Annotated in this window: 46 protein-coding genes and 1 tRNA gene (1 of these 47 only partly in view); 39 read left to right on the top strand and 8 right to left on the bottom strand. The window is 34.4% G+C overall.

Translation table 11 applies throughout. The features are described from left to right. Positions 1–45: 45 nt before the first annotated feature. Positions 46–1,023 carry a tocopherol cyclase family protein gene (locus B9Y54_RS07430; RefSeq protein ID WP_085559673.1) on the top strand — a complete coding sequence of 326 codons (978 nt, stop codon included), beginning with the start codon at positions 46–48 and terminating at the stop codon, positions 1,021–1,023. A gap of 119 nt (positions 1,024–1,142) precedes the next feature. On the opposite strand, the gene B9Y54_RS07435 is transcribed toward B9Y54_RS07430, so the two are convergent. After that, the gene (locus tag B9Y54_RS07435; RefSeq protein ID WP_085559674.1) at positions 1,143–1,979 is read right to left on the bottom strand and encodes a glycosyltransferase family 8 protein; all 837 of its coding nucleotides are present in this window, start codon (positions 1,977–1,979) and stop codon (positions 1,143–1,145) included. A 386-nt stretch (positions 1,980–2,365) separates the two neighbouring features. Here B9Y54_RS07435 and B9Y54_RS07440 point away from each other — a divergent pair, with 386 nt between their 5' ends. The 5 genes from B9Y54_RS07440 to B9Y54_RS07460 all read left to right on the top strand — a co-directional run bounded on the left by B9Y54_RS07440 (position 2,366) and on the right by B9Y54_RS07460 (position 8,635). Then, positions 2,366–2,929, top strand: coding sequence for a hypothetical protein (locus tag B9Y54_RS07440; protein WP_085559675.1), 564 nt, complete (start codon positions 2,366–2,368; stop codon positions 2,927–2,929). Positions 2,930–3,370: 441 nt separating this feature from the next. Next, positions 3,371–4,528 carry an ROK family transcriptional regulator gene (locus B9Y54_RS07445; protein ID WP_085559676.1) on the top strand — a complete coding sequence of 386 codons (1,158 nt, stop codon included), beginning with the start codon at positions 3,371–3,373 and terminating at the stop codon, positions 4,526–4,528. Between the two features lie 305 nt (positions 4,529–4,833). Further along, positions 4,834–5,955, top strand: coding sequence for a DUF871 domain-containing protein (locus tag B9Y54_RS07450; RefSeq protein WP_085559677.1), 1,122 nt, complete (start codon positions 4,834–4,836; stop codon positions 5,953–5,955). Positions 5,956–6,061: 106 nt separating this feature from the next. Then, a complete protein-coding gene (locus B9Y54_RS07455; RefSeq protein WP_085559169.1) occupies positions 6,062–7,168 on the top strand; it encodes an IS4 family transposase in 1,107 nt (368 codons plus the stop codon). Positions 7,169–7,375: 207 nt separating this feature from the next. Next, entirely contained in the window at positions 7,376–8,635 is a 1,260-nt protein-coding gene (locus B9Y54_RS07460; protein ID WP_085559678.1) for a PTS sugar transporter subunit IIC, read from the top strand. A 904-nt stretch (positions 8,636–9,539) separates the two neighbouring features. On the opposite strand, the gene B9Y54_RS07465 is transcribed toward B9Y54_RS07460, so the two are convergent. Both B9Y54_RS07465 and B9Y54_RS07470 read right to left on the bottom strand, forming a co-directional pair. Next, the gene (locus B9Y54_RS07465; protein WP_159446069.1) at positions 9,540–10,352 is read right to left on the bottom strand and encodes a Cof-type HAD-IIB family hydrolase; all 813 of its coding nucleotides are present in this window, start codon (positions 10,350–10,352) and stop codon (positions 9,540–9,542) included. 118 nt (positions 10,353–10,470) lie between these two features. Beyond that, the gene (locus B9Y54_RS07470) at positions 10,471–11,820 is read right to left on the bottom strand and encodes an MATE family efflux transporter (RefSeq protein ID WP_085559680.1); all 1,350 of its coding nucleotides are present in this window, start codon (positions 11,818–11,820) and stop codon (positions 10,471–10,473) included. A 313-nt stretch (positions 11,821–12,133) separates the two neighbouring features. Between B9Y54_RS07470 and B9Y54_RS07475 the strand changes: the two genes are divergently transcribed. The 4 genes from B9Y54_RS07475 to B9Y54_RS07490 all read left to right on the top strand — a co-directional run bounded on the left by B9Y54_RS07475 (position 12,134) and on the right by B9Y54_RS07490 (position 17,227). Beyond that, positions 12,134–13,381 (top strand): mechanosensitive ion channel, encoded by a 1,248-nt coding sequence (locus B9Y54_RS07475; protein ID WP_085559681.1) that lies wholly within the window; start codon positions 12,134–12,136, stop codon positions 13,379–13,381. Between the two features lie 350 nt (positions 13,382–13,731). After that, positions 13,732–15,264 (top strand): DUF1538 domain-containing protein, encoded by a 1,533-nt coding sequence (locus B9Y54_RS07480; protein ID WP_200805363.1) that lies wholly within the window; start codon positions 13,732–13,734, stop codon positions 15,262–15,264. Beyond that, the gene (locus B9Y54_RS07485) at positions 15,248–15,922 is read left to right on the top strand and encodes a P-II family nitrogen regulator (RefSeq protein ID WP_085559682.1); all 675 of its coding nucleotides are present in this window, start codon (positions 15,248–15,250) and stop codon (positions 15,920–15,922) included. Before B9Y54_RS07480 ends, B9Y54_RS07485 begins: the two co-directional genes overlap by 17 nt. Positions 15,923–16,042: 120 nt before the next feature. After that, complete coding sequence (locus B9Y54_RS07490; RefSeq protein ID WP_085559683.1) at positions 16,043–17,227, top strand: PfkB family carbohydrate kinase; 1,185 nt, start codon at positions 16,043–16,045, stop codon at positions 17,225–17,227. Positions 17,228–17,476: 249 nt separating this feature from the next. Here the strand turns inward: B9Y54_RS07490 and B9Y54_RS07495 are convergent, their stop codons facing one another. Further along, positions 17,477–17,695 carry a hypothetical protein gene (locus B9Y54_RS07495; protein ID WP_085559684.1) on the bottom strand — a complete coding sequence of 73 codons (219 nt, stop codon included), beginning with the start codon at positions 17,693–17,695 and terminating at the stop codon, positions 17,477–17,479. 166 nt (positions 17,696–17,861) lie between these two features. Between B9Y54_RS07495 and B9Y54_RS07500 the strand changes: the two genes are divergently transcribed. The 10 genes from B9Y54_RS07500 to B9Y54_RS12525 all read left to right on the top strand — a co-directional run bounded on the left by B9Y54_RS07500 (position 17,862) and on the right by B9Y54_RS12525 (position 28,098). Then, a complete protein-coding gene (locus B9Y54_RS07500; RefSeq protein ID WP_085559685.1) occupies positions 17,862–18,707 on the top strand; it encodes a metallophosphoesterase in 846 nt (281 codons plus the stop codon). A 138-nt stretch (positions 18,708–18,845) separates the two neighbouring features. After that, on the top strand, positions 18,846–19,727 hold the full coding sequence (locus tag B9Y54_RS07505; protein ID WP_085559686.1) for an aldo/keto reductase: 882 nt from the start codon (positions 18,846–18,848) through the stop codon (positions 19,725–19,727). A gap of 291 nt (positions 19,728–20,018) precedes the next feature. Next, a complete protein-coding gene (locus B9Y54_RS07510; RefSeq protein WP_085559687.1) occupies positions 20,019–21,026 on the top strand; it encodes a Gfo/Idh/MocA family protein in 1,008 nt (335 codons plus the stop codon). 114 nt (positions 21,027–21,140) lie between these two features. Then, positions 21,141–21,725: a helix-turn-helix domain-containing protein gene (locus B9Y54_RS12795; protein WP_234987873.1), complete on the top strand. Its 585-nt coding sequence runs from the start codon at positions 21,141–21,143 to the stop codon at positions 21,723–21,725. Next, complete coding sequence (locus B9Y54_RS12800) at positions 21,695–22,579, top strand: IS3 family transposase (RefSeq protein WP_234987927.1); 885 nt, start codon at positions 21,695–21,697, stop codon at positions 22,577–22,579. The genes B9Y54_RS12795 and B9Y54_RS12800 overlap by 31 nt, the downstream gene beginning before the upstream one ends. 194 nt (positions 22,580–22,773) lie before the next feature. Next, complete coding sequence (locus tag B9Y54_RS07520; RefSeq protein ID WP_085559688.1) at positions 22,774–24,120, top strand: DEAD/DEAH box helicase; 1,347 nt, start codon at positions 22,774–22,776, stop codon at positions 24,118–24,120. 110 nt (positions 24,121–24,230) lie between these two features. Then, positions 24,231–26,912 carry a sigma-54-dependent transcriptional regulator gene (locus B9Y54_RS07525; protein WP_085559689.1) on the top strand — a complete coding sequence of 894 codons (2,682 nt, stop codon included), beginning with the start codon at positions 24,231–24,233 and terminating at the stop codon, positions 26,910–26,912. A gap of 174 nt (positions 26,913–27,086) precedes the next feature. Then, positions 27,087–27,404 carry a PTS sugar transporter subunit IIB gene (locus B9Y54_RS07530; protein ID WP_085559690.1) on the top strand — a complete coding sequence of 106 codons (318 nt, stop codon included), beginning with the start codon at positions 27,087–27,089 and terminating at the stop codon, positions 27,402–27,404. Between the two features lie 64 nt (positions 27,405–27,468). Further along, on the top strand, positions 27,469–27,768 hold the full coding sequence (locus tag B9Y54_RS07535; RefSeq protein ID WP_085560544.1) for a PTS lactose/cellobiose transporter subunit IIA: 300 nt from the start codon (positions 27,469–27,471) through the stop codon (positions 27,766–27,768). Positions 27,769–27,936: 168 nt separating this feature from the next. Next, positions 27,937–28,098, top strand: a complete 162-nt coding sequence (locus tag B9Y54_RS12525; protein ID WP_177173770.1) for a hypothetical protein — start codon at positions 27,937–27,939, stop codon at positions 28,096–28,098. A gap of 1,877 nt (positions 28,099–29,975) precedes the next feature. Here the strand turns inward: B9Y54_RS12525 and B9Y54_RS07540 are convergent. The 3 genes from B9Y54_RS07540 to B9Y54_RS07550 form a co-directional block, all read right to left on the bottom strand. Beyond that, positions 29,976–30,049: transfer RNA gene (locus B9Y54_RS07540), tRNA-Arg, on the bottom strand. Positions 30,050–30,165: 116 nt separating this feature from the next. Beyond that, positions 30,166–31,404 carry an aminopeptidase gene (locus B9Y54_RS07545; protein ID WP_085559691.1) on the bottom strand — a complete coding sequence of 413 codons (1,239 nt, stop codon included), beginning with the start codon at positions 31,402–31,404 and terminating at the stop codon, positions 30,166–30,168. A 172-nt stretch (positions 31,405–31,576) separates the two neighbouring features. Next, positions 31,577–32,602, bottom strand: a complete 1,026-nt coding sequence (locus B9Y54_RS07550; protein WP_085559692.1) for a N(5)-(carboxyethyl)ornithine synthase — start codon at positions 32,600–32,602, stop codon at positions 31,577–31,579. A 509-nt stretch (positions 32,603–33,111) separates the two neighbouring features. Between B9Y54_RS07550 and B9Y54_RS07555 the strand changes: the two genes are divergently transcribed. Next, positions 33,112–33,657: a TetR/AcrR family transcriptional regulator gene (locus tag B9Y54_RS07555; RefSeq protein WP_085559693.1), complete on the top strand. Its 546-nt coding sequence runs from the start codon at positions 33,112–33,114 to the stop codon at positions 33,655–33,657. Positions 33,658–33,704: 47 nt separating this feature from the next. On the opposite strand, the gene B9Y54_RS07560 is transcribed toward B9Y54_RS07555, so the two are convergent. After that, positions 33,705–34,157, bottom strand: a complete 453-nt coding sequence (locus B9Y54_RS07560; RefSeq protein ID WP_085559694.1) for a flavodoxin — start codon at positions 34,155–34,157, stop codon at positions 33,705–33,707. Between the two features lie 220 nt (positions 34,158–34,377). On the opposite strand from B9Y54_RS07560, the gene map reads away from it, so the two are divergent. From map to B9Y54_RS07650, 18 genes are all read left to right on the top strand, one after another. Continuing rightward, positions 34,378–35,127, top strand: coding sequence for a type I methionyl aminopeptidase (gene map, locus B9Y54_RS07565; RefSeq protein WP_085559695.1), 750 nt, complete (start codon positions 34,378–34,380; stop codon positions 35,125–35,127). Between the two features lie 494 nt (positions 35,128–35,621). Next, positions 35,622–36,521 carry a YihY/virulence factor BrkB family protein gene (locus tag B9Y54_RS07570; RefSeq protein ID WP_085559696.1) on the top strand — a complete coding sequence of 300 codons (900 nt, stop codon included), beginning with the start codon at positions 35,622–35,624 and terminating at the stop codon, positions 36,519–36,521. 296 nt (positions 36,522–36,817) lie between these two features. Next, positions 36,818–37,036: a hypothetical protein gene (locus B9Y54_RS07575; RefSeq protein ID WP_085559697.1), complete on the top strand. Its 219-nt coding sequence runs from the start codon at positions 36,818–36,820 to the stop codon at positions 37,034–37,036. Positions 37,037–37,469: 433 nt separating this feature from the next. Continuing rightward, on the top strand, positions 37,470–38,573 hold the full coding sequence (locus tag B9Y54_RS07580) for an ABC transporter ATP-binding protein (protein WP_085559698.1): 1,104 nt from the start codon (positions 37,470–37,472) through the stop codon (positions 38,571–38,573). A gap of 4 nt (positions 38,574–38,577) precedes the next feature. Further along, complete coding sequence (locus B9Y54_RS07585) at positions 38,578–39,753, top strand: CDP-glycerol glycerophosphotransferase family protein (protein ID WP_085559699.1); 1,176 nt, start codon at positions 38,578–38,580, stop codon at positions 39,751–39,753. A gap of 12 nt (positions 39,754–39,765) precedes the next feature. Next, positions 39,766–40,575, top strand: a complete 810-nt coding sequence (locus tag B9Y54_RS07590) for an ABC transporter permease (RefSeq protein WP_090005160.1) — start codon at positions 39,766–39,768, stop codon at positions 40,573–40,575. Between the two features lie 33 nt (positions 40,576–40,608). Continuing rightward, positions 40,609–41,055, top strand: a complete 447-nt coding sequence (gene tagD / locus B9Y54_RS07595) for a glycerol-3-phosphate cytidylyltransferase (protein ID WP_085559700.1) — start codon at positions 40,609–40,611, stop codon at positions 41,053–41,055. Positions 41,056–41,089: 34 nt separating this feature from the next. Further along, positions 41,090–42,262 (top strand): CDP-glycerol glycerophosphotransferase family protein, encoded by a 1,173-nt coding sequence (locus tag B9Y54_RS07600; protein WP_085559701.1) that lies wholly within the window; start codon positions 41,090–41,092, stop codon positions 42,260–42,262. Positions 42,263–42,365: 103 nt separating this feature from the next. Then, positions 42,366–44,924 (top strand): glycosyltransferase, encoded by a 2,559-nt coding sequence (locus B9Y54_RS07605; RefSeq protein ID WP_085559702.1) that lies wholly within the window; start codon positions 42,366–42,368, stop codon positions 44,922–44,924. Positions 44,925–45,462: 538 nt separating this feature from the next. Further along, positions 45,463–45,738, top strand: coding sequence for an IS66 family insertion sequence element accessory protein TnpB (gene tnpB, locus B9Y54_RS13200; RefSeq protein ID WP_085559703.1), 276 nt, complete (start codon positions 45,463–45,465; stop codon positions 45,736–45,738). Positions 45,739–45,784: 46 nt separating this feature from the next. Continuing rightward, a complete protein-coding gene (tnpC, locus tag B9Y54_RS07615; protein WP_085559704.1) occupies positions 45,785–47,350 on the top strand; it encodes an IS66 family transposase in 1,566 nt (521 codons plus the stop codon). Positions 47,351–47,532: 182 nt separating this feature from the next. Beyond that, complete coding sequence (locus B9Y54_RS07620; protein ID WP_159446070.1) at positions 47,533–51,171, top strand: GW dipeptide domain-containing protein; 3,639 nt, start codon at positions 47,533–47,535, stop codon at positions 51,169–51,171. Positions 51,172–51,813: 642 nt separating this feature from the next. Continuing rightward, positions 51,814–52,551: a WecB/TagA/CpsF family glycosyltransferase gene (locus tag B9Y54_RS07625; protein ID WP_085559706.1), complete on the top strand. Its 738-nt coding sequence runs from the start codon at positions 51,814–51,816 to the stop codon at positions 52,549–52,551. A 129-nt stretch (positions 52,552–52,680) separates the two neighbouring features. Then, complete coding sequence (locus tag B9Y54_RS07630) at positions 52,681–53,649, top strand: LCP family glycopolymer transferase (protein WP_085559707.1); 969 nt, start codon at positions 52,681–52,683, stop codon at positions 53,647–53,649. A gap of 171 nt (positions 53,650–53,820) precedes the next feature. Then, positions 53,821–54,831, top strand: a complete 1,011-nt coding sequence (galE, locus tag B9Y54_RS07635; RefSeq protein ID WP_085559708.1) for a UDP-glucose 4-epimerase GalE — start codon at positions 53,821–53,823, stop codon at positions 54,829–54,831. Between the two features lie 84 nt (positions 54,832–54,915). Further along, entirely contained in the window at positions 54,916–55,800 is an 885-nt protein-coding gene (galU, locus tag B9Y54_RS07640; RefSeq protein ID WP_085559709.1) for a UTP--glucose-1-phosphate uridylyltransferase GalU, read from the top strand. A gap of 89 nt (positions 55,801–55,889) precedes the next feature. After that, entirely contained in the window at positions 55,890–57,038 is a 1,149-nt protein-coding gene (gene wecB / locus B9Y54_RS07645; RefSeq protein WP_085559710.1) for a non-hydrolyzing UDP-N-acetylglucosamine 2-epimerase, read from the top strand. 144 nt (positions 57,039–57,182) lie between these two features. Next, positions 57,183–57,671 carry the 5' portion of a YveK family protein gene (locus tag B9Y54_RS07650; protein ID WP_085559711.1) on the top strand. Its footprint extends 249 nt past the window's final position, so 489 of the gene's 738 nt are visible here — the first part of the coding sequence; the start codon lies at positions 57,183–57,185; the stop codon falls past the right edge of the window.

Below are 57,671 nucleotides of genomic sequence, written 5' to 3' on the forward strand. Positions count from 1 at the left end.
ATTTTTTTTACTTAGAGTAGTCAAGAGAGGGGAGTTAATGCTTATATGAATAAGAAACGGGCAAATGCTATTTTATTTCAAGGTGACTTGAATAAGAAACCGTATTTTGAAGGATGGTATTACAAACAAGTTTCAAACAATGGAAAACAAATTATCAGTTTAATTCCAGGGATTAGCCTTAGCGAAGTGGATTCACATAGTTTTGTGCAATACATTATGACAATGCAAGGAGAGGACGGTAAAAAAAAGACAGAGACTGGATACATAAGCTATCCACTAAGCGCTTTTGATTACCAAGAAGAACCTTTTCAATTAAAGATTGGGCCTAATATCTTTACACAATCAAAAGTAAAAGTAGATTTAAAAAACGAACAACTAACACTAAACGGAACGGTTGAGTTTGGTAAATTTACTCCGATAAAACAGACTGCTTTAACACCAAATATTATGGGCTTTTTTTCTTACTTTCCATTAATGCAGTGCTCTCACGGCATTGTGAGTATGAATCACTCTTTAACGGGTTCATTTACTGTTAACGAAGAAAAATTTGATTTCTCAGCGGGGAAAGGTTATATCGAAAGAGATTGGGGAATATCTTTTCCACGTGAATATGTCTGGATTCAATCAAATCATTTTGAAAATAATGGGACCAGTTTATTTTTTTCAGAAGCTCATATTCCTTTTATGAAAACAGCCTTTCAAGGTTTTATTTGTAATTTAGTTGTAGACAATAAAGAACACCGGTTTGCTACTTACCATCGAGATAAGTGTGAAATTGAAAAAATAGATGAACAGCATGTTGCGATCATTTTAGAAAATAAAACGGCAAAATTAAGAATTAAAGCTGAAATAACCAATCCAGGAGAATTAATAGCTCCGACTTTATCTGGTATGCAAAAAGTGATAAAAGAAGAGTTAGGCGGAGCTGTAAAAATAGACTTATACTTAAAAGAAGAGAAGACGCACTACAAAGATGAAACGACTTCTGCAGGTATTGAGATAGTAGACCATACAGAAGATTAATATTTTTTGATGGTCATATTATCTAAAAGAGCAAATGAAATAAAAATCAAAAAAGCCTAAACTAGTTAGTAATTAACTAGTTTAAGCTTTTTTGATTAGAAGTTATCTTAATTAAAAACTTATTCAATAGGAAAAGGTGTTTGTTCTCTAAGAGTTAGGTAGTTTTCTCTGTACGGGTGAGTGGACTCTTTACACCACGGCTTAACGTGTCCACTATAATGAACTAATGCGGGGTCACTACGAGCTTCATCGTACTCCATTTTTCCAATCTTTGTTGGATGTTCTTTTTCATCTAACAAAATATAAGCTTGTGCATTCCATTTAGGATGCAAGATTAACCAGCGATCGTGCAGGATAGCATTTAATGCGTCTTGATCATGAAACTTTAATTCCTCTTGATTTTTTGAGGCAAAAGCTAAAACTTGTTCTGATATTTTTTCAGCACGCCACTTATCAATGTCAATAATCATAACACCTGAATTAAAATAAGTATTGCTTTTTGCATCTATTTCCATAGCATCTAAGCGTTGATGAAAACCGGCATCCTCTACGGCTGCCAACAACTTATCACCCAGATCGACAGCCCAAATATCTTCAATCGGTTGCAAAGCAATAATATCACAGTCTAAATAAATAGCTCTCTTGATATCCGTACTCTTTAAAAAGTTAGGAATAGCAATACGGAAATAGGCAGTTGTAGGAATTCGGTCACTTTCGACCATGTCATCAAACTCTACTGTATCAATTTGTAAATAACTAATCGTAGCATCGTATTCATTTATCATTCGGTTCAATTTTTCTTTTGAAACTAAAGCAATATGGTCATCAATGACATAAAAATTTAGAATAGTGTCCCTTTTTTTTGTTTGTAAGAGCGATAAAAAGAGTGTAGCTAAATGTGGCACAAACTCTTCATTTGCAGCAGAGATAATGGTTACTTCGGTTTCATCAAACATAAGTTAAGATCTCCTTCTTTTAGTAGAGTTAGAAATATAAGTAGTGACTACAATGACGAGTGTATCCTACTGTTAATAGCATATATAAGTTAACTAATTTAAGCAAAGAAAACGTCTGTTTTAAATAAGGGTTTTTCTTAAAGAGAATAGGCTAGTTATGTTTAATAAAAAATGAGATAGAGATAAATATGGATAGAGACGATAAGTCAAAAAGAAAGATCCTTATTCTAATTAATGATAGGATAGTTAAAGGAAATAATGCTTTTTCTGTACTCAAGAGAAACTAAAAGACTGTACTCAAGAGAAACTAAAAGACTTATTTTACTAAAAGAATAAAATAGAGTATGATAGTGAACAGTTGAAATAGACTATTAGGAGGAAATCACTTGATTCAATTAGTACAATCATACGCCATTAAAGATGCACCTAGACAGCATTTAGTCGATTGTCTACTAGCTCATAAAAAAACGACATTGCTCGAAATAGCAAAAAAACAGTCAATAATAGTTAAAAAAAGACACACTAAACAAGTAATCGCAATTGACTTAGCTAAACACATCATACATAGATTTGATGAAGACTATCTTCTTCTTGAAGAAGATGAAAAAAAAGAGTTGGCTGACAGGGTAAAAAAAAGTGAAGCAACAAATTATTCGGATCAAGAAGCCAGTCCTTTGAGCTTACAATTAAAAGGGTATCTTTACTTTTTTATTGAAAACCAACAAATTAAATCAGTTGTTCCATTAGAACTAACCGAAAAGTTAGTAAATATCGACTCTACTGTGATAAATGTCACTGAGTTAAAAACTGCAAGCTGGTTTTCAAAGAATAAAAAAGCTGTAGAAAAGATTTATGCTACCTGTTCACTTATTCATCTGGTAACAGTATGGAATAACCATTCTAAAAAACCGCTAACCACAGAAGAGGCGAGACACTTTTTTATTGGCTAAAATACCAGACTAGATCATGAGAAACGGCAGACGAATTTAACTAGTTAAAAAAGTTCCTTTATTTATAATCTAAAAAAGGCTGTGTAAATAAAAAAATGAGTTATTCCTGATAATGAGAGCGAATGAGATACTTATTTACTTCAGGATAAGTAAGTTTAGGGGATAAATAAGTTTAAAAGTAGTTAGGCAACTAGAGAAAGTTTGTAAGCAAAGAACTGAAAGGACATGACCATTTGCTGCTAAAAAAGTTTAGATTCCTTTTTTAATAACTTCTTTCAGTACTTGTCCAACGAAACCAAAGAGTAAAGTAAAAAATAAGAAAGGTAGTCTCTACCAATAAGGGAAAATTAAATAATGCACAGATTGAAAAGAATGCTTAATTAATTTAATTAATAATGCTATACTAAAAAGGACTATATTAAACTAAAAAGGAGTTAACTTATGAAACGTGGGACATTTCAATTAATGAAATCAGTTAATAAATCAACAATACTAAATAAAATTCGCTTATGCGAACCGTTATCACGTGCTAAAATTGCACAAGAGACAGGAATTACGCCCCCTACTGTTAGCAGTATCGTTAAGGAACTAATTGCTGAAAACTTAGTTGAAGAAAGTATCCTTGGTGAATCTAGGGGGGGAAGAAAACCAACCATGCTTTTAATCAAGCGAAATGGGCATTATATTATTGGGATAGACGCTGGTTCAAATGTAATTAAAGGCGTTGCTACTGATCTAGTGGGAACAATATTATCTGAAACAGAAATAAAAATATTGCCCCATATTAGCAAAGAATATTTTTTACAAACATTAAAAGAAGTTGCTCGGACAATCTTTTCAGGAATCAAGGACAAAAAGAAAATAGTAGGGATAGGCGTTGCTATGCATGGTGTAGTAGATGTTTCAGCAGGTGTTTCACTCTATTCTTCTAATTCAGGCTTACGCGATATTCCGATTAAAGAAGAACTTGAAAAAGAATTTAACGTAATGGTTATGGTAGAAAATAATTCACGGACAATGGCATTAGGGGAATACTGGTTTGGCGATCATGAAGAAGTAGATAGTTTAGTGGCAATCAATATCGGAAGAGGTGTCGGCTCGGGGATAGTAGACAAAGGTCGACTATACTATGGAGCGCAAGACATTGCTGGTGAAATGGGCCATATGGTAATGGAGTTGAATGGCAGATTGTGTAGCTGCGGCAATAGAGGCTGTTTTGAGACATTTGTTACGGGTGATGCCATTGTTAAACGAGCAAAAGAACAAATAAAAGACGCACCCGCTGATCTAACAGCTGAAGATGTCTATTTGTATGCAAAAGAAAATAAACTAGACTATCTTGCTATTTTAGAGGAAACTGGCCAACTGATTGGTATCGGCGTAGTTAACTTGATTCATATGCTAAACCCTAATAAAATTGTTTTAGGAGGTGGGGTCTTGAATAGCGAAGAATTCTTGATGCCAGCTATCCATCGTACGATTCAAGAACGTGCATTGACTGAAAAAGCAAGGATGAATACGAATATTGAAGTATCTATGCTAGGAAAGAATGCAACAATATTAGGCGCAGTAGCATTATTATTAGCAGAAATTTTTTAAAAACAATAGAGATGAAGCTTTTTTTTAAAAGCGAATCTCTATTGTTTTATTTTTTTAATTATTGTGTTGACAAATGAACCAACAGTCTATAAAATACTAATTAACAGCTTAGTTAATTAATTTAATTAAGATGGATAACACAAAGAAACTATCTATTCTAAAGAAGGGAGCAAGAGGACAAAATAAATGATTTTTTATTTAACATAAGATCTATCTTAGAAAACTGTTCATTTTGGCTAGTCCAATACCATTGAAATGAATCCGCTTTCGGATTTGTTTTTTGAGAAAAGAGAGGAGTTAATAAATTGAGAAGATTAGGAATTTCAGTTTATCCCAACCACAGTGAAGTAGAAGAGGTAAAGGCGTATATTGAACTAGCTTCAAAATACAACTTCAAACGAATCTTTACTTGTCTACTATCGGTAGAAGGAAATAAAGAAAAAGTCATTAAAGAATTCAAAGAAATTATCGCAGTTGCTAAAGACAACGAAATGGAAGTCATTGCAGATGTTAGCCCACAGCTTTTTGAAGAATTAGGGATTAGTTATACTGATTTATCTTTTTTTAAAGAAATAGGTGCAAATGGAATTCGTTTAGATAATGGTTTTACAGGAAATGAAGAGTCAGTTATGACGTTTAATCCACAAGGATTGAAAATAGAACTGAATGTTAGTAATGGAACAAAATACTTAGAGAATATTTTAAGTTATCAAGCAAATCCATCTAATTTGTATGGGTGCCATAATTTTTATCCTCATAAATACACAGGTCTAGGTTATGATCACTTTATAGCAACAAGCAAACAATACAAAGAGCAAGGAATTAAAACAGCTGCTTTTGTTAGTTCTAAGACAGCTACCATTGGTCCATGGCCCGTAAGTGAAGGCTTATGTACCTTGGAGATGCACCGCGAACTACCTATTGTGACACAAGCTAAACACTTATGGGCAACGGAATTAATTGATGACGTTATTATTGGAAACGCTTTTGCATCTGAGGAAGAACTAAAGGCTTTAAGCGAAATAGATCCATACCAATTGATTCTTAATTGTGAACTAGTTGAAGAAATTCCTGAAACAGAACAGAAAATTGTGTTAGAAGAACCTCACTATAACCGTGGTGACGTTTCAGATTATGTTATCCGCTCAACTCAAAGTCGTGTGAAATATAGTGGACATGAATTTCCAGCATTTAATACACCAGCAATCAAAAAAGGAGATATTTTAATCGAAAGTTCTCTTTACGCTCGTTATGCAGGTGAATTGCAAGTTGCGCGTTTACCAATGGAAAATTCAGGTAGAACAAATGTAGTTGGATGGGTTGTGGAAGAAGAAGTCTTCTTATTAGATTTAATCAAACCATGGCAAAAATTCAAGTTTCACCAAAAAAGAATTAATCTAATAAAAGTTAACACTAGTGTTGCATGAAACATTATGTGTTTCACAAATTTGTTTATATTATTCCAATATGCAAAAAAGTCCTTTATACTGAACTCAGATGACTCATCCAAGACCAATAAAAAGGACCTAACACATGGATAAGTATAAAACAAATTCTGCTTTTAATAAATGGTTTTCTTCCATTAAGCTAAATCTTTTACCAAGCTCTATTCAAAAAAAGATTGTTGACTTTGATAAATACCATAAGAAACTTAGTTTCTTCCAAGCTCTTCAACTTTTTCTTCATGGAATCAATGACGAAAAAGAAAGTCTTAGAGAGATGGATGCGGCTTTTGTTTCGAAAGAACTTCAAAAAGAAATGTGTATGACTAGTATCAGTTATTCTCAGCTCTCTAGAACTCTCTCAAAAATAGATTCAGAGATTCTTTTAGCCATTTTTAGTCAGCTAGTTAGTCAGGCTAAAAATAAAAGGCCCGTAACGAAACGAAATAGTCTCTACCTAATTGATTCTTCGACGTTTTCACTTAACCAAAACCTTTATCAATGGGCTGATTTTCGTAAAACAAAATCAGGAGTTAAGCTTCACTTAAAACTTTGCTTTATGGATAATGAACATCTTTACCCAGATGAATTCACACTGACTAACGCCGTCGAGCACGATACAAATCAGTTAGAAGTATTGGTTAATCAACCTGAAGCGACTTATGTGTTTGATCGCGGTTACCTTGATTTTGAACGATTAGATACGATGCACTCGCAGGGCTACTTCTTTGTGACAAGAATCAAAAAGAATACAAAAGTTCATGTTTTAGAACCATTAGTAGCTTCCAAGAGTGAGTCCGTTATCAGCGACCAAATGGTCGCATTAGGTGCTCAGAACCATCTAACGTCCAGATTTCGTTTAGTAACCGTTCAAGACAAAAAGGGGAAAACTCTCCAGTTTATTACCAATCGTTTTGACTGCTCCTCTACTGACATTGCAGAAATGTACAAAGCACGTTGGCAAATAGAGCTGTTCTTCAAGCATATTAAACAACATATGACGATTAAAAAGTTTTTTTCGAGAAGTGAAAAAGGGGTTGTCAATCAGCTGATTTTAGCCATGATTGCCAGTTTATTAACCTATTTGATTAAGTTAAAAACAAAAAGTAAACAGTCTGTTTTCCAAATCAAACGATTTTTTCGTTATCTGTTATTTCAACCGGCAGAAGAATGGTTTAATCTTTTGATACCGACTTAGACCCTTAAAGAAAGGGTGTCCGTTGGTAATGGAATCAGTTGAATAAGCAAAATTTTCTGGAAATAGTCATCTTTTGCGTAAGCACTCCCTTTTTTTGCCTTTTTTCAGAAAAACAAGAAATGAGGTCAAATTAAGCTATGTTTATGCAACACTAGTGAAAAGTTAATTAAAATAATTAAAGGGAAACCTTTGGAGGAGTTAATTTAAATGGATCATTTTATAGCATTTATGGAAAAACACTTTATCCCTCACGCAGCTAAAATAGGGGCACAACGTCACCTAGTAGCTATCCGGGACGCTTTCGTCGTCACTATGCCATTATTAATTTTAGGATCATTAGCTGTATTGTTGAATAACCTGCCTATCCCATTTTTTCAAGACTTTATGAACAATGCGTTCGGTGAAGAACTTTGGAAGAGTTTTGGTGGAGCAATATGGAGTGGGACATTTGGTATCTTATCTGTCTTCATAGCCTTCTTAGTTGCCCGTAACTTAGCACATGGTTATGGCAAAGATGGTATCTCAGCTGGTGTCGTTTCGCTTGCTTCCTTCTTTACTATTGGTGGAGCAACCGGTATGTCTTCAAACGGCTTATTTATCGCGTTGATTATTGCTTTAGTATCAGCTGAAATTTTCTCTCGTTTAGTTGGAAATGAAAAACTGGTTATAGAAATGCCTGAAGGAGTTCCACCAGCTGTTGCTCGTTCCTTCGCAGCCTTGTTACCTGCCATTATTACTGTTAGTATTTTTGGCTTAATCTATACAATGTTTAGAGCTTTTGGGGTCACTGATATCGTTACATCATTCTACAATCTTGTTCAAAAACCGTTTCTTGGGTTAGCTAATACATTGCCATCAGCTATCTTATTAGCTTTTATTACACCTTTCTTATGGTTCTTTGGGTTACACGGTGCGAATATGATCGAACCTTTGATGCAATCAATCAATGCACCTGCGATTACCGCGAATGCTGAAGCTTTGGCAAACGGAGATATTGCACCATTTATCGTAAATAAGCCATTCTTTGATAGTTTTGTAAACTTAGGTGGTACAGGTGCAACATTAGGTTTAATTATTGCCATTTTCCTTTTTGGACGTCGCAATAAAGCTTATAAAATCGTTACAGGGTTGAGTACAGCACCAGGATTATTTAATATAAATGAGCCAATGATGTTTGGTTTACCAATCGTATTAAATCCGATTATGTTTATTCCGTTTATATCAACACCAGTTGTATTAGTAATTGTAGCCTATTTTGCAACATCATTTGGATTAGTACCTGCAGCAGTCACAATGCCACCCTGGGTAACACCACCAATAATCGGCGGTGTACTTGCTACACAAAGTATTGCTGGCGGAGTATTAGCAGCCGTAAATTTAACTATCTCAGTCTTAATATATGCTCCATTTGTTAAAATAGCCGAAATACAAGCTTTAAAAAGAGAAGCAGAAGCAACAGAAGTTTAAAAAAATAGAAAATAGTTAAAGATATTAGTCCAGAAAGATACTGCTACTCTTTTTTGGACTAATGTATTTTTTATTAGCTAAAAATAGTGTTGTTGGATTTTAAATCCATCAATGCTTTTTTTGTGCGTCAGGTATGGCCAATAACTTAATAGTGAAAGCTTACTAGAGGTTTACAGTAGGAATTCGGGCGCGAGCAGTCACGCTGAAAAATAGAACTATTGTATAAGGTTACACGGAAATAGATAAGCGCACATAACGAAATAAGTTCTAATAGTGCACGGTTCTCCTACAGTAAAGGAGGTCGATGCAACTTAGTACTAGAGAATACACCGTAGCAAAAGCTTAGAGATAGTTACCTTTGGAGAAATAAGTTAGAAACGAAAAAGGACAAGGCTACGTGTAGAGAACTACAGTATAAATATGCAGAAACAAAATGGTTCTTCATTAATGACTATAATAAATTAAGAATAGCGAGTAAGAAATTGTGTCAAAATAGAAAAGCAGCTTGTATGACTGAAATAATCCGTTCATAAAATAAATAAATATCTCTTGAAATACGAAAAAAAAAAGTTGAAAAAAGGTTGGCTAAAAGGTATCAGCCGCAATCTGTCAATCAGATATTAGTTTCAAAAATAAATAGAGGAACTTGAAATCTAGGAATCCTGGGAAATAGTAAATACCAGTAAGAGATACTAAAGTGTTAAGGAAAAGTCTTACTCACAAATAAAAAAAGTTGGCAAAGTCGGGGTCTAAAAGAAAACCCCCAACCTTACCAACAAGGATACTTAACATATTAAACTGTTGTATACCCAGCGATAAAGTGAGAAGCAGACAGGCGAATTAACACGCCTGTCTGCTTCTCACTTTCATTAGCCGATAGTATAGCTTACTTGTCAACCTTTTTTTATTTCGTCAACAAGTATTTCTCGATAGCGGTTGCAACACCATTTTCATTGTTTGTTCCCGTTACTTCATCGGCAAGCTCAAGTACAGCTTTATAAGCATTGCCCATCGCAATACTTTTCCCTGCAAAACTAAGCATGGATAAGTCATTTTCTTGATCACCAATAGCGAGTACGTCTTGCTGGTCAATATCCAAACGTTCACACAAAGAATGGAGTGCATTACCTTTACTTGCTGTACTATTTAAAATTTCAAAAAAGTTTGGGCCGCTCTTAGCAGCATAAAACCTTGAAAAGAATTCTTTTGGTAGTTGGTTAATAAAGTGATCCAATTTAAATTTTTCTCCACTAAAAATAGCTTTTGAAGGCACAAAATTTTCAGGAAGGTCATAAATATTGCGGTAATACAAAGGCGTATTGTTGAAATAAGCTTCTTGTATCGTATATTTGCCAATGTGTTGGTTGGGTGTATAGATTGAGTGCTCATCGTCAAAATGAACAGAACAGCCAACACGCTCGCTCAATAGATACAAATAAGATAAGTCTTCTTTTGTTAGATTTACCCGCGAAAGAGTGGTATGTGTTCTAGCTTCTTTTACTAACGCACCGTTAAAACAAACAGCATAATCAATAAATTGATTTCCTATATCGTGAGCAACTTTAACAACGCCATCATAAGATCGTTCAGTACAAAGCACAATTTTAACACCGGCTTGGTGGGCTTTTCTAATTGCGTTAATGACTTCAGTTGTTAATTCTTTCTGATCGGTTAATAAGGTACCATTGACATCAAGAGCAAGTATTTTATACATCATTTTTTCCCTCACTATCGTTTTCATTTTTTGAACGAATCTCTTTAGCTAGCGTCTTAATGATAATACACACAACTTAATTATTCAATGAAACCTTAAATTATTTTGACTATTTATCCAATTAGAGTAGTTTTTTTCTTGAACGAGGCAATTTTTTGTTGATAAAATAGAACGAAACAAAAAATGCGATAACATCTGCTACTGGAACAGCGGCATAAACGCCGTATAGACCAAATAGGGAAGAAAAAATTAACAGAAGTGGAGTAAGGAAGATTAATTGACGAGCGAGATTTAAGAAACTAGCTAAGCGAACTTCTCCGATAGCTTGGAAATAGTTAGACCAAACAATTTGAAGACCAACTAATGGGAAACCAAGGGTCCAAATACGGATAGCCTTAACGCCTAAAGAGACGACAGCTGTTTCTTGATTAAACAGACTCACAACAAACTCTGGGAAAAGCTGAATGCCTAAGAATCCGGTGGTTGTAATAATAAAAGCAGCGATACTAGCTAGTTTAAGAGCTTGTTTGACTCGATCAACACGACCCGCTCCAGTGTTGTAACTGATGATAGGTTGCAATCCTTGAATGATACCAGAAATCAGCATAATAATTAACGTGGTTGAGCTCGTGATGATACCGGCTACCGAAATAGCTACGTCACCACCGTATTTAACCAATGTTGCGTTAATAATAATATTTAAAATACTATTAGCAATTTGAAGCAAGAAAGCTGGAATACCAGTCGTTAAAATTTCTTTTACGTAAGTAAGTTTTAACTTCATATTAGCTAAAGTTAACCGAACATTGCTGCGTTTTCCAGTGAAATAAGCTAATTGCCACACGACAGATAGGAATTGACCACCGATTGTTGCATAAGCTGCCCCTTTCATACCCCAACCCAACTGCATGATGAGGATGTAGTCAAAGATAATATTAAAACCAGCACCAATCATCATGCTGATCATTGAAATACGAGGATTGCCATCTGCTCTAGCAAAGTTATTCATCGTCATCGCTAGAGACTGGAAGACCCCACCGAATAAAATAATACTAAGATACTCAGAAGCAAAAGGTAAAACAGCATCACTAGCCCCAATGTTTCTTAAAATGGGTTCTAAAAAGATATTCCCTATAATGGTAAACGATAAACCAGCAATAATGGCCAAACTGATACCATTTCCTAAATAATGTTGCGCTTTGGTTGTCTCTTTCTTACCTAAGCTAATAGAAAAACGAGTGGCTCCGCCCACTCCCACTAATAGGCCAAATGCGATCATAACTAAAGTAATAGGGTAGGTGATAGAAACAGCTGCTAAGCCTAGCGAACCAAGATCGGGAGCATTCCCAATGAAGATTCGGTCGACGATGTTATAGACAGCGTTAACGAACATCCCGATGACAGCTGGAATTGAAAATTCTACCAATAAGGAAGAAATTTTATCTGTTTCGAGCTTATTTTTTTGAGGCATGTCTTTCCTTCTTTCTAATCTTTTTTTCTTATACTCTATTAAAAGTTACCTTACTCTAAAAAGAGTTTCATTAACAAAGATAGCAATCTCTTGATAGTAAGTCAATGTCTGGCTCTTTCAGCTCCTTACAAATAGGCAGAATCAGAAAAAATTCTTTTTCATCACTAAACAGTACAGCAAATCTAACGTAAATTTAAATAAAAACAAAAGAAAAAAGCTTAAAAAAGGGTTATTATTTTTAAAATGATTAGAGATAGGTTATACTGAATGTCATAAAGAGTTCACAAAATATAAAAAAAAGGAGAGATTGCAGATGAATAACTTTACAAATTCAATTAGTACAGGTTTTAATTCGTTTATGGGTTTCTTACCCACATTATTAGGAGCAATTGCACTAGTAGTATTAGCTTGGATCATTGCTATCGCAGTACGTAAGGGATCACAAAAAGGCTTGAAAGCAGTAGGATTTAATCGTTTATTGACAAAATGGGGGTTGACGAATACAAACGAACAGGCCGCCAGTACCATTGACTCCATTAGTAATGTGCTTTATTACTTAGTTTGGCTAATTTTTATCCCAGGTATCTTAAGCATGCTAGGATTAAACGCGATTGCCTCGCCAATTACAAATATGTTTGATTCAGTATTATCCTTTATACCAAACTTATTTGCAGCAGCAGTTATCTTAGCCTTTGGGATTTTCATTGGGCGTTTTGTTAAAAATTTGGTTTACAATTTATTAATTACGTTAAATATTGATAAATGGATTGCTAAAATGACGAGTTCCGAAGAAGTTACTGATAGCGCAACACCTTCTGTCTCACAAAAAATGACAATCGCCAAAGTATTAGCAAATGTCGTTTACATTATTATTCTTGTACCTATTATTACTGTAGCACTTGAAACATTGAATATAGAAAGTATTTCAGAGCCCATTATTATGGTGTTAAATCAAGTGTTAGCAGCGATTCCAAACGTAATCGTAGCCGTTATTTTAATTGGCGTAGGTATCGTATTAGCTAAATTTGTTGGAGATTTAATTTCTGGCTTGTTGCTAGGAACAGGAATCAACAAATTAAACAAATACCTTAAAACACCTGGCTCAATGATGCCATCAGTTGATTTAGCTAAAGTAATTGGTCAAATTATCCAAGTTGTTTTAGTTGTATTCTTTGTGGTTGAAGCTTTGAATGTCTTGAACTTAGAAGTGTTAAATACTATTGGTACAGCAGTTATTGCTTACTTGCCACTTGTGCTTAGTGCCTTGATTATTTTAGGAATTGGTTTAATTGGTGGAACATTACTGGGTAACTTTATTACTCAGACAACGGGGAGTCGTATGTCAGGTAATGTCATCAAGTATATTTTAATTGTAATGGCCGTCTTCATGGGATTAGATCAATTGAAATTTGCGACAAGTATTGTTAATTACGCATTCTTATTGATTCTTGGAGGACTTTCAGTTGCGTTTGCCCTTTCTTTTGGTATCGGTGGTCGCGACTTCGCCAAACGTCAACTTGAAAAAGTAGAAACAAAAGTAGAAAAAGAACAAAAAGAATAAGTTTTTACCTTTTCCACTAAGACGATAAGCCTGGTTCTCGTAACTGAAAATCAGGCTTATTTTTTAATGGCAATAAAAAAATTCTTAGAAGAGCCCTTTCAATTTAGTAGAAAAGACGTTTCTAGTCTGTTAAATGAGGGAGTATGATACACTATAAGCTCAGAGTGAAAAGATAAACAGGCTAATTTTGAAATAAAAAAGACTTAATCCATTTCATTGAAAACTTAGGTTAACGAGCTAACGAAGCCGTCCTTATTTAAAAAATAAAAAAATTCCTTATTATTAGGTTCATGAGAAAAGAACAATGAACTAGATAGGATAAATTATCGTACATGAATAAAGAATAAAAAATGAAAAGTAAAAAGAAAGGGATTGTGTTTCATTTGAATCGTTTAACGGAGAAATTTAAAGAAGTCTTACTGGCTGTTTTACCCATTGTCGTGATTGTTTTTATTTTACATTTAACCATTGCACCTTTAGAAATAAACTTATTAATCAAGTTTTTATTAGGAGCTTTATGTATTGTGGCGGGGTTAGCCATTTTCTTATTGGGAACAGATATTGGAATCATACCGATAGGCTCTAAATTAGGTAAAGGGGTAGCAAAAAGCAATAAAATTTGGGTTGTCGTCATTGCTGGCTTAGCGCTTGGATTTTTTATTTCAATAGCAGAACCGGATTTGCATATCTTGGGCAATCAAATTGCTGAGGTAACTGGTGGAGTGATTTCGAGCACCAGTATTTTGTTAAATGTCTCACTAGGAGTCGCACTAATGGTCACAATTGGTTTACTTAGAATTGTATTTAACTTTCCTTTATACAAACTACTGACAGGTATTTATCTAGTTATTTTTATTTTATCCTTATTCACATCCAATGAATTCTTATCGATTGCGTTTGATGCCTCAGGTGCTACAACGGGAGCTTTGACCGTTCCATTCATGTTGGCACTCGCCTTAGGTATTTCATCTTTAAAAAAAGCTGGCAAAACGTCTAAAGAAGATAGTTTCGGATTGGTAGGAATTGCTTCGTCTGGGGCCATTATGGCCGTGATGCTAATGAATATTTTTGGTGGAGAAAAGAATATCCAAGGAGCGTTAGATGTTAATGCCAATGGAACAACGTCTATTCTTCAATCATTTCTGACAACCATTCCAACGATTTCAAAAGAAATCTTCTTAGCTTTATTTCCAATTTTAGCTATTTTTATGGGCTATCAATGGTTCTTTTTAAAACTGTCTAAAAAGAAACTAGCGAAAATATTAAAAGGTGTTGTCTATGTTTTTATTGGACTTGTTTTATTTTTAGTAGGAGTAAATGCAGGCTTTATGGAGGTGGGTAGTGTCATCGGTTATACCCTCGCATCGCTTGATAGCACGGTTTATTTACTCTTAATTTCTTTTGTTTTAGGATTGGTGACAATCCTAGCAGAACCGGCTGTGTACGTCTTAACACACCAAATTGAGGATGTAACCCAAGGCTATGTTAAACGGAAAATCATTCTTTTAGCTTTATCACTAGGTGTTGGATTAGCAGTACTATTATCAATGATCCGTATCTTAATTCCAGGACTATTGCTCTGGCATATGCTCTTACCAGGGTACATTCTAGCTATTGGCTTGATGTATGTGATACCAAAAATGTTTGTCGGGATGGCTTTTGATGCTGGTGGTGTTGCTTCAGGTCCAATGACAGCGACTTTTATTTTAGCCTTCGTTCAAGGGGCAGCTGAGGCAATAGAAGGAGCAGATGTATTGATGGATGGCTTTGGCATGATTGCAATGGTAGCCATGATGCCTATTATCACACTACAATTAGTCGGATTAATCTTTAAGTTTAAATCTGGAAAGGGTGGACTCCAAAAAAATGGAACTAAAAAATAACGTTATTCTTGGTATGGACTATGAAATTATGTGTGTCATCGTTACTGTTGGTAAAGGCAGTAAAGTATTAAAAATAGGTAAGCAAAATGGAATCTCTGGAGGCACCATTTTTTATGGTCAAGGCACGATTAACAATAATCTTCTTAAGTTATTAGGTTTAGATGATGTTCGCAAAGAAATCGTTATTCTAGCTGCTGATAGAGAAGTTGTAAAAGGCGCGCTAGAAAATTTCACTAAATTACTGCACTTAGATAAACGCAATCAAGGGATAGTATTTACAGTTCCAATTGCGAATCTTTTAGGCAATAAAAATTGTGTCTATTCACAAAATGCAATCAGCAGAAAGGTTGATCAAGTTATGTACCAAGCTATTTTTACAATTGTAGATTCTGGCGAAGCTGAAGATGTTATCGCAGCAGCTGTTGCAGCAGGTTCTCAAGGAGGCACTGTGATTAGTGGTCGAGGAGCAGGAAGTCATGAAAGCAGCAAGTTATTTTCAATGGATATTGAGCCGGAAAAAGAAATTGTCTTAATTTTAACAGAGTCACAAACAACCGATGCAATCGTTGCATCCATTAGCCATGCCATGGAGATAGAAAAGCCAGGAAACGGTGTTTTATTTACTTTGGATGTCAATAATACAAGAGGACTATTTTAACAAATAACTCAATAAAAAAGTTGAAAAAATCTGTTCTTCTTTTTAATTGACAGAAGATACAAAAACAGGCTACTATATTAATTAAACATACGAAGTTTCTATTGAGGAAGAGGTGAAAAAATGAATTTAAATGAGAAAGAAAAGGAAATACTAGCCGCTATTAAAATAAATCCTTATATTAGTCAACAACAACTAGCTGATGAAATAGGGTTGTCACGATCATCCATTGCCAATCTAATTTCAGGATTAGTAAAAAAAGACTACCTTGTCGGAAAAGCTTATATTTTAGTTGAAAAAAAACCCGTTATTTGTATTGGGGCTGCCAATATAGATAGACGTTACCTATTGACTAATCCACTAGCGATGAGAATAACCAATGATGTAAAAGAGCGTTTTTCAGTTGGGGGTTGTGCCCGAAATGTTGCAGAAAATTTAGGGAGACTCGGGATTGAATCGACGTTGCTTTCGATTGTTGGAAATGATCCTCATTGGCAATTGATTAAAGAATATTCTGAACACTTTATGGATGTTTCCCAAGTTGATACAATTGAAAATGAATCAACGGGTGTGTTTGTTGAAGTGTTAAATCCAAAAGGGGCTATCGAATTCAGCTTGACAGATATGGATATCTACCAATACATGACTCCTGAATGGCTAAGTAAATATCTTGGTTTATTGAAAGAAGCGGAATATTTAGTAGCAGATTTGAATCTTCCTAAAGAAACTTTAGAGTTCTTAGTCTCTTTTAAAACCACCTATCAAATTCCGCTTATTTTAATTTCAGCGAGTGTCTTAAAAATGAAAAATTTACCAGCTAATCTAAAAAGTGTCGATTTATTTATCGTAAAATACAATGAATCAGAAGCCTTCTTTAAAATACCGGTAAATTCAAAAGAAGAAATGGAAAAAGTGGCTTTAAAATGGTTAACATTTGGGCTGAAAAGTGTGGCTGTTACTAAAAATAATGAACAAATTGTCCTGAGAACCGATAAAGAGAAAATTTATCATTATTTAAATAAGGGTAGCGTAAATAAAAATTACAACTGGGGATTGAACGAAGCCGGTTGTGCAGGGATTATCTATGCTTATAAAAAAAGAAAATCAACAAAAGAAAGACTCGTATACGGTTTAATGAACGCTTATCAGACCTCGAAGACTCTTCATCTGATTCGCCCAAATCTGACAGCTAATCAATTGGAAAAAGAAGTAAGTCTATTTTCTCAAATAGAAAAAAATAAGGCAGATAAAGATAAACGCATACGCGATAAAGCCTTAAAAGAGGTGCAATCATTAAATGAAGAGTAGAGTTATCTGAATAGATTGAGTTGTTTGATTGGTTTTTTCTTGATTGTATTCATTCTTTTAAAAAGGAATACAATCAAGAAAAAAATAGAAAAAACAGGTACATAATAGCATGAATAAATGGGTAAAACAGATTAAAGACAGTTTATTTGAAAAGGGAGCTAGAAAAGATGTTATCTTCCTGTCTGTAAACCAATTTAAATGAAAACCACCCACATTTGAGTTATCAAGTGTGGGTAGTTTTGTATACTATTAGTTTTTATCTTCAGTTGGGGTATCTTTTTTGAGTCGTTTTAAATGTGCCGGATCTTTAAAAGGTTCGAAGTCCTCTGATTTAGGCTCTTCTTTAGATTTTCTATCACGATCTTCTTTTGGCAAATCATTTAAATTCTCGTCATTGATATACGTTTTTAATGAAGCGGTATCAAGCAAGGGCTGGTTATCTTCTTTACCCGTTTTTTGGTTATCCATATCTGATCACCTCCTTTTCAGTATAACATAAAACTAATAAAACCGCTTTCCGTTTGAATCTATGGTAAAATAAAGGTACAAGAAATTACTCAAAGTAAAAAGAGTAAAAAAGAAGTTTTATTTAAATAAGAACAGTAAAAAGTTTTAATACGTGGAGGAATTTTTTATGTCGGGATGGACTAATGCATTTATTATAGTAGGATTAATTATTTTATTGGGGCTCTATTTGCTTACTCAAAATAAATGGCTTCAAGTGAAACAGTTTCATATTAAATTGCCAAACTCAGGTAAAGGAATTAAAGGTAAAAAAATTATCCAGCTTTCGGATATCCATATCCCTAGACAAGGCGTATTGCTATCGCAACTTATAAAAAAAGTAGCCTTAGAAAAACCTGATTTGATTGTCTTGACGGGCGATCTTATTGATGTAAGAGGAGAATTTAAAAGAGAGACTTTACAAAAATTAGCTCAGTCACTCGTTCACATTGCGCCGACTTACGCTGTGAGCGGAAATCACGATGCAAAAGGTGGATACTTAAAAGAGTGGGAAGATGCTTTAACAACAGCTAATGTAAGAGTCTTGATTGATGAGGCTGAGTGGATTCCATTTGAAGAAGACGGATTCCTTTTAATGGGTTTATCTGAAAAAGAAGACTTTGATAGTACACCAAGACCCATTCTCAAAAGTATCGCCTTGACTAAAGAGATGCAAAATCAGCCTAAAATATTACTAGCACATCACCCAGAATTATTTGAAGACTATTTAATGGATTTAACCCGAGTACCGGACTTGATTCTAAGTGGACATGCACATGGCGGGCAAATTAGACTACCTTTTATAGGAGGACTCTTTTCCCCTGGACAAGGCCGCTTTCCTAAATACACAGATGGCGTTTATTACTACCCAGAAATGCCAGGCAACAGGATGATTGTTAGTCGAGGGATTGGAAATTCAACGTTCCCTTTTCGTATCAATAATCGCCCTGAAATAGTAGTTATCGTATTAGATTAATCTCATAGGACCATTCGTTACTAAAATCCTGTTTCTAAAAAAAGAAATAGGATTTTTTTATTTTTGCAAGGGTTTTCTTTTGAAATTTTACCTATAGTTCGTTAAACTGTAGGTAGAATGAAGAGGAGAGTGATCATTATGGTTGAAAGCTTATTAGACAGAACACCGTTAAATAATGGTTATACCATTCCAGGAATTGGATTGGGAACAAGTGGAATGATGGGGATAGAAGCAGAAGATGCTGTATTCTATGCCATCAATAATGGGTATCGTTTGATTGACACAGCTTCTGTTTATGATAATGAAGAGGATGTTGGAAAAGGCATTAATCGTGCAATCAATGCCGGTGTTTCGCGTGATGAAATTTTTGTTACAACTAAAATATGGAAAACCGATATGGGGTTTGACAATGCCATCCAGTCTTTTGATCAAAGTTTAAATCGATTAAATCAAAAATATGTTGACTTGTTACTAATCCATTGGCCAGATAAAGATGATGACGTAAACTTAGATACATGGCGCGCTTTAGAATCTATCTATGAATCAGGACGTGCACGTTCAATCGGCGTCTGCAACTTTAACCATAAAAACCTAGCAACGTTATTAGAAGAAGTTAAAGTAAGACCAGCAACCAATCAATTTGAAATGTATCCAGGCCATAGTGGTCAAGATACAAACGACTATTGTAATAGCGAAAATATCGTTTCAATGGCTTATAGTCCAATCAAAAAAGGCAACATTAGTAAAGAAAATAGAACGATGACATTGGCTAAGAAACACAACAAGACACCAGAACAAATTGCTTTGCGCTGGGCAGTTCAAAGAGGGACTATCCCGATTCCAAAATCGAGTCATAAAGAACGGATTAGAGAAAACGGAGACATCTTTGATTTCTTTTTAGATAATGAAGATATGGACTTTTTAAATGATTTAGATATGAAACAAGGTAGGAAGCAACGATTAAGAGACAATATACCAGGAACGTTAGAACGCAAAAACCGTAGAAAATTTAATGGCTAATAATGGTCTGTTTTAATCATAGAAAGAAGATAAGCCTCGTGCTTGTCTTCTTTCTTTTTAGACTGACCTCACTCCCATTCAGTTTTTTATAAAAAAAGAATCAAGATGCAGTAATAGCCAATAAAAAAAGATGATCCGTTTAACTTTAAAGAAATAGTCATTAAGAAGATCAGTCTTTCTAAATGAATTAAAATTTGTTATGATAAAGTCAGAATAATGATTACTTTATAGTTAAAGGTAAATCAGAAAAAAATAAAGAGATGTTCTTAATCTACTTGGAGGAGACTAGCGATGACATTGCGTTTAGGAATTATTGGAACAAATTGGATTACCAATCAGTTTATTGATGGTGCAATTAAAACAGGATTATATACAATGACTGGCGTCTATTCAAGAACCGTTGAAAAGGCTAAAGCATTCGGCGAACCTTATGGAGCAACTGTTTTTGAAACAGACCTAGCGTCATATGCTAACCACCCAGACTTAGATGTTGTTTACATTGCCTCACCTAATAGCTTGCATTTCGAACAAGCGATGGCATTAATGAAAGCAGGTAAACATGTCATTGTTGAAAAGCCGATGTTTTCTAATCCGAGAGAATGGGAAGCTGCTGTGAAAGTAGCCAATGAAAATAAGGTTTTCTTGTTTGAAGCAGCTCGTCACATTCATGAAGAAAATTTTAAGCTGGTTAAAGATAACATTCAAAAAATCAGCCATGTTCAAGGGGCTAGCTTAATGTATATGAAGTATTCTTCTCGTTATGATCAAGTCCTAGCTGGCAAAGAGCCAAATATCTTTTCATTGAAGTTCTCAGGTGGAGCGTTAGCTGATTTAGGTGTTTACCCTCTTTATGCAGCATTATCATGGTTTGGTGTGCCAAAATCAAGCCAGTATTTCTGCACAAAATTAGCAACAGGCGTAGACGGTAAAGGAACCGTTATTTTGCGTTACGATACCTTTGATGTCACTATTCAAACTGGTAAGATTGCTAATTCTTATTTGCCATCTGAAATTTATGGTTTAGATGAAACCCTCTTATTAGATGGTGTTTCAGATATTGCGTGTATCGAACGGGTTGACCGCAAGACGAATCTAAAAGAAACTATTTCGCAACCGATTACCCAAGCACCGATGATGGAAGAAGCCGAGGCTTTTGCTAAAGTCATCAACAACCCTACAGACAAAGAAGCCTTAAAAGATTACGCGGACTGGCAAGAGTTAAGCCGCCAAGTTAATATCTTATTAACATCTTTGCGTATAGATGCAGGCATTGTTTACGAAGCAGACCAAGAAAAATAAATCGACTAAAAAAGACTCAGTAACACTTATCATAGGAAGTAAAGCTTTATTTCTTATCATGAGCCGACCCCCGAAAGTTAGACCTGGAAAATCTAAACTTAGGGGGTTTTTTGTATGGCAAAATATAGTTTCGAATTTAAGCTAACGGTTGTTAAGAGTTATTTAGATGGAGCTGGTGGATACAAGTTTTTGGCTAAAAAATATGGTATCCCAGGAAAAAGTGGATCCCAACTCAAAATATGGGTCGCTAATTATAGACAATTCGGTGAGGATGGGCTAATCAGAAGTAAAAAAGACAATCATTATTCTGTTCAATTCAAGATAGATACGATAGAGTTGTATCTAACTACTGAGATGTCCTATCAGCAGCTTGCATTGAAGCTCAAGATAAACAACCCATCCTTAATCGCTAATTGGGTAAGGGCATTTCATGCCGAAGGCATTGAAGGACTCTCAAAACCGAAGGGACGTCCGGCTAAAATGAAAAATAAAAACACTAACCAACTAAATAAAAACAGCCCTATTAAATCTACTGATAAAAATTCAGAACGGATCAAAGAGCTTGAGAATCAAGTATTATCTTTAGAAATTCAAAATGCTTTTTTAAAAGAATTGCGGAGTCTGCAGACCGAGGAAAACCAAAATCAAACGAACCAACTGCAAAAATTATCTACAGACTCCGAGAAAAATTCCAATTAAAAGATATCTTAATGACTATTGATTATCCTAAATCAACCTACATGTATTGGCAAAAACGTTTTAAACAGAAGGATCCAGATACAGAGTTAAAGCAACTTATATTAGAAATACGGGACCAACACAAAGATTACGGTTACCGTCGTATAAAGGCAGAATTAAGAAATCGTGGTTTCGTTGTAAATAAAAAGAGAATTCAACGCATTATGCAGGAACTAAACTTACAAGTTACTTCTTTTTCTCGTAAATCACGTAAGTATAGCTCCTACAAAGGAACGGTTGGAAAAGTTACTCCTAATCGTATCAGCCGCAGATTTGATACAACTATCCCCTATCAAAAGATAACGACGGATACAACAGAATTTAAGTATTACGAAAATGATCCATCTGGGAATCTGCAGATAAAAAAATTATACCTTGATCCTTTTATGGACATGTATAATAAGGAGATAGTCAGCTATAAAATCACAAAACAACCGAATGGTATCACTATTATGGAGGCTTTAGCCGATGCTATTAAAGCAACTGAAAAGTGTCCATTTAGACGAACTTTCCATTCTGATCAGGGTTGGGCATACCAAATGAAGGCCTACGGCGCTGAGCTGAGAAAAGATAATATATTCCAAAGTATGTCTAGAAAAGGGAATTGTCTTGATAATTCTCCAATAGAAAATTTCTTTGGACTACTAAAACAGGAAATGTATTATGGAAATGTTTTTCATAGTTATAGAGAGCTGGAACAAGAAATCATCAAATATATTCACTATTATAATCACGATCGCATAAAAGAGAAGTTAAATTGGATGAGCCCAGTTCATTATCGGGAACATCATTTCTCTCCTTCTCTAGTAGCTTAAAAGCAAAAAAATAGAGTAGATTTCTCTACTCTAAATAAAGTCCAACTTTTTGGGGTCACTATATCACTAAGTGAAGCAAGGTCTTTTTTATTTAGTGAAAATCCGTTGAGCGACTTTAGCTTTAGCGGTTTTTTTGGTATGATAAGCAGTGACGCGGTGTATAAGAGCGGGGATAAAGAAACGAGGAAATGATAATGATGAATGAAAAAATAGCACCAGAGTTACAAGAATACTGGGCAGAATTAGACTACACAACTCCATCAGCTATTCAAAATAGCGTCTATGACTTAATGAAAGCTGGCCGTGATGTGGTTGGAATATCGCCTACTGGAACAGGGAAAACAGTCGCCTATACATTACCTTCTTTAGAACAAATCGAACCTAAAGCCGGTGTTCAATTACTGATATTGACGCCTTCACAAGAATTAGCTGTTCAAGTAGCTTCTGTTGTAAAAGAATGGAGCAGCCAATTAGGCTTAGAAGTTCAAACGATTATTGGTGGAGCCAATAAAGTTAGACAAATTGACAATTTAAAAAAGAAACCTGAGATTATTGTCGGAACAACAGGGCGAATTCTTGAAATTGCCGAAACCAAAAAACTAAAACTGCATCAAGTAAAAACAGTTATCTTAGATGAAGCCGATCAATTATTGGAACAAGAACAATTAAAAACAGTTCGCCAATTGATGAGCAAAATTCCAGGAGAACGCCAAATGGGCTTTTTCTCAGCAACAAGTAATGAGTTAATGGAAGACTTGGCTAAATGGTTTAATGTAGATCCTGAATGGATTGATGTAACGGAAGAAGATGAATCTAAAGGCAAAGTCTTGCACGCGTATATTGAAACACCAACTCGAAAACGAGTCGAAATTATTCGTCGTTTAACACGAATGGAAGGCTTTAAGGCGTTAATTTTTGTCAACAATGTTGCCAATCTCACGCAAGCTTTTGAAAAATTACAATACGAAGGTATTTCGGTTGCTGTATTGCATTCAGAGAAATACAAAACAGAAAGACAACATGCTTTACAACAATTTAGAGATGGAAAAGTCGACCTGCTGTTAACGACCGATGTAGCGTCACGAGGCCTAGATATCAGAGGGTTGCCTTATGTGATTCAATACGATTTGCCAATGAGTAAAGAAAGCTACATTCACCGCTCAGGTAGAACCGCGCGTATGGGACAAACAGGAACAGTCTTAACGCTTGTTAATGACCGTGAACGCCGTGAATTTAAAAAAATCATTGCAGCCTTAGAAATAACCATTACACCGCTGTACCTTTACGCTGGAGAATTGGTTACAGAACGTCCAGAGATTGAAGAATCAACAGCATTAGAAGCAAAAACCAAACAAAAAGGCAAAGCAAAGAAAATAAAAACAAAAGAAAAAAGAGAGACACCTAAAAAGTCAAAAGCTCCAAGTCTTTTGTCTGTAACAAAGGATAGTCAAACTGAACAACCAGTTGGACTGGATAAAAAGAAAAAACACAAAAAGAAACCCAATAAAAATAAAGGGGCTCGCAAGCCTAAAAAAGAATAAAAAGACTTTTTATAAAGAAAAAATAGCATTAAAACAAAAGTAGCGGGATACGTTTATCCGCTACTTTTCACTAAGAGTAACGTATCCGGTTTCAATGAAGGAGGAAGAAGATGCTTTCGCGTAAAAAAGATATTCTAACCTATCTAGTCAAACAAGCCGCGCCCTTGTCAGCGAAAGAGATTGCTTTAGCAATGGAGCTGGATCGTGCCAACGTCAGTCGTTATTTAAATGACTTACATAAAGAAGGGCACATTGAAAAAAGAACCGGGAGACCGGTCTTATATCAAGCTAGAACACTCAGTCCTGCTTTACCCGAATTAACTGCTGAACAAGAAGCTTTTACTAAATTAGTTGGCTACAATGCTTCTTTGAAAGTGATGATTCAACAGGCTAAAGCAGCTATTTTATATCCACCAAGAGGATTGCATACGATTATCTTCGGTGAAACCGGTACAGGTAAGACGTTATTTGCTGAATGCATGTATCAATTTGCACTAGAATCTCAAGTGCTATCACAAGATGCGCCTTTTGTTTCCTTTAACTGTGCAGATTATGCGCAAAATCCACAATTATTATTTGGCCATATCTTCGGTGTGAAAAAAGGCTCTTATACTGGGGCAACTGAAGATCGAACAGGTTTAATGCATCAAGCCGATGGTGGGATTTTATTTCTTGATGAAATCCATAGACTACCCCCAGAAGGCCAAGAGATGTTGTTTACGTTTATCGATAAAGGCGTCTATCGTCCTTTAGGTGAAAGCAGCCAGACTCGAACAGCAAGTGTTCAAATCATTGGCGCAACGACCGAAAATCCGGAAGTCTTATTGGATACTTTCAATCGCCGGATCCCGATGACAATTACAATGCCGTCTTTAGCAGAACGGACCATTGAAGAGCGTTATGAATTAGTAGCCGCTTTCTTGCAACAAGAAGCACAACGATTAAATCAAAAAATTGTTATCGAGCGAGAAGTATTAGTGGCCTTTATGCTTTACCCGGCTAAAGCCAACATTGGCCAAGTCCAACGGGATTTGAAATTAGTCTGCGCGAAAGCTTTTTTACATTACCGAACACATCAAACGGATTACTTGAAAAGTACCCAACAAGATTTGCCTTTAGCTGTCCAAAAAGGGTTGTTGCTAGTCAAAGAAGCACCCGAAAGGCTCAACCAATTAGTTGATCGCCACCAAACACATTTTTCTTATGTTCCAACCAGTCAAAAGACAGCCATCAATGAAAATTTAGAATCAGACATGAGTGTCTACAATGCCATTGAAGAACGTGTTGAAGAAGCCTTAAAAGTGGGTTTATTAAAAGAGGTTGAATTAGAAGGGTTTATTCAAAATAACTTGCCACACTATTTTAATGATTACCTAGAAAAATTATCACTATCAGATATCCATCAAGAACTCGTTCCAATAGATATTCGAAAAGTAACAGAAAAATTGTACGATTTTGCAGAAAAAAAACTTGAGCGAACCTATCATTCAAAATCACGATTTGCTTTTTCATTACACTTGCAAAGTGCGATTGAACGTATTAAAGAAAAACGGTCTATTGTGCACCCGGATTTAAATAGTGTCCGAAAAAACTATTCAAAAGAATTTCAAGTAGCGATTGATTTATCAGCGATGATTGAACAGCAATTCGGGATTGACATTCCATTTGATGAGATTGGTTTTATCACGATGTTCCTGACACTAGAAGCACAAGAACCTGAAAAAACAGCAGCGAATCAAGTGGGTGTAGTGGTCATCATGCATGGGAAATCAACGGCTAGTAGCATGCTTGAAACGGCGCAAGACTTACTGGATACAAAAGTAGGTGTAGCACTTAATATGCCACTGACCGTTAAAGTAAAAGAGATGTATGAAACAGTTAGACAAGCAATTGTAGCCAATAAAGCCCTCTATGAACATGGCTTATTGTTGCTAACCGATATGGGCTCTTTGAATGCTTTTGGCGGCATGCTCGCACAAGAGTTAAGATTAGATGTTCGAACGATTTCGATGACGAGTACACCCATTGTCTTAGAAGCAATCCGCATGGCCAGTATTGGGAGACAATTAGAAGATATTTATGAAAATTGTCGTATGGCAATGACTCCGGAGGAAACCACTAGTAAAGCGCCTCAAAAAGAAAAACAATCAGCAATCATTGTCTCTTGTTTTACTGGTGAAGGAGTAGCAAAGAGAGTAGAAGACCGATTAAAAAAGGTCATGGACACAACACATATGACCATTATTCCTTTGCAGTTCTTACAGTTGCAAAAAATGAAACAGCAAATAGATCAATTGACTGAGCAGTATGCAATCAAAGCGATTATTGGAACCGTTCCAGTGGACCATCAAAACATTCCCTATTATACGGCCTATGAAGCCTTTGATAGGGAAAAAATGGTAGAAATAAAAAATCAAGTAGAGGAATGGCCTTTGGATAAGATAAGCCAAACCTTGACTGGAACATTGAAAGAAGTCGGTTCTGTCAGTCGACTAGTAGGAAACTTGCAACAAGTTATTCAGCAATTAGAAGTAGACCTTTGTTTAGTTTTACCAGTAGAAGTAAAAGTAGGCCTTATTTTGCATATAGCTTTTCTAATGGAAAGCATTAAAAGTGGCAAAGAAGAACTAGCTTTTCCAGATAAAGAAAACTACTTGATGAAACACCCACTTGTTGTAGAAAAGTTGACTCAACTACTCACTCCATTAGAAGAAGAATACGAGTTGGTTATTCCACAAAATGAACAAGCTTATTTAATTCAAATGATTGTAGAAAATCAACTAACAAACTAAAGCAAATAGAAAACCTACACAGTAAAGACTACTGTGTAGGTTTTTTTGTTAGTGTGTATCTATTCGAATCATAAGAAAGCGTTGACAGATAACGATTTCATTAAATATAAAGTTGGCACGCTATTTGCATTGTATAAGGTGTAGGAACAAAAAAATGAGATGGAGTGATAATACATGTCAAAGAAAACAATTATGTTAGTTTGTTCAGCAGGTATGAGTACAAGTTTATTAGTGTCTAAAATGGAAAAAGTAGCTGCAGAAAGAGGAATTGATTCTGAGATTTTTGCAGTATCAGCATCAGATGCAGATAATAACATTGAATCAAAAAATGTAGATGTTTTATTATTAGGACCTCAAGTACGCTTTATGAAAGCTCAATTTGAGAAAAAATTAGCAGGCAAAGACATTCCATTAGAAGTCATCAACATGCAAGATTACGGCATGATGGATGGCGCAAAAGTATTAGATCAAGCTTTAAGATTGATTAAATAAACATAAAGAACAAGTAGTGAAAGGAAGTTATCGATTGGAAAACCAAGAAAATTTACAATTAATTATGGGACTAATTATTAATGGAGGAAATGCTAAAAGTGATGCAATGGAGGCTATTCATGCCGCTAAGGTATCAGATTTTGAATTAGCTGACCAAAAATTAAAAGATTCTGATAAAGGTCTTGTAGAGGCACATCATTCACAGACGTCTATGTTAACGGCAGAAGCATCAGGAGAAAAAGCTGAATTGAGTTTGTTGTTGATTCATGGTCAAGACCATCTGATGAACGCCATCACTTTTCGTGATATGGCATCAGAAGTAGTAGATGTTTATAAAAAAATGGCTGGTGTAGCGATCGATTAAAAAAAATAGATAAAGAAAAATCCCTTTAAAGAGCTATTCTTTTAGAGGGATTTGTTTTGTTAAAAGAATGTTAAAATTAAATGAAAGAAATAGATAATTGATTGACTAAGTAAGCGTTTTCCAGGACAATAGAGTAAGAGATAAACTAAACAGGTGAGGATGAGCAAAATGCTTAAAAACGGTTTGTTTATTATGGTGGTAGGATTTGTCGCTCTTATTCTAGGATTGGCCAATGCAGATAGTTACCAACCCATTACTTTAATCATAGGGATTATTCTAACAATCGCTGGATTTATGATGTATAATTGTGCCGAACAAAAAAGTGAATAAAAAATAAAATAGGATAAATCGAAACCTCTTTGCTTAAAGATAAGTGAAGAGGTTTTTTTTTGTTTGAAATAGAAAAGGTTCATAGTAGTAAATATGAGGATATAGAGATGCAATACGAGTATTTGTGCTTACTCATTTATTGGACCTTGCTTTCAAAAACGAATAGTCAATAAATGCTCCATTCTAGGATGGAAATGGACAAGTTTCTCTTGTTTCTTATATCACTTGTCCAAAACAAGAGATTGTTGGACAAGTGAAAGTCAAATGACAGGTAGCTGGGCGTATTCGAATCAATGATAGACAAGTGGGCTGTGGTATCCTGCTATCTTGTCCGTTTGACTAAAATCAGCTACCTGTTCCTTTATTGGACCTTGCTTTCAAAAACGAATAGTCAATAAATGATCCGTTTTAGAATAGAAATCGACAAGTTTTTCTTGTTTCTTATATCACTTGTCCAAAACAAGAGATTGTTGGACAAGTGAAAGTCAAATGACAGGTAACTGGGCGTATTCTAATCAATAATAGACAAGTGGGCTGTGGTATCACGCTATCTTGTCCGTTTGACTAACATCAGCTACCTATTTATTTATAAGACCTTGCTTTCAAAAACGAATAGTCTGTAATAAATAATCCGTTCTGGAATAGAAATGGACAAGTTTCTCTTGTTTCTTATATCACTTGTCCAAAACAAGAGATTGTTGGACAAGTGAAAGTCAAATGACAGGTAACTGGGCATATTCGAATCAATAATAGACAAGTGGGCTATGGTATCCTGCTATCTTGTCCGTTTGACTAACATCAGCTACCTGTTCCTTTATTGGACCTTGCTTTCAAAAATGAATACTCATTAAATACTCCATTCTAGGATGGAAATGGACAAGTTTTTCTTATTTCTTATATCACTTGTCCAAAACAAGAGATAGGTGGACAAGTGAAAGTCAAATGACAGGTAACTGGGCGTATTCGAATCAATAATAGACAAGTGGGCTGTGGTATCACGCTATCTTGTCCGTTTGACTAACATCAGCTACCTATTTATTTATAAGACCTTGCTTTCAAAAACGAATAGTCTGTAATAAATAATCCGTTCTGGAATAGAAATGGACAAGTTTCTCTTGTTTCTTATATCACTTGTCCAAAACAAGAGATTGTTGGACAAGTGAAAGTCAAATGACAGGTAACTGGGCATATTCGAATCAATAATAGACAAGTGGGCTATGGTATCCTGCTATCTTGTCCGTTTGACTAACATCAGCTACCTGTTCCTTTATTGGACCTTGCTTTCAAAAATGAATACTCATTAAATACTCCATTCTAGGATGGAAATGGACAAGTTTTTCTTATTTCTTATATCACTTGTCCAAAACAAGAGATAGGTGGACAAGTGAAAGTCAAATGACAGGTAACTGGGCGTATTCGAATCAATAATAGACAAGTGGGCTGTGGTATCACGCTATCTTGTCCGTTTGACTAACATCAGCTACCTATTAACATATTGGACCTTGCTTTCAAAAACGAATAGTCAATAAATGATCCGTTTTAGAATAGAAATGGACAAGTTTCTCTTGTTTCTTATATCACTTGTCCAAAACAAGAGATTGTTGGACAAGTGAAAGTCAAATGACAGGTAACTGGGCGTATTCGAATCAATAATAGACAAGTGGGCTGTGTTATCACGCTATCTTGTCCGTTTGACTAAAACGAGGTGCACACAATAGCACTTAACACCGTACAGTAGAAAAACAGAGCCCAGTACAATAACTCAAATACTGTGCTCTATTCATTTTTGCATAAGTTACTTCTATCCATCAATAAGTGCCAACTAATCTATAAAAAAACCCTCTTACAGCTAACTGTAAGAGGGGGGTGAAACGGCATGGTCCTAGAGAGGTTCGAACTCCCGACCTAACGTTTAGGAAACGTTTGCTCTATCCAGCTGAGCTATAGAACCGATTCAATACGATAGTTATCTTCTCACGCTTTGCTCAATTTGTCTAGTATTATTTAAAAGTAAAGAGGACTCAGATAACTAAAATATTATCTGAGTCCTCTTTATGGAGTGAAGTATTAAGCCCAATCGCCATTACGGAAGATAGGAACGGTGCTGCCGTCTTCACGAATACCGTCAACGTCCATTTTATCTGAACCAATCATGAAGTCCACGTGAACATTAGAACGATTCAAGCCAGCTTCTTTTAACTCATCTTCGGACATTTCTGTTCCGCCAACTAAACTAAAGGCGTAAGCAGATCCTAATGCTAAGTGGTTAGAAGCATTTTCGTCAAATAAAGTATTGAAGAAAGTGATACCGGATTGAGAAATAGGAGAAGGATCAGGTACTAATGCGACTTCGCCTAAACGAGCAGCGCCTTCATCTGTTTGGATTAACTGTTTCAAGACTTCTTCACCTTCGCCAGCAGTAACCTTTACGACTTTACCATCTTTAAAAGTGAATTCCATATCCATCAATGTGTTTCCAGCGTAACTTAACGGTTTGGTGCTTCTAACGACACCATCAACACGATTAGCGTCAGGAGCAGTAAAGACCTCTTCAGTAGGCATGTTGGCCATGAAACGTTCGCCACGAACATTATCACTGCCAGCGCCTTCCCAAAGGTGGTTAGCAGGTAACCCCACGATTAAGTCTGTTCCAGGAGCGATGTAGTGTAAAGCTGTAAATTGTTCTTTGTTCAATTCATTTGCTTTTTCATTTAGAGTAACATCTTTTTTCTCCCATGTTGCAATAGGATCTTTATCAAAAATATGAACAGCCTTAAAGATAGCCTCCCATAATGCGTCAACTTGTTCACCAGTGGTTGCTAAATCGGGGAAAACTTTCGCTGCCCATTTACCACTAGCTGCTGCTGCAACAACCCAACTAACTTTATTAGCCTGTGTTGCTTTACGTTGCTCGCTTAAAGCTTTACCGTTTGCAGTTTGGAAAGCAGCGATTTTTTTGCTATCGAGACCAGCTAATGCATCTGGATCAGAAGAAATTAAGCTAATACGACTAGCACCTTTAGCTACTAAAGCTAAAGACTCATCTATTTTGTATTGCGGGATATCAGTTAAGATTTCCTCTGGTGTGTGTTCCATTTGCTCACGATTGACACTGTCGTCGACCCATTTTACAACGACCTCAACAGCACCCAAAGCATAAGCTTTCTTGGTGATCAAGCGTACTAATGGAGCTTGATCGACAGCAGCTTGTAAAACAACAGTGTGTCCTTTTTGAACATTGACTCCTGTTCGAACAATCGTTTCAGCGTATTTAGTTAAAAGTTCATCAAAATTTGTTAATGTCATCTGATTAATTCCTCCTATGATGTGATAGTTACTTATTTTTATCTTGATAATCATAGCATAAGAAGCGTATTCACACAATTTGTTGGTTCCTAAAAAAATTATTTAGTGAAAAGCTAATAAGAATAATTGACAGGAAATGAGACTAGTAACCCTTGATTTCCTTATTTTTCTCTTAAAAAATAGAAGTTGAATCTGGACGATCAAATTTTACTGACGAGCCAAATGGAAGTCTATTTTGGAACTCATTGATTCGCTTATCCATAATGCGCCCATTTTGTATAATGAGAGCACGATTCAAGACGTCGTTTGGACGACTTTCAACTAGGTCATCAATGTATTTGGCCGTTTCATGCGAAATAGCACTTGAAGCTGAACGATAAAAAATAGTTGGTGTGTGGTCAACGGCATAGTGAATAACGCTATCCACTTCATAGATAGGGTTTTTTAAAGACGTCGGAATAGTCGACTCGATGGCCCCGTTCTCATCACAGCTGACATCAACAATCATTGTACCAGGTTTCAGTTTTTTTAAATCTGCTTGATAAACAATATGGTCGGTACGTGTGGTATCCCATAATAGCGCATTAACAATGACATCAAATTCAGGCATTTCTTTTCTAAATAACTTTTCTTGAAGACGGTTAAATACTTTCACATCTGCTCCTAAGCCGATTAAAATACGTAGAGCACCTTTAGCTGTATTGCCACGTCCAATGAGAGCTACTTTAGTATCATATGGCATCAGGCCATTTAACTGATAGGCATGCATAACCGCCGCTTCACCAGCTAATTCATTGCTGCGCCAATAACAATGCCGGTTGTCTTCATACATATCTTCCCAAGCATAAGCAGAAAGCTTGTTTTCCATTAAGATATCCGTAATTTCTTTGCTTTGAACAGCGTGAATCCAACCAAAAAGAGTTTGACCAGCACGTAAGTCTTTTAAAAAAGACGAGTCGCCAATCTTAGGATCACAAATAATATCTTGCTGTAAAGCGATTTCTCTTGAAACGATCTGGCAACCTAAAGCAGCGTATTCAACATCTGAGATATTTAAATCGCTTCCATAATTTTCTTCGAAAAACAAAAGTTCTTGGTGTCTTAATTGAGCAATATCTTTCGGCAATAAAGCAATTCGCTTTTCGCCATCTTTATAGCTATTAACAAACCCAATTGATTTTAATTTTTCTCTTAGCATGTTCCTAACCTCCTATGAGTAATTATCATGCGTGAAAAAAGACTGATGCGATACCTCATTGTCTCATTAATATTAGCTATGTACAAATAAAATCAAAAAAAATAAGATAAGTCACGTTTTATGAGGATTTTTTAATGGAAGAGACCAAATTGCTGATTGACTGTTGATTTAAACAAGAGGAAAGAGTATTTTAAACGATACATGAACTAAAATACTTTTTTTTTTATGACATTAGTGATAAAATAAGGTAAGGTTGGACAGAGGGGAAGCTGTCCAGTAAAAAAAACAATATTGTATATGTGAGTATCCGTTAAATAAAACGAGAGAAAGCAGTAAGAATGTAACGTCAGATAACGAATACCGGCGTGAATGGTTGTTAGGTCACTCACTAATAGGTATAGTCACTTTCATTGTCTATCAAGTTGGTTTGAAAAGTGAAGTCCAACTATAAGTAAATGCTAATAGAACTAAGGTCAGTGATAACAAAAAGAAAAAAGAGGTGAGCCAAAATGGCCAGAAAAAAAACGATTTTAAAATCACATATCCTTGATACGGCATATGCAGTCGTGAAAAAAGAGGGTTTTGAAGGATTTACAGCTAGAAATATTGCTAAAACAATGGATTGTTCAACTCAGCCAATTTATTTAGAGTTTAAAAATATGGATGATTTAAAAAATGAGCTTTATACAAAAATAAAAGACTATTTAACTGAAACAATTTTCGCAAACAAACGATCAGAGGACGCTATTTTAAACACATGCCTCAATTTTGTTCATTTTGCGAAAGATGAACCAATCTTTTTCCGAGCATTATTTTTAGAAGACCACTTAGACCCAAAACGGATGTACAACCTTTCGTACGAAGAAATGCTAACAGCTTTTGAAGAAAAAGCGAAAACTAGCTCACTAAGTAAAGTTGAAAAAAGAACATTATTTGAAACTATTTGGATCAGTGTTTATGGTACAGCTGCTCTTTTAGCGCAAAGTCTGATCGAATTAGATGAAGTCGCTTTAAAAAATAGCTTAGAAAAAAATATTAACGAATTAACTAAATAAAAAAATAATAACCGTAATCCTTTTTATAAGGGATTGCGGTTATTGTTTTATAAAGAAGCGACTTTAGCTACGAGAGCTTTTGCAAAAGCTTCTAATTTTTTAGTGTCTTCTTCGTTAGGATCTAAGTCGACTTTGACACTTTGGGCGCCTTCGGTTGCTCCTATTTGCTTAAATTGATTTGTAAAATCATCGACAGACTGGCAAAATTTTTCATAGAAAGTATCTCCAGAACCATAGGTCCCAAATATTTTTCCAGTTAAATCAATTTCAGCAAGTTCTTCGTAAAAATCAACAATCTCATCTGGTAAATTAGCATCATTTCCGTAGGTATAGGTCCCAACAAGGCAAATATCAACAGCCAAGAAATCCTCAGGGTCGGCTTGCATACAGTCAACAACTTCAACAGCGACGCCTAACTCTTCAAGAGCCTTTTCAATGATATCGGTACATTCTTCTGTATTGCCCGTTAAACTCGCAAAGACAATCATTGCAGTAGTCACTACTGATTCACTTCCTTTCTAAAAATGTTCTTCAATTTACACAAAGTATACCAAACGTTAACGCCATTTCGCAATGCTAATTCAATCAAATAAAGAAGAAAGACAGCCTTTAAAAAAGATGCCTCATAAGCAATAAAACAAGAAAGGTTCACTTTTTGAGAATTTAAGCATATAATAGAATTGGCTTAAACGCAAAATGAAAAGAGAAGAGGAATAAGAAGTGATTACATTAAAATCAACACGAGAAATAGATGCAATGGCAGAATCTGGCGCATTATTAGCTAGTATTCATGAGAAATTACGTGACTTTATTAAACCAGGTGTAACCGGAACAGAGATTAACAGATTTTTCCAAGACCAGATTGAAGCAGCCGGTGGTATTCCAGAGCAAATTGGTTTTGAAGGCTATGAATACGCTACTTGTGTGAGTGTAAATGATGAAATTTGCCATGGCTTCCCAACCGATAAGCCACTAAAAGATAATGATTTAATAAAAGTAGATACAGTTGTTAATCTAAAAGGTGCGATGTCCGATTCATGTTGGACCTATGTAGTAGGAGAATCGACACCCGTTATTGATCATTTAATGGAAGTGACAAAAAAGGCTTTGTATAAAGGAATCGAACAAGCACAAGTTGGCAATCGTATTGGCGATATTGGCCATGCAATCCAAACTTACGTAGAATCAGAGAAGCTATCTGTTGTTCGTGAATTTATCGGACATGGAATTGGACCCACATTACATGAATCACCAGCTGTCCCTCATTATGGTGAAGCCGGTAAAGGGCTGCGTCTAAAAGAAGGAATGGTTATTACCATCGAGCCCATGGTCAATACTGGAACATGGAAATCAAAAATGGATAAAAATGGCTGGACAGCCCGTACAAAAGACGGCGGCCTAAGCTGCCAATTTGAACACACACTAGCCATCACAAAACAAGGCCCAAGAATCCTAACCATGCAAAAATAAAGATGTGAAGATCAACGGGTAGCTTCGACAAGAAAATAGGGAAAATTAAAGAAATCTTCGATTTCGACTATTTTTATCTTTTTCTCGAGAAACTGTTGATCGTAGCTCAATTAGTAAGACGTGGAGTACCACATGGAGTTTCGATTCAAAATCAGGAATCTTGCCGGAAATGTTTCATTTCTATAAAGATTATCTATTTTGACGAGAAACCGTGGTACGCAACTCAATTAGTAAGATGCTGAGAACTCTGATCAGTCATGAAAGAAAAACAGGAAATAGCAAAGAGGATGCCTTTTATCCTCACAGCCATTTATCTTTTTTTGAATACTTAAAGTTCAAGTATAAAAATCAATCACTCAGGATTTATTCCATTTGATTGGTTTTTTATTTTAACTAATTTTTTAAATACATATTTTTAAATCCTTTAACCAACACTAGTTTTTTTGTAAAAGAATCAGTATAATGAAAAATAGTAGTTAAAAAGGAGTTTAAAAATGGCTCAACACATGAATAAAAAGAAGGAAATTAAAAAAATTATCTGTATTTTTCGTAAAAAATATAAAGAAGCAGAAATAACAAATTCAGGTGCGGTTATCGCTTATTATTTTTTATTATCTTTATTCCCATTACTGATTGTTATTGGAAATCTATTACCACTATTAAACTTATCACCTGAGACGGTTTATCTGTATCTAGATAAAGCCGTTCCCGCTTACTTAGTAGAAAATCTAAAACCAATTATGGATAAAATTCTAACGTCAGGTAGCAACAGGGTCCTTTCTATCGCTGCAATTGGTACGTTATGGTCTTCAAGTCGTGGCATGAATGCTTTGCAGATAAGTATGAACAAAGCTTATGGTGTTGAAGCTCGGAAAAATTTTATTTTGATTCGTTTAGCCTCCATTGCTTTTACGGTGGTACTGATAACAGGTTTGATAGTACTAGTAGCAGTGTTTGGTTTTGGTCAATTGATTTTAGAAGAGCTTATCCCTCTATTAAAACTACCTGCTGATTTAATTAACACGTTTCTTAGTTTACGTTGGCCGGTGACGATGTTCACTTTGTTTTTCTCATTTTCTTTATTGTATTATTTTGTTCCTAACGCAAAGCTTAATTTAAAAATGGTTTTACCAGGGGCAATATTCTCTGCAGTGGGCTGGATTTTAATCACTCAAGCTTTTACCGTCTATGTTGCCTACTTTGCTATAGGTACATTAAGTTATGGTTCAGTTGGAACATTGATTGTCTTCATGCTGTGGTTAAATTTATTAGGTGCCTTACTAACCTTAGGTGCATTAGTTAATGCGACTATTACAGAATACCGAGAAGGCACCATCGAACAATCAAATAGTCGGATTAGCAAGTATGTCGAAAGAAAACTAAGTAAAAGGTAACCAGATGTTACTAATTATTTTTTACGCCGTATCCTATTGATAAAAAAATGACTGCCAATAAATCGATTAATGAAATAAATTCAGCAAATTTAAAAAACGATAATTATTTGATGGAAGATAATTTGATTAAAGAAGAATTAAAAAGTAGGGATATAAAAAAGTACCAATAGACAGTTACATTGGATTAAGCGTGAAAAAAAAGGAAAAACACATTAGACTTAATCCGGAAAATAAATCTTACGGAGTCCTTAACCAGCTAGATAGATGAGTTAATTAAGGCAATCTTTACTGCTATCTTGGCTATTAATGACGGTAGTTCAGATAAATACCAGTCTATTTTTATTGAATTAAGTAAGAGAAAAGCAGTAACGGTTCATAGAGATATCATCAATTTAGGTAAGATCAGAGCACTAAAAAACAGGCTTGATTATTTTATGAATATTGTTGAACAATCAGATTTTTCAGGTTTCATGACTACGGACCCAGATGAGCAACCAGCTTATCAAACATCATGAGACTATCAAAAAAATTTTAATAATTGTTAGCGTATTGACTTACTCGATTAAGCTCAAAACAAAAATCAAACGGTCTGGTTTCCAAATTAAATAATTTTTTATTACCTGTGATTTCAACCTACAGAAGAATATTTTATCTTTTAGTACCCATTTAATTCTGGAGAACGGTTGTTAAGCCGTAATATAATCAGTTGGATAAACAAAATTTCCTGGAAATAGTCATTTTTCGTATAAGTACTATCTTTTTTATATTTTTCTAATAAGTATAAAATTAGATTATAAACTATATTTACAGGATACTAGTGAAAAATTATAAAGGAACTATTAATTTTTATACTAAAAAAGCTAAACTTAACTATTTATGTTATAATTTCATCTGGTGTCTTATACCTTAATAAAGAAATAAAACAATAAAAGAAGTAAGGTGACTATTATGGAAGAACAAATTAAAGTACGTGTTAGTAATGTTACAAAGCAATATGATTTATACAAGCAAAAATCAGATAAGGTCAAAGCTTTATTTAAATTTTCTAAACAAGATATTCCGACGTTTTGGGCTCTTAAAGGAGTTTCCTTTGAGATTCATGATGGTGAAACAGTTGGGTTGATTGGAATTAATGGATCTGGAAAATCAACGTTATCAAACATCATTGCAGGGATTATTCCGCCAACAACTGGAGCTACGAACATTAATGGAGAAACTTCGATTATTTCTATTTCTGCCGGATTAAAGAATCAATTGACAGGATTAGAAAATATTCGCTTAAAATCTTTGATGACTGGAAAAACAAATGCAGAGATTGATGAATCAATAGATAGTATCATTGAATTTGCTGATATCGGCGATTTTGTTAATCAACCGGTTAAAAGTTATTCAAGCGGTATGAAGTCACGATTAGGTTTTGCTATCGCCGTTCATACCAATCCTGATATTCTAATTATAGATGAAGCATTGTCTGTTGGTGATGAAACATTCTATCAAAAATGTGTCGACAAAATGATGGAATTTAAAGCACAAGGAAAAACGATTTTCTTTGTTAGCCATTCGTTAGGACAAGTAAAAAAACTATGTGATAAGATTATTTGGATGCACTATGGTGAAATTAAAATGATTGGTCCTTCTGAAGAAGTAGCTAAAGAATACCAAAGCTTTATCAATGAGTTTAAAGCTATGAGTGCAAAGGAGAAAAAAGCTTATCAGAACAAACACAAACAAGAACAAAAAGATTTTGATATTAGACAATTCCATCAAGAAAAAATTGCTAATGCAAAGGATAAAAATGAAGAAAAAATATTAGATCAACAATTCAGTGAAGAAAAGATAACAGACAAGATGACATGGCCTACTAGAATAGCTTTAATAATAACTATTGCGGCAATTATATTCCTAGTCAGCGTTCATTTTAGTGAAAAATCCTTAACCAGTGTTTTGATTGGGTCTAATAATAGAGACAATGAAATACATCAATTAGCCGGTACTTCAACTAATGAAGTAAAGACGATTTCTTTTTCAGTTGAAAACGATAGGATAGAGTAAGGACATGAAAAAACAAGTAGCTAAGATACTTTATGTTTGGCTTATCCGCTTCTATTCTTTTTTCTTAAAACCTTTAAAAGTCAAAAAAAAATTAGTTTATTTAATGAGCTTCCCAAAAAACGAGAACGGACTGCTTGGCACATTTATTGAACAAAATCCTACAATAGAAGTCACTCTGTTCTACGAAAAAAGCTGTGAGTGTGAAGCCGCACAGTTTAAAAAAATAGGAGTAACCGCTTATCCAATCAAAAAATCACTAGGTTTTATAAAAAAAGCTGTACCTCTATTTATGCAAGCTAGAGTGATACTTTGTGACAATTATTTTCCAATTCTGGCAGGACTTTCTTTGCAAAAAGAGACGACGGTTATACAAATATGGCACGCAAATGGGGCAATTAAACGCTTTGGTTTAGAAGATCCAGCGACTAAGGCCAGAAGCTCATTTGATATAAAAAGATTTGAACAAGTCTATCAGCAGATTGATGAATATATTGTTGGTTCAAAAATGATGGGGCAAGTCTTTCAAAATAGTTATAATGCTGTTGAGGAAAGTATTGTTCCAATTGGTTATCCACGTTCAGATATTTATTTTGAAAAAAATAGAATTCGACAAAAAAGAGAATATTTTTATAAAAAATTCCCTGAATTAAGAGGAAGAAAGATTATTTTATACGCTCCAACTTATAGGGAAGATAAATTGGGAGTTTATCCATTAGACATAAAGCACTTGTATGAAGAGTTGGGCAATGAGTATGTGTTAATCATGAAGAAACATCCTCATATTATTACGCCATTGGTTGAGAATCATTATGAAAGTTTTTTTTATGACAACGTACACGATTTTTCAATTGAAGACTTGTTAGTAGTGACGGATTGTTTGATAACAGACTATTCATCTGTTCCTTTTGAGTTCACATTATTAGATAATGCTAAAAAGATTATTTTTTATTGCTATGATCAAGATGCTTACAATCAGAGAACAGGTATTCAAAGAAACTTTAAAGAATGGGCGCCTGGAGAAATTGTTTCTTCAATGGATGGAGTTATAGCAGCAATCAAAAAAGAAAATAAAATAGATTTTAACCAATTTAATGAAAAATGGAACACGTATAATGACGGACATTCAAAAGAACGAGTCATTAAACACATTCAAAAAAAATACGACTATCTTTTAAGTTAGAGGAGTTTTAACGTGAACAATGTCATGTTGATTATTAAAGAACAAATCAGTAGTTTTGGAATTATTTCAAGGGTATCAAAATATGAAGAAAAAGCTACTTATCAAAGCCATTATTTAGGACTGATGTGGCAATTTTTGAATCCACTAATTCAGATTGGTATTTATTACCTAATTTTTGGGATAGGCTTAAATGGTGCAAGAGATGTTGACGGAGTGCCATTTATTGTTTGGATGTTAATAGGGATTATTGTCTGGTTTTTTATTAACACAAGCCTATTAGGCGGTTCGAATAGTATTTATAATAAAGTAGCTATGGTTTCAAAAATGAAATTTCCAGTTAGTATTTTGCCAAGTATTAACATTATGAGTAACTTGGTTTCTTATAGTTGGATGATGGGTATTTTACTAACGGTTATGTTAGGTTTCGGAATTTATCCAACAGTATACTGGATTCAGTATATTTATTACTTTATCTGTATGATTGCATTTTTGTTTGCAATGGGTGTTTTAAATTCAACGATTACTATTTTAGTCAGAGACTACCATATTATGCTTCAATCAATTTTACGCTTGCTTTTTTATGTTTCTGGGTCAATATGGGATATCCAATCACGTAATTTTCCAGATTGGTTAGTTCACACTTTGCAATTGAACCCCGTATATTACCTTATTAATGGTTTTAGAGAAACTTTCTTATCACAAGGTTGGTTTTGGCAAGCACCTACGCTGGCGCTTATCTTTTGGGGAATTATTTTAATAATACTGCTTATAGGATCTCACTTGCACATGAAATTTAGAGCACGTTTTGTAGATTTTATTTAAAAATACGTTTTAACATCTAGGAGGATATTTATTATGAAGAAAGTTTTAACATACGGTACGTTTGATTTATTACACAAAGGACATGTCCTATTATTGCAACGAGCCCGTGCTTTAGGGGACCATCTGACGGTAGCGGTCTCTACGGATCAGTTCAACGCATTAAAAGGTAAGAAATCTTACACTTCTTGGGAAGACCGTAAATTAATTTTAGAAGCCTTGTCTTGTGTGGATGAAGTGATTCCAGAAAACGAATGGGAACAAAAAATTAAAGATGTAAAGGAATACGATATCGATTTATTTGTAATGGGTGATGATTGGGAAGGTAAGTTTGATTTCTTGAAAGATTATTGTCAAGTTTATTACTTACCTCGCACAGCAGGTATTTCAACAACTAAAATTAAACAAGACTTAAAAGAAATCAAAGCTGAAGTAGATAAATTGAGTCAGAAAATTGAAGAAGAAATTAATCAAGAAAATTAATATTTGAAAATCAATAAAAGGAGTGTCTGAAAAAATGAAACAAAAAATGCTTGTTTTTCTCTTATCTTCAATGTTTCGTTTTTTCTCATTCTTACCTGTACTACCCAATCTCTATGTATTTGAATCACAATATGGTGGAAGATTTGACGATAATCCAAAAGCTATTTACGATTGTTTAAAAAAAGAAAATAAGCCTGAAAATAAATTATTTTGGAGCATACGTTATCGAGATCGGAAAATAGTTGGAAATGAAGATGTGAATGTCTTGTATCGTTTTTCAATTCGTTGGTTATATTATATGGCCCGTGCTAATTTCTGGATTGTTAATGCTCGTATGCCACAGTGGCTTAAAAAGAGGGAAGAAACGAAATACGTTCAGACTTGGCATGGAACCCCATTAAAGAAATTAGCTTTAGATATGGATACATTCAGTATGCCAGGCTCAAATTTAGAAACATATAAAACTAATTTTTTAGCTGAAACAAAAAAATGGGATTATTTGGTTGCGCCTAATCAATATTCTGAAAAAATTTTCAGATCCTGTTTCGCATTTGAAAAATCGTTTATTGAAAGTGGTTATCCTCGAAATGACGTTTTATATCAGAAGAACAATCCGACAGATATCAATGAAATAAAAAAGCGTTTAGATTTACCATTGGATAAAAAAGTTATTCTTTATGCTCCAACATGGCGTGATGATTATTATATTTCTCAAGGTAAGTATAAATTTTATGTTCCTTTTAATATTGAAAAGTTAATCGAAATCTTAGATGATAAAGCTGTATTTATCTTCAGAGCTCATTATCTAGTTGCTGACAGTTTAAGTGAGTTAGCAGATAAACCGAATATTTACAATTTTTCTAAAAATGAAGATATTAGCGACTTGTATTTAGTATCTGATCTTTTAATAACGGACTATTCTTCGGTATTTTTTGATTATGCAAACCTTAAAAGATCGATGTTGTTTTATGCTTATGATTTTGAACATTATCGAGATAACTTAAGAGGTTTTTACTTTGATTTAGAGAATGATGCTCCTGGCCCGTTTGTAACAAAAGAAGAAGAATTTCATGACTATCTTTGTGAGTTTATTAAAGAGAATGATATTAAAGAATCCGATGAGAAACTCGCTGAATTTGGAAATAAATTTTGTGCTTGGGAAGATGGCAAAGCAGCTAAAAAAATAATAGAAGTAATTCAAAAATAATAAGTTTGATTATAACAATCAAAAAAAGATAAATAAAAAACCATCTCTAAAAAAATGGCGATGTTTTATTATTTAAATTTAGAAAGAAATGAGTGAATAGATATTGGACTTGAAAAAAATAACAGAAATCAGTAAATTTTATCTTAGCCCTTTAAAAGAGCAGTTAACAAATAAAAAAGTAAAGTTAAGAAGTACGTATATTCAAATGATAGATCAAAAAAAGGTTGTTACTGATACTTTCTTGCTAGAATCTTATCATGCTGTGAGCTTAACAGGGAACGTGTTTGCTTTATTCACTCAACTAGTAAAAGAAGAAAAACTAAAACAAGCAAACTTTTATTGGGCTACTGTAGATTTAAAGAATCCTATGATCCAAAAGATAAAAAATGATTATCCAGAATATACCAATATTCATTTTGTAGAATACGAAAGCAAAAAATATTTTGAATTGTTAGCAACATGTGAGTATCTGATAAATGATACTTCATTTATGCCATATTTTGTTAAGCGTAAAGAACAGATTTACATCAATACTTGGCATGGTACACCTCTAAAAACATTAGGGCTAGATATTAAAATGGGTAATATTACTGCTCATAAAAATATTCAGCGTAATTTGTTGCATACCGATTATTTATTTATGCCTAATAGATTTACTGCAGATCGTTTGATTAAATCGAATGATTTAGATGGTATACTTGATAGCAAGGTTTTTCTTACAGGGAACCCAAGAGTTGATTTAACCTTAAGTAAAAAGAAAGAAGAAATTATAAAACTATTAAACTTACCTACTGACAAAAAATTAGTTCTTTACGCTCCTACATGGAAAAAAAGCTTAGCAGAAACAACAGAAGATGATATCTTAACATTACTTAAAGAAGTACGAGAAATACAAAAAGCATTAGGAAATCGGTACAAAGTTTTATTGAAAACTCATTATTTCATCTATTCATATTTTGTTGAACATAATTATGAAAAAGAAATTATACCAAACTGGGTTGATACAAATCAGTTGTTGACTTGTATCGATAAATTGATCACAGATTATTCTAGTATTTTTTTCGATTTTTTACCAACAAAAAAACCAATTTATTTTTATATCCCAGATAAAGAAGTTTATGAAGAAACGCGAGGCTTTTATTTAGATTTAGAGCAACTACCAGGCAATTTAAGTACTACATTTGATGAATTACGTGAATCTCTTATAATTGAAGACGAGGAATATGAAAAATTGAATGAAGTAAAATATCTGAATTACCTAGAGACATTTTGTTCTTATGATGATGGGCAATCAAGGAAAAGAGCGGTAGATATCATTATTCATAATAATTCTATGAATAATGAAAGAATCAACTACTTATCAAATAAAAAGAAAATAATTTTTTATTGTGGTGGTTTTTTCAACAATGGCATTACAATGACTGCTATTAATCTTTCTAAAATGATTGATTATGATAAATATGACGTAATATTTATGGATACAGATAGAGTAAGAGAAGAAAAATACAATAATATACTGAAAGTTGACAAAAGAGTTCATTTTATATACACATTTGGAGCAATGAATAGAGGTTATTTTAACACTATTCGTCAAAATTTATTGTTTAGACAAGGTCTGGATTCTAAATATTTAAATAAAGACAAATTAAAACAACATTTAAATCATGAATTTAATCGTATAACTGGAAAATTACCATTAGATATTGCTATTGATTTCGGTGGTTATAATAAAATGTTTACGGCATTGTTTGCTTTCTCAGATGTACCAATAAAAGTGAATTATCTCCATGCTATAATGATGGAAGAGTATAACAAAGTTATTGGAAATAAGTTCAAGCATAAATGGAATTTAAAAGTAATATTTAGCTTATATCGTTATTTTGACAAGGTAATTTCTGTTTCAGAAAGCGCGAATAATCAGAATAAAAAGGATTTAGCACGTTATATACCTGACTATGAAGTGAAAATGGACTATGTAAATAACCCAATTAATGGTGATGCAATTTTAGAAGATATCCATTTAAATACACAATTGAATAATGGTAAAGATATCTATAGCTCATCAGATCAAAGTAACAGAACGGTATTTTTTGAAAAGAATGATAAGGAAACTGGAATTGTGACATTAAAAGGATTTATTTCTCCAGATAAAAACAACATAAATTTTGTGAACGTTGGTAGACTATCACCTGAAAAAAATCAGATATCACTAATAGAAGCTTTTTCAAAATTAGTAGAAGATAACAGTAACTGTCACTTATATATACTTGGTAGCGGTCCAATGAAAGTTGAAATAAGAAATAAAATAATTGAAACAAGAATGGAAAAGCACATCCATTTGCTTGGACACTTGGAAAATCCATCTATGTTTGTTAATTTATGTGATTGTTTTATTTTAACATCACATTATGAAGGTCAAGGTATAGTGCTTCTTGAAGCTATGATAATAGGTAAGCCAATTATAGGCACAGATGTACCAGGTATTCATAGTGTCTTAGAAAATACAAATGGTTTATTAATTAATGATTCAATAGATGGTATTTATCAAGGGATGAAAGATTTCGTTAACGGTAAAGTGATTGCTGAAGAATTTGATTATTATTCGTATAACAAAGAAGCTCTTGGTGACTTTTACAAAAAAGTATGTGAAGATTTATTATAAATTTTCAGAAAAATAATGACTTGATTTAAACGGGGATTTTGAATTAAGGTTAATGATTAGATTTAAAAAATCAGTTATTAAAAGATTATTTTTACTTTGAAATACAAGGTCTTACGATAGAGTATTTAAAAAATAAGTTCTTTCCAGTGATAAGGCATCTAAGCTTATTATTTAAAGGGAGAATTTATTTTTTTTATTATAAATTATAGGAATAAATAAATTGTAAGCGTAAAATGAAAAGGTATATTCCACTTAAGTAATATTCCATTTATACTTCTATTATCAAGATATTGTTCCAATTCATTTAGACCATCTAAATGAATCTATTAAAAAAGAAAAAATTGAACGGGTAGTTAAAATACATTTACCAGATAGAAACCTCACGGTTTCTATTCATAACGGGATTAATAATTGCATTCTTTACGCTCTACTCAAGGAGTTGTAAACGATGATTGTAGATTATACAAAAGTTCAATTTATTTATATTGTCTGTGGTAAAACAGATATGCGGAAATCAATTGATGGATGAGCTGCTTTAATACAGGATCAATTTGATTTAGACGTATTTGGTAATTATCTTTTTATTTTTTGTGGTGGAAGCCGTAATAAATACAATGCGTTACATTGGGATGGAGATGGGTTTATTCTTTTGTATAAACGATTAAAAAGTGGAGTAATCCAAGTAATTCAATGGCCAAGGTCGAGAGAGGATCTTCGAATGGTTTCTCAACAGGAACTACGCTGGCTTTTGGAAGGTTTATCTATTGAGCAGCCTAAAGCGATAAAAAAAGCAAAAACTGGATACTTCCATTAAATGATATAATAAGGAAGGAAGTTATTCTAGAAATGAGGTGAGCAGAATGTCAAAACTTGAAGATTTACTGGTTAAACAGTTAGAACAAAGCAATCAACAAAACGAACAGTTAATGGAACAGCTAGAACTATTAACTGAACAAGTTAAGTTTTTAACTCAAAAATTATATGGTCGTTCAAGTGAAAAAACTTCTGCTACCAGCGAAAACCAGTTAAATCTCTTTACAGACGACGACCTAAATCTATTTAATGAATCAGAAGTTGAATCTGATAAATCAGCTCCAGAACCAAAAAATGAAGACGATATCCAACCTATAAAAAAAAAAAAAGGCCATAAAGCTGAAATGATTAAACATCTACCCATCCAAGAAATTCAGTGCCTGTTGCATGAAAAGGATAGTCAGTGTATCTGGTGCAACTCTGAACTTCGACCTATTGGTCGTGAATATGTGCGAGAAGAAGTAGAATTTATTCCTGCCCATCTAAAAGTAAAGAAATTTTATCGGTATTCTTATGAATGCCCATCATGTAAAAAAGATGGGGAAGATGTTATTGTAAAAGCAAAAACACCAAATCCTGTTATTTCAAAAAGTCTTGCTTCGCCTAGTTCTGTAGCTTGGTTACTCTACCAAAAATTTGAGCTATCCTTGCCTTTCTATCGTCAAGAAAAAGAATGGCAAAGCTACGGTATTACATTAAATCGTGCAACGATGGCTAATTGGGTTATTAAATCTGCAGATCTTTGGTTGAAACCTATTTTTAATATTTTGCATCAGGAATTATTTAAAGCCACTTGTATTTTTGCAGATGAGACTCCTATGCAGGTACTTCATGAGCCAGGTAAGTTGGCTACATCTAAATCTTACATGTGGTTGTACCGTACAAGTGCGAACTCAGATAAACCTACGGTTCTATATGAATACTCACCAACTCGTTCAGGAAGTAACGCCCAACAGTTTTTGAGTGGATTTAGCGGGTATCTGCATTGCGATGGATACGATGGTTATAATAAAGTACAATCCATCACACGAGTTGGTTGTTGGGCACATGTGAGAAGGAAATTTCACGATGGTATTTCAAAAGTAGCCATTATCAAAAAATCTCAGTGTGAAATTGGACAGGATTATTGCGATAAACTCTTCAAAATAGAAAGAGATATCGTACACCTTATTCCTACAGAGAAGCTTAAAATGCGTAAAGAATTAGCCACTCCTATATTGAATCAGTTTTGGTATTGGGTTGAACAAACAAACGCATTAAAGAACTCTGTCTTAGGAAAGGCGTTAACGTATGCTAAAAATCAAAAAAAATACTTGATGAACTATTTACTTAACGGAGAATGTCATCTTTCCAATAATTTAGCGGAAAGAAGTATTCGGCCATTTGTAGTAGGACGAAAAGCATGGAACTTTTCCTCGAGCACCAAGGGTGCAACTTCGAGTGGGATCGCTTATAGTATTATTCAGACAGCACTAGAAAATAATTTAAATGCTTATGACTATCTAAAGTACTTATTTGAGGAGTTACCGAATATTCCATTTGAGGAGCAACCTGAGATACTGGAGGGTTATTTACCATGGAATAATGAAATTCAATTAAAGTTTAAAAAATAAGTCTTGCTATAATTATAGCAAGACTTATTTATCGTTACAATATACCTGGTTACTTTGCGCTTACTATCAAACAAGGTTCCTAAATATAGTTTATAAAAGTATAGATTTAATCATTTTTTTTCGCTATACTAAAATGGTGATTTAAAAGTGAATATCGATAAAGGAGGATAAATGTTTTGAAAGTGAGTAAGAATTTTTTTGGGAAAGTTATAATATTAGCCATGGTAGGTACTTTAGTTGGGCCTAGTTTTTTAAGTACTACTGTGTCTGCTGTAGAAAACAATAATATAGAAACCTCAGTAAGTACATATAATTTAAATGCAACTCCGATTTCAAAAAAAACGGCCTTCATTAATGCTACATCTGCTTATGCAACTTCTGTAGCGAACGAATATGGTATCTATCCATCTGTTATGCTTGCACAGGCAGCATTAGAAAGCGATTGGGGAACGAGCATGTTAGCGTATAACCCTAATTTTAATTACTTTGGAATAAAAGGCAGTTATAATAATAATTTTTTCACTAAATACACAAGAGAATACAGTGAAAAAGATGGTTGGACTATAATAAAAGCAAACTTCAAAAAATATCTTTCGGTTAATTCAGCGTTCATAGATTACGCGGATAAACTAACAAAAGGGCCTGGTTGGGATAACGAAAACGGTTCATGGGATAAAAATTTTTATAGTGGTACTTGGAGAATAAATGCAGATACTTATAAAGATGCTACTAAATCATTATTAAATAAATATGCTACTGATCCTAATTACAATACCAAATTAGATGCGATTATCGAGACTTATAATTTAACTCGTTTTGATAAAATGACATCAATTGATTTAAATACGATTAATTTGGAAGCTAGTTTGGCTGGAATAAACTATGATGAAGTTATTTCGACTACTGATGTGAAAGACTATTCAATGCACATAAATAGTCAATCTGAAGGGATTTATACTGCTCCCAAAGATACAGAAAATTCTAAAATACTTTCTACAACTATGGAGTACTTAAATAGAAAAGTGTTTGTTAAAGAAGAAAAGAAAACAAAAAATGGTTCAACTTGGGCTTATATTACATTAGATGGAAAAGAGCTTGGTTGGATTGATATAAAAGGTTTAACGAGTTTTGATGTAACTTTATCAGAAAAGAACATTAATTACACAGCTAAGATCACTCGTAAAACGGACGGCATTAATACATTGCCGTATGGATTAGAAGGGTCCAAACTGGTCGTCATGTCATCAGGCTATTATGGCAAGGACGTAACCATTACCAAAGAAATGGTTACCACGCGAGCAACGTGGTCTTATATTAAAGATCTCGGATGGATTGACAAAAAAGGCTTAGATATTGAAAAAATAACAGCCGTTGAGGATACATCTTATTATAAAAGAATTGGTCGTAAAACTGATGGCATTAATACCCAACCGTGGGGGACAGAAGGATTTGCATTAAACTATTTGTCTTCTAACTTTTTTGGGAAACAAGTAAAAGTAATCAAAGAAGCTACAACCCGTCGTTCAACTTGGGCCTATATTACATTAGATGGAAAAGAGCTTGGTTGGATTGATATAAAAGGTTTAACGAGTTCTGATGTAACTTTATCAGAAAAAAACATCGATTATACGGCTAAGATCACTCGTAAAACGGACGGCATTAATACATTGCCATATGGGTTAGAAGGGTCCTTGCTAGTATCCATGTCATCAGGCTATTATGGCAAAGACGTAACCATTACCAAAGAAATGGTTACCACGCGAGCAACGTGGTCTTATATTAAAGATCTCGGATGGATTGACAAAAAAGGCTTAGATATTGAAAAGATAACAGCCGTAAAGGATACGTCTTATTATAAAAGAATTGGTCGTAAAACCGATGGAATTAATACCCAACCGTGGGGGACAGAAGGATTTGCATTAAACTATTTGTCTTCTAACTTTTTTGGGAAACAAGTAAAAGTAATCAAAGAAGCTACAACCCGTCGTTCAACTTGGGCCTATATTACATTAGATGGAAAAGAGCTTGGTTGGATTGATATAAAAGGTTTAACGAGTTCTGATGTAACTTTATCAGAAAAAAACATCGATTATACGGCTAAGATCACTCGTAAAACGGACGGCATTAATACATTGCCATATGGGTTAGAAGGGTCCTTGCTAGTATCCATGTCATCAGGCTATTATGGCAAAGACGTAACCATTACCAAAGAAATGGTTACCACGCGAGCAACGTGGTCTTATATTAAAGATCTCGGATGGATTGACAAAAAAGGCTTAGATATTGAAAAGATAACAGCCGTAAAGGATACGTCTTATTATAAAAGAATTGGTCGTAAAACCGATGGAATTAATACCCAACCGTGGGGGACAGAAGGATTTGCATTAAACTATTTGTCTTCCAACTTTTTTGGGAAACAAGTAAAAGTAATCAAAGAAGCTACAACCCGTCGTTCAACTTGGGCTTATATTACATTAGATGGAAAAGAGCTTGGCTGGATTGATATAAAAGGTTTAACGAGTTCTGATGTAACTTTATCAGAAAAAAACATCGATTATACGGCTAAGATCACTCGTAAAACGGACGGCATTAATACATTGCCATATGGGTTAGAAGGGTCCTTGCTAGTATCCATGTCATCAGGCTATTATGGCAAAGACGTAACCATTACCAAAGAAATGGTTACCACGCGAGCAACGTGGTCTTATATTAAAGATCTCGGATGGATTGACAAAAAAGGCTTAGATATTGAAAAGATAACAGCCGTAAAGGATACGTCTTATTATAAAAGAATTGGTCGTAAAACCGATGGAATTAATACCCAACCGTGGGGGACAGAAGGATTTGCATTAAACTATTTGTCTTCCAACTTTTTTGGGAAACAAGTAAAAGTAATCAAAGAAGCTACAACCCGTCGTTCAACTTGGGCTTATATTACATTAGATGGAAAAGAGCTTGGCTGGATTGATATAAAAGGTTTAACGAGTTCTGATGTAACTTTATCAGAAAAGAACATTAATTATACAGCTAAGATCACTCGTAAAACGGACGGCATTAATACATTGCCATATGGGTTAGAAGGGTCCTTGCTAGTATCCATGTCATCAGACTATTATGGTGAAAACATAACGGTTGCCAAAGAAATGGTCACTACTCGAGCAACATGGGCACTCATTTATTTTGAAGGTAAAAATTTAGGATGGGTTGATAAAAGAGGATTAAACAGAATTGATTTATTTAAAAATGTTGTTGTTCTTGACCCGGGTCATGGAGGAACGGATCCTGGGGCACGAGCTGGTGGGATTAATGAAAAAGACTTGAATCTTACTGTTGCAAAAAAAGTGGAATTAAAGTTAGAGCAAGCTGGTTACGAAGTGGTCATGACTAGATCAACAGATAAATTTCTGGAACTATCTGAAAGAGCTGCTACTGCAAACAGAGCGAATCCAGATATTTTTGTTAGTATTCATACGAATTCTTTCAATACATTAGTCTATGGTATAGAAACTTTTTCTTACAATAAAAATGGTGATCCCAATAATATCTTGAAAGCAAATGATCCTTCTAGATTATTGAATAGTTCGCTATTATCTCAGAATATCCAAAATTCGCTTATTAGTAATACCAACGCATTTAATCGTGGAGCAAAAAAAGCTAATTTTCATGTTGTAAGAGAAACTTGGATGCCAGCTGTATTAGTTGAGATTGGATTCGTTGATAATACAACCGAGAGAAATAAGTTGGTAACAAATACGTATCAAGAAAAAATTGCAACAGGTATTGTTGGAGGTATTCAAACTTATTTTAAAAATATTAATTAATTGTTTTGTTTAAAATTTAAATAAAATATGATAGAAACCCTGACATATAAAGATTTGATTGTATAATAAAAAGACTAAGATTAGTAGTGTAATATCCACCATCGTGGGTATTACACTACTAATCTTTTTATATATCTTAGAATATAAATAGAAAACAAGTGAGTTCTCCTGTAAAATGATAGTCGACGAAAATTTACCACTAGGAGGAATTCACTTGCCTACTTTGATATGTTAAAAGTACTAGATGGTTAAGATGTAAAGATTTATTTTAACGACCATTTCGTTAAATATGCTAACATAAAGAAAAACTGACATATACGCCGACGGAGTGTCCAAAATGCCAAGTATCAAATAAAAACAATTGTTTTATTACGAATACAGTCAAAGTTCATGTTAATATGAAACCGAAGGTTAAAAGAAAATATGATAGAAAAAAATCTGTATCAAGGACGACTAATACCAGATATGTTGCAGGCTCAATAAAATGAACAGTTGAAGACTATTAATTCTCACTACCATCATTTGACATTATAACCAAAATAGTACTATTAATATTTTGATTATATTATTTGCAATATCTGTTAAAATATACTTTATATCTATATTTTTCTATTTTTAATTGAAGAAGGGAACAATCCTCTAATGGAAAAAAATCAAAAAGTAACTGTATTAGATATAGATTTTGATAATGTAACACAAGATGATCTGGTAGATCAGTTAAATCAATGTATTCATTCAAAACAGAAAATATTTGTGGTCACAGCAAATCCAGAAATTGTTATGTATGCAAATCAGAATCCTGACTATATGGATATACTAAGAAAAGCAGACTATATTACCGCAGATGGGATTGGTATTGTAAAAGGTGCGCGTATATTAGGAACACCGATAGTGGAAAGAGTTGCCGGATATGATTTGATGCTTGAATTATTAAAAAAGGCAGATCAATTTAAATACAGTATGTATTTAGTAGGAGCAAAAGAAGAGGTAATAGTAAAAGCTGTTAAAAAAATTAAGAAAGAGTACCCAAATATTACCTTAAAAGGCTATCATAATGGGTATTTTAAACTGTCAGATAAGGAAGTTATGGGCAAAGTGTTGCAAGCGCAAACTGATATTGTATTTGTAGGATTAGGTTTTCCAAAGCAAGAAAAGTGGATTCAAAATTATTTGGACCAAGCACCTAAAGGATTAGTAATGGGAGTGGGCGGATCTTTTGATGCTTTTACTGGGACGGTTAAGAGAGCTCCTAAATTTATTATTAAATTGAACTTAGAATGGTTTTATCGATTAATTAAACAACCCACACGATTTAAAAGAATGTTAATGATTCCAAAGTTTTTAATTGCAATTTATAAAGAAAAAAGAAAGAATATCTAATTTAAAAACAATATATATTTTATTAGTATCGTTATTGCAAAAATGAATTGAAAAATTCTGAACTACTGGTACAATAAAGTGATAGCAATTTGTAAGAAATAAATAAAGAAACAGTAGGAGGAATGATTCATGGCTGAGTCACGCTCAAGAGTGAGAAAGAATTCAAATAAAAGTCCCCAAAAAAAGAAAAAAGGACTAAAAATTGGATTATTAATACTAGTTGTTTTATTGACTGTTTTTGGGTTGTACATCTGGAAAGTGTACAGTGATGTTACTGGGACAACTGAAAAGATTTATAAAAATGTTGACGACAAAGAAGAAGTGAGAAATAGTCCTGTTAATATTGACAAGAGTGACTCATTCTCAGTCTTGATGTTAGGTGTAGATACAGGAGATTTAGGACGAACAGAACAAGGGCGTTCAGATACAATGATGGTGATGACCATTAACCCTAGAACCAATACGTCTAAGATTGTCAGCATTCCTCGTGACACCTATACAGAAATTGTAGGCAAAGGCACAATGGATAAAATCAACCATGCTTATGCTTTTGGTGGAACAGCGATGGCAATGAATACGGTACAAAAATTATTGGATATTCCGATTGATTATTATGTAGAAGTCAATATGCAAGGGGTTCAAGATCTTGTTGATACGGTTGGTGGTGTTAACGTTACAAGTCCATTAACATTTGATTACGATGGCTATTCATTTATCGAAGGCCAAACAAAGACTCTTGGTGGAGCGGAAGCTTTAGCTTTTTCTAGAATGCGTTATGAAGATCCTGAAGGGGATTATGGCCGTCAAAAAAGACAACGCCAAGTTCTTGAAGCAATCGTTAAAAAAGCTGCGACTTTCTCTACCATTACGAATTACAAAGACGTCTTAGGCACGATGGAAAACAACTTGCAAACTAATTTAGCATTTGAAGATATGGTTGATATTTTTAGCAAATATCGTTCAGCTACGAGTAATATCGAACAAATCCAACTAGAAGGTACAGGGATTATGTTAGATAATATTTCTTACCAACAGGTTTCTGAAGAAGAATTAAATCGTGTCTCTACACTACTAAAAGAACAACTTGAAATAGATTAAAAATGAAGAAGAGGCAACTTTTTTATGAAGGGTTGTCTTTTTTGCATATACCTTAATTTGAATGAAAGATTTGAATTAAAATAGCTGTTTAAGATTGTTATTTAGCTAGTTGTATATTATGATTGTAAAGGAAACAAGTTACTAGTAAATACAAATCAGAGGAGCGTTTAAATGGCTATACTCGTTACAGGTGGTGCCGGATACATCGGAAGCCACACAACCGTAGAATTATTAAATGCAGGCTATGAAGTCGTGATAGTAGACGACTATTCAAATAGTAAACCAGAAGTATTAAATCGTATCAAAGAAATTACTGGAAAAGCCTTTAGTTTCCATGAAGTGAACATCCTAGACAAGCCAGCACTTGAAAAAGTCTTCCAAGCTTATGACCTGGAAGCTGTGATTCATTTTGCGGGTTATAAAGCGGTGGGCGAATCAGTTGCGAAGCCGTTAAAATATTACCATAACAACTTGACTGGGACGTTTGTCTTAGCTGAATTGATGGCACAGTATAACGTTAAGAAGATCGTCTTTAGTTCTTCTGCGACGGTTTATGGGATGAATAATACATCGCCACTAACAGAAGACTTGCCATTAAGTACCACAAATCCTTATGGGACGACGAAAATGATGATTGAACAAATTTTACAAGACGTTTATAAAGCCGATAATACGTGGAGTATCGCTTTATTGCGTTACTTCAACCCAATTGGTGCACATGAGAGTGGCCGGATTGGTGAAGATCCAAATGGGATTCCCAATAACCTAATGCCTTTTATCACACAAGTTGCCGTTGGGAAACGTGAAAAGTTAAGCATCTTTGGCGACGATTATGACACACCAGATGGTACAGGCGTACGGGATTACATTCATGTTGTCGACTTAGCTAAAGGCCACTTAAAAGCTGTTGAAAAAGTTCTAGAGACAGAAGAAATCCAAGCCTATAACTTAGGTACAGGTATGGGCTATAGTGTTTTAGATGTTGTCAACAATTTTGAAGAAGCAACCGGTCAAAAAGTTCCTTATATAATCATGGAGAGACGTCCAGGAGATATTGGAACGTGCTATTCAGACGCGACAAAAGCAGCTAAAGAATTGCATTGGACAGCAACGCATGATTTAAAAGAAATGTGTCGCGATTCATGGAAATGGCAATCAGAAAATCCAAAAGGCTACGAATAAATAAGCAACTATTAAAATAGAAAAAAGGCGTTGGCAACTTGTCAACTGCTTTTTTTACATAAGATAATCATTGGAGGAGCTTACATGCAAAAAGTTAGAAAAGCTGTTATTCCAGCAGCCGGATTAGGAACACGTTTTTTACCTGCAACAAAAGCAATGGCTAAAGAAATGCTGCCGATTGTGGATAAACCAACGATTCAATTTATCGTAGAAGAAGCGATTGAATCAGGGATCGAAGAAATACTGGTTGTGACAGGGAGAGCTAAGCGCTCGATTGAAGATCATTTTGATTCAAACTTTGAATTAGAACAAAATCTTATAAGTAAAGAAAAATGGGACTTATTAAAGCTAATAGAGAGTACCACTAAAATTAAATTGCATTTTATTCGTCAGTCTTATCCTAAAGGGTTAGGCGACGCGGTCTTACATGCAAAAAGTTTTGTAGGGAACGAACCGTTTATTGTTTTGCTAGGTGATGATATGATGAAAGACGACGTACCCTTAACAAAGCAATTGATGAACCGCTACGAAGAAACTGGCTCGTCAGTACTAGCAACAATGCGTGTACCTTATGAAGAAACATCAAAGTATGGCATTGTTGACCCAGCTAAAAAGCTAGCAGAAGGATTGTATGAGGTTAAGCAGTTTGTTGAAAAGCCGAATGTGGAAGATGCGCCAAGTGATTTGGCTATTATTGGACGTTATTTATTAACTCCTGAAATTTTTGAGCTGTTAGAAAAACAAGAACCAGGTGCGGGTAATGAAGTCCAATTAACTGATGCGATAGAAGCTTTGAATAAAACACAAAAAGTGTTGGCTCATGAATACAAAGGCATTCGCTATGATGTTGGAGATAAATTCGGTTATATGACAACAAGTATAGAATATGGCTTAGAACACCCTGAAGTAAAAGATAACCTAAAACAATACTTGATTCAACTAAGCAAAGAATTACGAGAAACAAAATAAAAAATAAAGCATAACCAACGTTTAATGGGTTATGCTTTGCTTTTTAAGGTATCTAGCTGAAGAAATTTCTAGAGAAAGGACGTATTCAGATGAAAAAAATAAAAGTCATGACGGTTTTTGGAACCCGACCGGAAGCAATTAAAATGGCACCAGTCGTTTTAGAATTGAAGCGGCGTTCAGACCAATTTGAATCAGTTGTTGTAGTAACCGCTCAACACCGACAAATGCTTGATCAAGTGTTAGCTATTTTTGCTATTCAACCAGATTACGATTTAGATGTGATGAAGGAGCGACAAACATTGGCTCAAATTACAGCGAATGTCTTAATAGGGATGGAAGACGTGATGAAAAAAGAACGGCCCGATATAGTTTTAGTCCATGGGGATACAACGACCACTTTTGCAGCAGGATTATCCGCTTTTTACAATCAAATAAAAGTTGGTCATGTAGAAGCAGGACTTAGGACATGGAATAAGCAATCGCCTTTTCCAGAAGAAATGAATCGCCAAGTGACCGATGTTTTATCTGATCTTTATTTTGCTCCGACTAAAGAAAGTGCCGCGAATCTTTTAAAAGAGAATCATCCCAAAGAGCATGTCTATATCACAGGGAATACAGCGATTGATGCGTTAAAAGAAACGATTCAAACAAACTACCGTCATGAAGTTTTAGATAAATTGACGGATGGGAATCGTTTAATTTTGATGACGATGCACCGTAGAGAAAATCAAGGAAAACCGATGGAACGGGTCTTTAAGGCTGTTCGAAAAGTTGTTGATGCTTACCCCGATATCGAAGTGGTTTATCCCGTTCATTTAAATCCTGTCGTGCAAGAATTAGCAGCTAAAGAATTAGGCAATCATCCGCGCATTCATCTGATTAACCCCTTAGATGTGATTGACTTTCATAACATTGCGGCTAAAAGTTACTTTATTATGAGTGATTCAGGTGGAGTCCAAGAAGAAGCACCATCATTAGGTGTGCCGGTATTGGTATTGAGAGAGACCACTGAACGTCCAGAAGGCGTTGCTGCTGGGACCTTGAAACTAGTCGGAACAAAAACGGAAGATGTCTTAGATGCCATGAAACAAGTGTTAGACGATTCTGAGACACATAAAAAAATGGCAGCAGCAAAAAATCCTTATGGCGATGGAATAGCCGCTGAGCGTATTTTAGATGTTTTAGCATATGAATTAGGCCAAAATAGTGAAAGGCCAGAAAATTTTAAGAACAAATAAAGAAGGATCAGAACAGACTAAAAAGGAAATTTTTAGCCTGTTCTAGAATTAAATAACAAAAAAACTAAGTATTATGTTATAATTAAGGAGTCCTAATTTTAAAAGAATAGAGTAAGAATTAAAAAGATTTTGTAGGAGGAAATAATGGAAGAAGAAATTAGCTTAGCGGAATTGTTCGCTACTTTAAAGAAAAGAAAAATCATGATTGCAAGTGTCGGATTAGTGATGCTATTAGTAGCAGCCATCTTCACTTTCTTTATTGCAACGCCACAATATAGTTCAACAGCTCAAATATTAGTCAATCGCAAAACAGAATCTACTGAAGGGATTCAGTTAACGGATATCAACACAAACGTACAGATGATTAATACATATAAAGATATTATCAAAGGGCCAGTTATTTTAGATCCTGTCAGTAAAAAGTTGGCATCTGATTTAACCCCTGCTCAACTATCAGAAAAGATTGAAATTTTAACTCAAGATAACTCACAAGTCTTCTCTTTAAAGGTGACTGATGTTAATCCTGTTACGGCAGCTGAAATAGCGAATGAAGTAACGACGACTTTCCAAAATGAAATTGGCAGTATTATGAACGTTGAAAATGTCACGATTATTTCTGAAGCTATCCCAAAT

The sequence above is a fragment of the Carnobacterium iners genome, from assembly GCF_900177385.1.
Classification (GTDB): Bacteria; Bacillota; Bacilli; order Lactobacillales; family Carnobacteriaceae; genus Carnobacterium_A; species Carnobacterium_A iners.

Excerpts from the sequence above, each read along its gene's own strand:
- B9Y54_RS07430 (WP_085559673.1), top strand. The coding sequence starts at position 46 with ATGAATAAGAAACGGGCAAATGCTATTTTATTTCAAGGTGACTTGAAT.
- B9Y54_RS07435 (WP_085559674.1), bottom strand. The coding sequence starts at position 1,979 with ATGTTTGATGAAACCGAAGTAACCATTATCTCTGCTGCAAATGAAGAG.
- B9Y54_RS07445 (WP_085559676.1), top strand. The coding sequence starts at position 3,371 with ATGAAACGTGGGACATTTCAATTAATGAAATCAGTTAATAAATCAACA.
- B9Y54_RS07455 (WP_085559169.1), top strand. The coding sequence starts at position 6,062 with ATGGATAAGTATAAAACAAATTCTGCTTTTAATAAATGGTTTTCTTCC.
- B9Y54_RS07460 (WP_085559678.1), top strand. The coding sequence starts at position 7,376 with ATGGATCATTTTATAGCATTTATGGAAAAACACTTTATCCCTCACGCA.
- B9Y54_RS07465 (WP_159446069.1), bottom strand. The coding sequence starts at position 10,352 with ATGATGTATAAAATACTTGCTCTTGATGTCAATGGTACCTTATTAACC.
- B9Y54_RS07470 (WP_085559680.1), bottom strand. The coding sequence starts at position 11,820 with ATGCCTCAAAAAAATAAGCTCGAAACAGATAAAATTTCTTCCTTATTG.
- B9Y54_RS07475 (WP_085559681.1), top strand. The coding sequence starts at position 12,134 with ATGAATAACTTTACAAATTCAATTAGTACAGGTTTTAATTCGTTTATG.
- B9Y54_RS07480 (WP_200805363.1), top strand. The coding sequence starts at position 13,732 with ATGAAAAGTAAAAAGAAAGGGATTGTGTTTCATTTGAATCGTTTAACG.
- B9Y54_RS07485 (WP_085559682.1), top strand. The coding sequence starts at position 15,248 with ATGGAACTAAAAAATAACGTTATTCTTGGTATGGACTATGAAATTATG.
- B9Y54_RS07490 (WP_085559683.1), top strand. The coding sequence starts at position 16,043 with ATGAATTTAAATGAGAAAGAAAAGGAAATACTAGCCGCTATTAAAATA.
- B9Y54_RS07495 (WP_085559684.1), bottom strand. The coding sequence starts at position 17,695 with ATGGATAACCAAAAAACGGGTAAAGAAGATAACCAGCCCTTGCTTGAT.
- B9Y54_RS07500 (WP_085559685.1), top strand. The coding sequence starts at position 17,862 with ATGTCGGGATGGACTAATGCATTTATTATAGTAGGATTAATTATTTTA.
- B9Y54_RS07505 (WP_085559686.1), top strand. The coding sequence starts at position 18,846 with ATGGTTGAAAGCTTATTAGACAGAACACCGTTAAATAATGGTTATACC.
- B9Y54_RS07510 (WP_085559687.1), top strand. The coding sequence starts at position 20,019 with ATGACATTGCGTTTAGGAATTATTGGAACAAATTGGATTACCAATCAG.
- B9Y54_RS12795 (WP_234987873.1), top strand. The coding sequence starts at position 21,141 with ATGGCAAAATATAGTTTCGAATTTAAGCTAACGGTTGTTAAGAGTTAT.
- B9Y54_RS07520 (WP_085559688.1), top strand. The coding sequence starts at position 22,774 with ATGATGAATGAAAAAATAGCACCAGAGTTACAAGAATACTGGGCAGAA.
- B9Y54_RS07525 (WP_085559689.1), top strand. The coding sequence starts at position 24,231 with ATGCTTTCGCGTAAAAAAGATATTCTAACCTATCTAGTCAAACAAGCC.
- B9Y54_RS07530 (WP_085559690.1), top strand. The coding sequence starts at position 27,087 with ATGTCAAAGAAAACAATTATGTTAGTTTGTTCAGCAGGTATGAGTACA.
- B9Y54_RS07535 (WP_085560544.1), top strand. The coding sequence starts at position 27,469 with ATGGGACTAATTATTAATGGAGGAAATGCTAAAAGTGATGCAATGGAG.
- B9Y54_RS12525 (WP_177173770.1), top strand. The coding sequence starts at position 27,937 with ATGCTTAAAAACGGTTTGTTTATTATGGTGGTAGGATTTGTCGCTCTT.
- B9Y54_RS07545 (WP_085559691.1), bottom strand. The coding sequence starts at position 31,404 with ATGACATTAACAAATTTTGATGAACTTTTAACTAAATACGCTGAAACG.
- B9Y54_RS07550 (WP_085559692.1), bottom strand. The coding sequence starts at position 32,602 with ATGCTAAGAGAAAAATTAAAATCAATTGGGTTTGTTAATAGCTATAAA.
- B9Y54_RS07555 (WP_085559693.1), top strand. The coding sequence starts at position 33,112 with ATGGCCAGAAAAAAAACGATTTTAAAATCACATATCCTTGATACGGCA.
- B9Y54_RS07570 (WP_085559696.1), top strand. The coding sequence starts at position 35,622 with ATGGCTCAACACATGAATAAAAAGAAGGAAATTAAAAAAATTATCTGT.
- B9Y54_RS07580 (WP_085559698.1), top strand. The coding sequence starts at position 37,470 with ATGGAAGAACAAATTAAAGTACGTGTTAGTAATGTTACAAAGCAATAT.
- B9Y54_RS07585 (WP_085559699.1), top strand. The coding sequence starts at position 38,578 with ATGAAAAAACAAGTAGCTAAGATACTTTATGTTTGGCTTATCCGCTTC.
- tagD (WP_085559700.1), top strand. The coding sequence starts at position 40,609 with ATGAAGAAAGTTTTAACATACGGTACGTTTGATTTATTACACAAAGGA.
- B9Y54_RS07600 (WP_085559701.1), top strand. The coding sequence starts at position 41,090 with ATGAAACAAAAAATGCTTGTTTTTCTCTTATCTTCAATGTTTCGTTTT.
- tnpC (WP_085559704.1), top strand. The coding sequence starts at position 45,785 with ATGTCAAAACTTGAAGATTTACTGGTTAAACAGTTAGAACAAAGCAAT.
- B9Y54_RS07625 (WP_085559706.1), top strand. The coding sequence starts at position 51,814 with ATGGAAAAAAATCAAAAAGTAACTGTATTAGATATAGATTTTGATAAT.
- B9Y54_RS07630 (WP_085559707.1), top strand. The coding sequence starts at position 52,681 with ATGGCTGAGTCACGCTCAAGAGTGAGAAAGAATTCAAATAAAAGTCCC.
- galE (WP_085559708.1), top strand. The coding sequence starts at position 53,821 with ATGGCTATACTCGTTACAGGTGGTGCCGGATACATCGGAAGCCACACA.
- galU (WP_085559709.1), top strand. The coding sequence starts at position 54,916 with ATGCAAAAAGTTAGAAAAGCTGTTATTCCAGCAGCCGGATTAGGAACA.
- wecB (WP_085559710.1), top strand. The coding sequence starts at position 55,890 with ATGAAAAAAATAAAAGTCATGACGGTTTTTGGAACCCGACCGGAAGCA.